Below are 56,169 nucleotides of genomic sequence, written 5' to 3'. Positions count from 1 at the left end.
AACCCGTCCGCGGGCGTGTACGTCGCCTGGTCGCCCGCGATGGAGACCGTGCCGTGGGCGGCGTCGCCCGCGGTGTAGGTCAGCGCGTCACCGTCGGCGTCAGCACCCTTCAGGGTCACGGTCACGGCCGTGCCCGCGTCGGTGGTGGCGGCGACCGGGTCGGCGGTCGGCGGGGTGTTCACCTTGTTCACGGTCACGCTCACCTTCGAGGTGGCGTCGGCCTTGCCGTCGGAGACGGTGTAGCTGAACTCGTCGGAGCCGGTGAACCCGTCGGCCGGGGTGTACGTCGCCTTGTCGCCCGCGATGGAGACCGTGCCATGCGCGGCGTCGCCCGCCGTGTAGGTCAGCGCGTCACCGTCGGCATCAGCACCCTTGAGGGTCACGGTCACGGCCCTGCCGGCGTCCGTGCTCGCGGTGACCGGGTCCGCGGTCGGCGGGGTGTTCGCCGGTACCGGCGGCGTCACCGTGAAGGTGGTGAGGCGCAGCGACTGACCCGCGTCCGGGGTGCAGGGGGCGTTGAAGGAGCCGTCCGGGTTCGCGCCCGGCAGGATGATCGGCGTACCGCTGGAGTTCCGGGCGATGATCACCAGGTCCAGGTTGCCGACGTCGATGGTGCCCGCACCCGCGGTCGGGAAGGTGATCGACGGCGTCTGGCCGGTCGCGACGACATCGAAGCCGCCGGAGGTCGGCACCGCCGTCTTCGCGACGCTGACCGGGACACCGAGGTTCGGCAGGCTGACGTCCGGCGCCTGCAGGGCGGCGTGGGCGGTCGCGGAGCCCTCGATCGTCTTCGCGCCGATCAGCGACAGGCCCGAGGTGGTGTTGGCGTTGAGACTCGCGATCGCCTTGATGTCGAACGGCGCCGAGGCGGTGCCGGCCGGGATCGTCGCGGGCACGGCGACGTCCATGTTGACGGCCACCGACTGCTGGTTGATCAGCGGGAAGGTGCACGTGTAGTTCAGGTTCAGCGTGGCCGCGTCCGCGGAGCCCATGCCCGCCGTCGCCATGAGGCCGGCGCCGAGGCCACCCGCCACGAGGACCGAAAGCCCCCGTCGAGACGCCTGTGCGATTCTCATACTGCTCTCCTTGTGTGGTTCAGCCGGTCCCGAGACAGGGGGTGTCGGGTCGACAGGCGAAGCCATCGGGTCGAGCCGACGAGGCATACCGTCGATCCGGCCGCCGATCCGCAGCAACGGATCCCGGCACCGCCACCCGGTCGTTACCCTTCCGAGACCGGGGGTTGCCAGCAGCGTGAGTGCGGCGGCGTACGACGCGCTCGGGGTTGTCACCGCCGTCGCGTAGCGTGGGCGCATCCCCTCCCGAAAGGCACGCCCATGCCCACTCGTACCGCACGCACCGCCTGGAACGGCGGACTCCAGGACGGCTCCGGTCAGGTCGAGCTGACCTCGTCGGGGGCCGGCACCTTCGACGTCGACTTCCCCAAGCGCGCCTCGGACGACGCACAGGGCGCGACCAGCCCGGAGGAGCTCATCGCGGCGGCCCACTCGGCCTGCTACGCGATGTCGCTGTCCAACGAGATCGCGAAGGCGGGCGGCACGCCCCAGGCGCTCGACGTCTCCGCCGACGTCACCCTGGGCCAGGTCGACGGGGCGCCGACGATCACCACCATCACCATCACCGTCCGCGGCGAGGTCGACGGCCTGGACGCGGACGGGTTCGCGGCCGCCGCGGCCGCCGCCAAGGCCGGCTGCCCGGTCAGCCGCGCGCTCGCCGGCGTCGCCGAGATCAAGCTCGACGCCGCGCTCGAGACGGCCTAGTCGGCCCTCTCCCGCTCGGCGACCAGGCGCTCGGGCGCCATCGCGAGCCAGCCGTCGGTGAGGACCTCGGTCAGCTCCTGCTCGGTGACGGCGGCGAGCTCGACCAGCACGGCGGCGTACCCCTCGAAGTGCTCGATGGTGAACACCGCCGGCGAGCTGGTGGCGAGCAGCGCCTCCTTCTCGTTCAGCCCTGCGGTGCGTACGCCGACCAGCGGCTCGGCGGGATACGCCTGATCGCCGAACCGCTTGATGTCGGCCTTGGTGTAGGGCCGCTCCCACGCGAAGACCTTGCCCGCGACCGCCCAGGTCGCCGTTCCACGCCGCTCCCCCTCCTCGACCTCCGGGAGGGTCAGGGCGATCCGGGACACGTCGTCGATATCCATGTGCCGACGGTAGGCCGCGGCGACTAGCGTTGTCCTCCATGAGCGCCACCCTGCAGGTCCACGAGCTCACCTGCGGGTACGGCGCCAAGGCCCTCTTCGACGGGCTCGACCTCGTCGTCGCGCCCGGCGACGTCATCGGCCTGGTCGGCCCCAACGGCGCCGGCAAGTCCACGCTGCTGCGCACGCTGGCCGGCGAGCTCGCGCCCGAGTCGGGGACCGTGGCGGTGAGCCCGCCGAGCGCGTCGATCGGCTACCTGCCCCAGGAGCCCGAGCGCCGGAGCGGAGAGACGGTGCGTGACTTCCTCGCACGGCGTACCGGTGTCGCGGCGGCCCAGGTGCGCTACGACGCCGCCACCGCGGCGTACGACGACGACCCGGACGAGTACGCCGAGGCCCTCGAGCACTGGCTGGCCCACGGCGCCGCCGACCTCGACGAGCGGGCCGAGGCGGTGCTCGCCGACCTCGGGCTGACCGTCGGCCAGGACGCGCTGATGACCAGCCTCTCCGGTGGTCAGGCCGCGCGCGCCAACCTGGCCTCGCTGCTGCTCAGCCGCTACGACGTCTTCCTGCTCGACGAGCCCACCAACGACCTCGACCTCGACGGTCTGGACCGCCTGGAGCGCTTCGTCTCCTCGCTGCGGGCGGGCGTGGTGCTGGTCAGCCACGACCGCGAGTTCCTCGCGCGCACCGTCGACCGGGTGCTCGAGCTCGACCTGCACCAGCATCGGGTCAACCTCTTCGGCGGCGGCTACGACGCCTACCTGCGCGAGCGCGAGGTCGCACGTCAGCACGCGCGCGAGGCCTACGAGGAGTACGCCGGCAAGATCGGCGACCTCACCGGCCGGATGCAGACCCAGCGGGCCTGGGCGAACCAGGGCGTGCGCAACGCGCGCCGCTCGATCAACAACGAGCCCGACAAGTCCGTACGCCGCTTCCGCGCCGAGTCGTCCGAGAAGCAGGCCGCGAAGGTCCGCCAGTCGGAGAAGGCGATCGAGCACCTCGAGCGCAATGCCGTCGAGGAGCCCCGCAAGGAGTGGGAGCTGCGGATGGAGATCGCGGCCGCGCCCCGATCGGGTGCGGTGACGGCGGCGCTGCGCGGTGCCGTCGTACGCCGCGGCGACTTCCGCCTCGGCCCGGTTGACCTCGAGGTCGGGTGGGCCGAGAAGGTCGCGATCACCGGGCCCAACGGGTCGGGCAAGTCCACCCTGCTCGCGGCGCTGCTCGGCCGGCTCGAGCTCGCCGAGGGCAGCGCCTACCTCGGTCCCGGTGTCGTCGTCGGCGAGGTCGACCAGGCCCGGCGGCTGTTCGAGGGCGACGTGGTGCTCGTGGACGCGTTCCAGGCGCACGTGCCCGACCAGGCGCCCGAGGAGATCCGCACCCTGCTCGCGAAGTACGGATTGAAGTCCGACCACGTGACCCGCCCTGCCGCCAGCCTGAGCCCCGGCGAGCGGACGCGGGCGGGCCTGGCCCTGCTGCAGGCGCGGGGCGTGAACCTGCTGGTGCTCGACGAGCCCACGAACCACCTGGACCTGCCGGCGATCGAGCAGCTGGAGACCGCGCTGGACGAGTACCCGGGCACCCTGCTGCTGGTCACCCACGACCGGCGGATGCTGTCGGCGGTGCACACCACCCGCACGCTCGAGGTGGTCGACGGCTCGGTCACCGAGCGATGAGGATGGGGGCGTGAGCGGACCGCGGATCGTCGCCGTCGAGGGTGACATCACCACCCTCGCCGTCGACGCGATCGTCAACGCGGCCAACTCGCGCGTGCGGGGAGGTGGCGGGGTCGACGGCGCCATCCATGCGGCCGGCGGGCCGAGGATCCTCGAGGACTGTCGCCGTCTCTTCAAGCAGGGGCTCGCGACCGGCGACGCGGGCGCCACCACGGCCGGCGACCTGCCCAGCCGCTGGGTGATCCACGCGGTCGGCCCGAACCGGCACCGCGGCCAGGACGACCCGGCCCTGCTCGTCTCGGCGTACCGGCGCAGCTTCGAGGTCGCCGAGGAGATCGGCGCCCGCACCGTCGCCTGCTCGCTGATCGGGGCCGGGGTCTACGGCTGGACCAGGGCCGAGTCCGTGGACGCCGCCCTCACCGCGCTGGGGTCCGCCGGCCACGGCTTGGACGAGGTCCAGCTGGTCTGCTTCGGGAGGGCGGCGTACGACGAGGTCGCCCGGATCCTCGACCACCGCTAAGCGCGCAAGCGGAACTCGTTGCCGTCGGGGTCAGCCAGGACGACCCCGGGGCCTCTGCTGTCGCTGACTCGCGTCGCACCGATCGCGACGAGTCTCTCGATCTCGGCTCCGGGATCGTCGTCGATCAGCAGCTCGAACCACTGACGGGGCGGCACCTCGAGCGGAGCCACGGGCGGACCGCCCCAAGCGACCTTGGTGCCGCCGAACGGCGACTGGACGCACAGCTCGTTCCCCTCGGGGTCTGCGAGCACGACGTGCATCTCGTCGGGAAGCTGGTCGACGTCGAGGTGCGTTGCCTCCAGACCCACCGCCTTCGCCACGACGGTCTCCAAGTCAGATGCGTCACTCGTGAGGTGGAGGTGCACCCGGTTGGGCGCACGCTTCTCGGCGCGGGTCGGGGAGAAACGCAGTGCGACCTGGGCACGATCGCCCGGGAGCAACACTCCGTCGTCGTCCGCGAGGACCTCCCGGCCGAGCAGGGTCGCCCAGAACCGCGCAACACAATCAGCGTCTCGGGCGGCAAACGTCACCGCCGACAGTCCCAGGGTCACGATCACAGGATGATCCACACCGCGACGTTCTGCTGGTCGACGTCTATGTCCGTCGGTGGAACCGGTAGTCGCCGGTGGCGAGCTTGGTCATGTCGTAGCGGGTGTCGTGGGCCCGATGATGGTGGTGGGAGCAGAGGAGTACGCCGTCGGCGAGGTCGGTGCGGCCGCCTTGGGACCAGGGCTTCAGGTGGTGTGCCTCGCACCAGGCTGCGGGGATCGTGCAGCCCTCGGCGCGACACCGCTTGTCCCTCAGGCGCATGGCTTTGCGTTGGGGTGGTTGGAACAGGCGTCGTGCTCGGCCGAGGTCGAGGGGTTCGGACGTGCCGCCGAGGACGACGGGGATGATCTTCGCCGTGCACGCCAACCGGCGGGCCTCGCTGGCGGAGATGACGGTGTCGCCGAGCATCGCGGATCCGAGCTCGTTGAGGAGTCCCTCGAAGGGGATGGTGACCATGATGGTGGTGGCGTCGCCTCCGTGGTCGGGGAGCCTCTTGGGGTCGAGTAGTTCGAGGAGGCGGCAGAACGCCTCGCCTCGGTTCCTGGCTCGGGTTTGGGTGAACCTCGGGGAGTCTTGGGCTTCGAGGTAGGTGAGGGCTCGTTCGGAGACGGCGTCGGGGAGGTCGCAGATCCAGCGGGTGATCCCGTTGCCGCGTTTCCGGATCCGGATGGCGACCTCGTCCCCCGCGGCCTGCTCCTCGCGCTCCAACGCCTTGCCGAGCTCTGCTTCGGCGATGTCGGGCGCGACGACCTCGAGGATCTTGGTGCCCAGGACCTGGAGGTCTTTGGGGTCGTAGATCGCGGCGAGCTCGATCAGGTGCGCCTCGGCCTGGAGACGGACCGATTGGTCGACGGCCTCGGAGAGCCTGTCGACCGAGCGGATGATGACCCGCGCTTGCGCCTCGTTCACCGCGCCTTCGCGCATCGCAGTTGCCGTGAGCGGGTGGGCCTCGAGCGCCTCGGCCAGCCGCAACGCAGCTCGGCCGGCGGAGGCGGTGATGCGGGTGGTGTGGGCGAGCCAGCAGCCGGCGTCGCGGGACCCGTGCTCGTCGGCAACGTCGGAGGAGGCGGCGAGGACGCGGAGCTTCAGCTCAGCGAGCTGGCCCTCCACGCGGGCGAGGTCGGTGAGGAGGTCGGCTTTGTCGCGGGTGCGGAGGTAGTCGGCCGGCATGTCCGCGACTGCCGCGAGGTCGTTCTGAAGAGACCGCGCGCAGGCGAGGAGCGGGTGCAGTGACACCGTTCCTGCGACCATGACATGCTCCCCGAGACGGACTGATCAACTGCCTTCCATGATACATCTGTTCGAACATTTTCACCACCCCGGAATTGGACAAATCCCCAGGTCAGGACAGGTTTTGTGGGCGGCCGCGTAGCGGCGGCGCGGGCGAAGCCCGTGCCGACTCCGCGCCGTCTCGCCGCCCGGTCGGGACCCCGGGTCAAGGACCGCGAAGCGGCCGCGCAGCGGCGCCGAAGGCGTCCTTGACGCGGGGTGCCGGGCGGCTAAGGTGCGGCCGCTAGAGACCAGCCCGAAGATGGCGAGCCGCGCACCAGCAGTCACCTCATGCAACACGTGGACCGGGCGGCTCGACCCCGACCTCGTCCCCGACACTCACCGTGCCGCCCTCGAGCACCCGGAACACCGTCCCGGCCCGCCGCCGGAGCGCCTCCTGCGCGCCGCGGCCGAGGGTGTCGTCGAGCAGCTTGCAGGGGGCGGCGACACGGACCGCCTCGAGCAGCACGTCCCCGATCCGCAGCCGGGCTCCGGGATCACGCGGCACCTCGGCTCCGGAGATCGTCAGGTTGCGCCGGGTCAGCCCGCTCGGCACGTCCGCGCCGAACACGGCGGCGGCCTCGTCCAGGCTCTCCCGGCTCTGCACGGTGACGTGCCGGTGGCGGGTGCCGTGGTAGCGGTCGCCGACGATGCCCTTGCCGGCCTCGACCTCCACGGAGGTCTTCTCCTGCATCGGCAGCCGGCTGGCCTTGGCGATGTGGATCGACTCGACGCGGGCGCTCACCCGCCCAGGCTACGAGGCAGCGAGGATGAGACCCGAGGTCGGCACACCCGTGCCGGCCGTGACGAGCACGTGCTCGGGCGAGGGCACCTGGTTGACCGACGTACCGCGGATCTGGCGAACGCCCTCGGCGATGCCGTTCATGCCGTGGATGTAGGCCTCGCCGAGCTGGCCGCCGTGGGTGTTGATGGGCAGCCGGCCGCCGATCTCGATGGCGCCGTCCTTGATGAAGTCCGGCGCCTCGCCGCGGCCGCAGAAGCCGAGCTCCTCCAGCTGCATGAGGACGTACGGCGTGAAGTGGTCGTAGAGCACGGCCATCGGGATGTCGTCGGGGGTCAGCCCGGACTGGCGCCAGAGGTCCCGGCCCACCACGCCCATCTCCGGGATGCCGATGTCGTCGCGGTAGTACGACGTCATCACGAACTGGTCGCGACCGCTCCCCTGCGCCGCCGCCGAGATGTACGCCGGCGCCTGCGCCAGGTCGCGCGCCCGCTCCGCGCTGACGACGACGATCGCGACCGCCCCATCGGACTCCTGGCAGCAGTCGAGCAGGTGCAGCGGGTCGGCGACCATCCGCGAGGCCTGGTGCTCCTCGAGCGTGATCGGCTTGCCGTAGAAGAAGGCGCTGGGGTTGGTGGCGGCGTGCCGGCGGTCGGCGACGGCGACGCGACCGAAGTCGGCCGAGGTGGCGCCGTACTCGTGCAGGTAGCGGCGCGCCTGCATCGCGACCGTCGCGGCCGGGGTCGAGAGCCCCAGCGGATAGGTCCAGGCGTTGTCGAGGCCGTTGGTGTTGACCTGCTGCGCTGCCCACTTCGAGACCTGGCCGAAGCGGTCGCCGGAGCGCTCGTTGAAGCCGCGGTAGGCGACGACGACGTCCGCGACGCCGGTGGCGACGGCCATCGCGGCCTGCTGCACCGTGGCGCAGGCGGCACCGCCGCCGAAGTTGATCCGGCTGAAGAAGCGCAGCTCCGGGATGCCGAGCTCGCGCGCGACCGCGATCTCCGAGGAGCTGTCCATGGTGAACGTGGTCAACCCGTCGACGTCGGCCGGTGTGAGGCCGCAGTCGGCGAGCGCGTGCCGCACCGCCTCGACGCTGAGCTGCAGCTCCGAGCGCCCCGACTCCTTGGAGAACTCGGTCGCACCGATGCCGACGATCGCGGCCTTGCCGCTGAGCGAGCGCGTCATGCCGCGACCCTGACGGTGCCGATGACGTGGTCGCCGAGGCTCACCGCGCCGACCACCTTGATCGTCGCCACCCCGTCCTCGATCTCGGTCACCTCGCCGGTGAAGGTGAATGTGTCGTAGGGGTACGCCGGCGCACCCAGCCGGATCGCGATGCCCTGGATCTGCACGTCGGGGCCCGCCCAGTCGGTGACGTAGCGCTCGCACAGCGCGGTCGAGGTCAGGATGTTGACGAAGATGTCCTTCGACCCGGCCGCCTGCGCGACGTCCCGGTCGTGGTGCACGTCCTGGAAGTCACGGGTCGCGATCGCGGTGGACACCACCAGGGTCGGGGTGATGGGGAGGCTCCACTCGGGGAGCTTGTCGCCGACGTTCACTTCGTCTCCTCGATCCGGCTCCAGAGCGGGAGCGTGAGCTCGTCGTCGATGCGGTTCCACCCGACCCGCACCCGGTCCCCGATCTCGACGGGACCGGTCATCTCGGCCACCATCCGCACGCCCTCGTCCAGGTCGACCAGCGCGATCACGAGCGGCAGCTCCTTGCCCGGCACCTGCGGGGCGTGGTGGACGACGTAGGAGAACACCGTGCCGGTGCCGGCCGCGACCACATGGCCCCGGTCGAACGCACCGCACGAAGGACAGGCCGGGCCGGGTGGGTGGCGCAGCTCGCCGCAGGCGTTGCAGGTCTGGATGCGGAGCTCGCCGATCGCCGTACCGTCGAAGAAGTAGGCGTTGTCCCGGTTGATCACCGGGCGCACGCTGCCGCTCATAGCGCCCCCCTGGGGATGAACTTGAGCACCCGGAACAGCATCGTCGCGACGCGCTCGTCGCCCACGTACCAGGTGTTGCGGGAGGTGACGAAGTAGCCGACGCCCATGCCCGTGGTCTTCGGGCCGACCACGGAGTCGAGCGCGGTGGTGACCCGCACCCGCTCCCCCACCCGCAGGTAGCGGTCGTAGGACTGCTCGCAGTTCGTGCCGAGGACCGCGGTGAAGCCCGCGTCGGTCAGCACCCGCATCATCGAGTGCAGCGGGTCGTCCTCCGACGGCTTCCCGCCCAGGCCGTACATCGTCCACACCTGCGCCATCGACGGCGGCGCCTCGCCCGCCCGGAACCGCGGGTTGTCCAGGCCCATCGCCTCGAGCCAGTTGTTGATGGTCGGCTGGTTGACCTCGTCGCGCGCGATGCGCTCGGCGGCCTCGCCCCAGGCCTTGATCCGCTCGGCCTCGGCCATCACGTGGTCGTGGACGTCGGGTGCGACCGCGGTCATCGCGGCACCCGCGGCAGCCCGAGCCCGAACATCGCGATCAGCTCGCGCTGGACCTCCTGCACGCCGCCGCCGAAGGTCAGCACCAGGTTCCGCTTGGCCTGCGCGTCGAGGTAGTCGACCAGCTCGCGCGTGGCCGGGTCGGAGGTGTCGGCGTACCGGTGGACGAGCGAGATCAGGTCGGCGAGCAGGTGCTGCACCTGGTCGGAGGCGAAGACCTTCGACGACGACGCGTCGGCGACCTTGATCTCGCCGGTGGCCGCGGCGCGCGCGACCTCCCAGTTGAGCAGCTCGTTGATCCGGAAGACCGCCGTGGCGCGGCCGAGGACGTCGCGCACGTCCGGGAGGTCCCGTACGCCGGCGGTCTCGGCCCAGCGCAGCACGCGGTCGCGCAGCCCCTCGATCCGCCCGGCCGGGCCGAGCATGACCCGCTCGTGGTTGAGCTGGGTCGTGATCAGCCGCCAGCCCTGGTTCTCCTCGCCCACGAGCATGTCGACGGGCACCCGGACGTCGTTGAAGTAGGTGGCGTTGACGTGGTGCGAGCCGTCGGCGGTGATGATCGGCGTCCAGCTGTAGCCGGGGTCCTTGGTGTCGACGATCAGGATCGAGATGCCCTTGTGCTTGGGCGCGTCCGGGTCGGTGCGGACCGCCAGCCAGAGATAGTCGGCCTGGTGGCCGCCGGTGGTCCACATCTTCTGGCCGTTGACGACGTAGTGATCACCATCGCGGCGGGCCGTCGTGCGCAGCGAGGCCAGGTCGGTGCCGGCGTCCGGCTCGCTGTAGCCGATCGCGAAGTGCACGTGGCCCTTGAGGATCCGCTCGAGGAACATCTCCTTCTGCTTCGGCGTGCCGTAGCGGATCAGGGTCGGCCCGACGGTCTGCAGCGTGACCGACGGCAGGTGCACGTCGGCGTACTGCGCCTCGTTGGCGAAGATCGTCTGCTCGACCTCGCCGAGCCCGTGGCCGCCGTACTCCTCCGGCCAGCCGACGCCCATCCAGCCGTCCTCGCCGAGGCGCCGGATCAGTCGCTCGTACGTCGGACCGTGCCGGTTCCAGGCGCCCTCGACCGGGTCGGGGTCCTGCAGGCCGTGGAACTCCTCGGCGACGCCGCCGAAGTAGCCGCGCAGCCGTGCCTTGAGGGCGCGCTGGTCCTCGGTGAGCTCGAGGTTCTTGGCGGCGGGGTCCTCGACCGGCACCTCGGCGGCGTTCGTGTCGAGGGCGTGCGCGAGGTCGGTGCCCCAGGTCGTGAAGCCGACCAGCGGGTAGGTGATGTCCACGCCCATCCCACCGTGCAGGTGGTGGCAGGTGCGCAGTGCGTACGGCGCCACCCGGCTCGCCCAGTAGGCCGCGACCGCGAGGTCGTCGGCCGCGGGAAGCCCCTCGGCCACCCGCCAGACCGCGTTGTCCGCGGCCAGGTCGAGGGTGCGCGAGGTGACGTAGACGTCGGCCATCTGCAGCGAGACCGCCTGGAACTCCGCGAGCGCGCGGCCGAACTGCTGCCGCTCCTTGACGTAGGACGCGGTCAGGTCGCGGGCCCCGGCGAGGACACCGGCGGCGGTCACGGCGAGACCGGCGGCGGCCAGCTCCTGCAGGCGAGCTCCCGAGCCCTCGCCGAGCGCCTCAGCGGGCGCCCCGTCGAGGACCACGGTGTGCTGCGGCTCGGCGCTGCTGGCCGACGACTCGACCAGCGTCACACCGGGGCCGGTGGCGTCGACGAGCACGGCGAGGTCACCGGCCCGCACGAGCAGCCGGCCGGCGATGGCCGCGCCGGTCACACCGACCTTGCGTCCGGTGACGGTCGCGCCGTCGAAGGTCGCGGTGGTGCCGTGCGCGTCGCGGAGCGCGGGGGCGATGAGCAGGGAGCCGTCGGCGATGGCGGGGAGCAGGTCCTTGCGCTGGGCGTCGGTGCCGAGGTCGGCCAGCGTCAGCGCCGCGCAGCACAGCGTCTCCCACGCCGGCACCCGTACGCCGCGCTCGGCGGCCGCCCGCAGCATGACCGCCACGGCGGGCAGGCCGAGCCCGGCCCCGCCGTACTCCTCGGGCAGGGGTGCGGCGGTCAGTCCCGCGGCCGCCCAGGCCGCCCACGAGGCGGCGTCGGCCTCACGGTCGAGCACCTCGGCCACGACGCTCCGGACCGCACTGATCGCCTCGTCATCCACGAGACAGAACTATAACGTGTTCTAGTTCTGTGCGCGACCGGGTCGTAAGCGTGACCTGTGGGTCGCCCTCACACTCACAGCTCGACGGCCGCCTTCAGCCGGGCCAGCTGCTCCGGGAAGTGCCGGATGAGCGCGTCGGCGTCGGGCATCGACTCCCGGCAGGCGATGACGCCCACGTGCACCTGGCCGGCGTTCGACATCACGGTGATGTTGAGGCCGGCGCCGTGGAACACCGGACCGAGCGGGTAGAGCGCCTCGATCCGGGCGCCGACGAAGTAGAGCGGCATCGGCGGCCCGGGCACGTTGGAGATGACCAGGTTGTGCACGACCGGGTGCCGCTCGGCGAGGCGCAGGTTGGCGTAGGCGCGCACGGCCAGCCCGAAGGTCCGCGGAGCCGCGAACTCGGCCCAGTCCTGCAGCGCGTCGGCCGGGATGGCGTTGTGGTGCTCCTTGGCGTGCCGGTTGCGCTCCGCCATCATCTCCAGCCGCTCCAGCGGGTCCTCGACGTCGGTGCCGAGCTTGGTGAACAGGGCCGAGACCTTGTTCGCACCCTGGGCACGCCTCGAGGACGCACGCACGCTGACCGGCACGGTCGCGAGCAGGGAGGCGGCCGGAAGCTCGCCGCGCTCCTGCAGGTAGGCGCGCAGGGCACCGCCGGACACCGCGAGCACCACGTCGTTGACCGTGGTGCCGGTGGCCTTCTTGACCTGCTTGATGTCGTCGAGGTCCATGTCGGTCACCGCGATCGAGCGGTGACCGGTGATGGTGCCGTTGAACGAGGTCCGCGGGGCCGAGAAGGGCGCCGCCATCGCGGTGCCCTGGCGCGCCCGGCCGATCGTCCGCGTCACCAGGGCCGCCGACGGCTTGAGCACCTTGACCAGGGTGACCGGGCGGGTCGCCGTGCCGATCACGGCACGGCCGAGCAGCTCGCGGCGTCCAGGATCGCGCAGCGACGACAGGCCCTCGGGGGCGAGCGGCGCCGCGTCGGGCTCGAGGGAGCACAGGTAGGAGATCAGGCTGGCGCCGGAGACGCCGTCGACGGTCGCGTGGTGCATCTTGGTGAAGACGACGACCTTCTCCTCGCCGGGCTCGCCGTCCTCGCCGAGCGGCCGGTAGCCCTCGATGACCCACATCTGCCACAGCGGCCGCGAGCGGTCCAGCGGCAGCGAGGCGAGGTGGGCGCAGAGGTCCATCAGCTCGGCGTACCCACCGGGCGTGGGGAGCGCGAGGCGGTGCACGTGCCGCTCGATGTCGAAGCTGCGGTCCTCCACCCAGACCGGGTGGTCCAGGCCCAGCGGGACGGTCCTGACCTTGCGCCGGAAGGCCGGTACGTCGCGCACCCGCGCGTCGAGCTCGGCGAGCATCTCGTCGTACTTGTACGCCGTCGGCATGGTGCCCGGGTCGAGCACCATCACCGCACACACGTGCATCAGCTGTGCGGGCGTCTCGAGGTAGAGGAAGCTGGCATCGAGCCCCGACAACCGTTCCATCACGCAATCCCCCGCCACTAGAACCTGTTCCAACTCTGGTCCCACCCTACGGCTACGCTCGCCGTCATGGGATTCACCCGTCGCCAGCTGGTCAACGCAGCCCTGGTCGCCAACGCGATCCGGCCCCTCCCCGGCTACCGCGGGGGCGCGGCCGGGTTCTTCCCCGGCTGGCTCACCAGTGAGCTCGCTCCGCACGTCCTGGCGGGCATCGCGGTCGACACCGCGGTCCAGGTCGGTCGCGGCCGTGCCAGCCGCACCGGCCTCGGGCTCGCGGCCGCCTCCGCGCTCGGCCTCGGCTACCTGATCCGGCAGAGCACCGGCGCCGGTGCGATCGTCACCACCGCGCTCGAGGACAGCCTGTCCAGCGGGTTCGACGTCGACGTACCGCCCACCGACCTGGTCGGCGCGACCTCGTGGCGTCGGCTGCTCAACCCGTTCCGGTTCGCCGCCGAGGGCCGCCGCGCCGGGGTCGAGGTGCACAAGAACATCCCCTACGCGCCGTACGGGCGACGCGGCCTGCTCGACGTCTACACCTCCGACGTGACGCCCTCCTCCGGAGCGCCGGTGCTGCTCCAGATCCACGGCGGCGGCTGGACGATCGGCAACAAGGACCAGCAGGGCATCCCGCTGATGCAGCACCTCACGGCCAAGGGCTGGGTGTGCGTCGCGCCGAACTACCGGCTCTCCCCGCGCAACGACTGGCCCGCGCACGTCGTCGACGTCAAGGCCGCGATCGCGTGGATCAAGGAGCACATCGCCGAGTACGGCGGCGACCCCGACTACATCGCGATCACAGGCGGCTCCGCGGGTGGCCACCTCACCGCGCTGGCCGCCCTGACCCCGAACGACCCCGCCTTCCAGCCCGGGTTCGAGTCGGCGGACACCACCGTCCAGGCCGCCGTGCCGCACTACGGCGTCTACGACTTCGCCGGCGCCACCGGTCTGCGCAGCGCGGTGATCATGCGCGACACGTTCCTGGCGCCGAAGGTCCTCAAGCAGAGGTACGCCGACGCGCCGGAGCTCTTCGCCGCCGCCTCCCCGCTGCTGCGGATCACCGAGGACGCGCCGGACTTCTTCGTCATCCACGGCAGCAACGACACCCTGGTCGACGTGCGCCAGGCGCGCGCGTTCGTGGACAAGCTCAAGCGCATCTCGAAGCGCTCGGTCACCTACGCCGAGCTGCCCGGCACCCAGCACGCCTTCGACGTGTTCCCCTCGATCCGCTCCCAGGCGGTCATCCGCGCGATCGACCGCTACCTGAGCTGGCACCACGCCGCCTGGGCCAAGGAGCGCAGCACCGCCTCGTGACCCTCCGGCACACCGGATATTGATTGGTGAATTCCACCATTCCGCGGGAAGATCTGCGGCATGGGATTCGTGACGTACGCCGATGTGCTGCGGATCCCCCTCGTCCGGCGGATCCTGCTGCTGGGGATGATCGTCCGGGTGCCGCTGTGGGCCGGCAGCATCGCCCTCACCCTGCACGTGGTCACCCACCTGCACGGCTCGTACGCCGACGCCGGCTTCGTCGCCGCCGTGCAGGCAGCCGCCCTCGGCATCAGCGGTCCCTGGCGCGGCCGGCTGCTGGACCGGCTCGGCGTCCGCCGCGCCATCACGCCCTCGCTGGTCGTGCTCGCGCTCACCTGGTCGATCGCGCCGTGGGTCGGCTACTGGCCGCTGCTGGGGCTGGCGAGCCTGGCCGGGCTGTTCACGGTCCCGAGCTTCTCGATCGTGCGCGCCGTGCTGATCGGCGCCGTACCGGAGCACCAGCGGACCACCGCGCTCTCGATCGACTCCATCGCCACCGAGTTGACCTTCATGGTCGGCCCGGTCCTCGGCGTGCTCGCCGCCACGACGCTGCCGACCCCGACCGCGCTGTTCGCCTGCGAGATGGCCTCGCTCGCCGGGTCGGCGCTGATCTGGTGGGCGAATCCGTCCCTGCAGGGCGCGCACGACGCCGTCGAGCCGGCCGGGGCCGAGCGCCGGCGGCTGCGGATGACCCTGCCGATCCTCACCGTCCTGGCCATGTCGATGGCGGCCGTCATCATCCTCACCGGCGAGGACCTCGGCACCGTCGCGACGCTGCGCGAGTGGGACATGCCCGGCTCCATCGGCTGGATGCTGGCGCTGTGGGGCCTCGGCTCGGCGGTCGGCGGTCTGCTCTACGGCGCCCTGCACACCCGCCCGTCCGCGACCGTGCTGCTCCTGCTGCTCGGGCTGTCGACGGTCGCCGTCCCGCTCGCGCAGGAGACGGTCGGCTTCACCGTGATCCTGTTCCTCAGCGGCGCCTTCTGCGCGCCGACGATGACCGCCATGACCACGCTGCTCTCGCACCTGGTCCCGCCCGCCAACCGCGGCGAGGCCATGGGCTGGCACGGGTCGGCGATGATGCTCGGCTCCGCCGCCGCCGGTCCGCTGATCGGCGTGGCCCTGGACGGCGGCGGCTGGCGCTGGGGCTTCCTCACCGCCGGCCTGATCGGGCTGGGGATCGGACTCGTGGGGCTGGTGGTGACCTCCCGCGCGACGCAGGTCGCCGAGCCGGTCCTCGAGACGGTCTAGCGGGGCAGTCCCAGGATCCGCTCTGCGGCCACGTTCCGCAGGATCTGGGTGGTGCCTCCGGCGATCGACAGGCAGCGGGTGTTGAGCTGCTCCCAGACGTCCGCGGCCAACCCGCCCGCCGTCTTGTCGACGGAGCCGAGGACGGCGAGCGCGTCGCCCTGGAGGCGTACGACGAGCTCGGACGCCTCCTGCCGTGACCGTACGCCGAGCAGCTTGGCCACGCTCGACTCCGCACCCGGTCCGTGGCCGCCCAGCGCGCGGAGCGTCGTACGGACCCCGAGCAGGCCGCAGACGGTGGCGAGCGCGACGGCCCGGCCGACCTCGACCCGCTCCACCGGACCCAGCTCGCGGGTCGCCGCCAGCTCGACCGCGCGCTCGACGCTCGTGGACAGCCGGGCGCTCGCCATGGCGACCCGCTCGTTGGCCAGCGTCGTGCGGGCGAGGCGCCAGCCGTCGCCCGGCTCAGCGACCAGGCACTCGTCGGGCACGAAGACCTCGTCGAGGAACACCTCGTTGAACAGCGCCTCGCCGGTGATCTCGCGCAGCGGCCGGACCTCGATGCCGGGCGACCGCATGTCCACCAGGAAGTAGCTGATCCCCTTGTGCTGCGGCACGTCCGGGTCGGTGCGGGCCAGGCAGATCGCCCAGTCGGCCCGCTCGGCGACGGACGTCCAGACCTTCTGGCCGGTGATCGACCAGCCGCCCTCGACCCGCACCGCCCGGGTGCGCAGCGAGGCCAGGTCGGAGCCGGAGCCCGGCTCGGAGAAGAGCTGGCACCAGACCAGGTCGCCGAGCAGCGAGGGCCGCACGAAGCGCTCGCGCTGCGCGTCGCTGCCGTGGGCCAGGATCGTCGGCACGGCCCAGCCGGCGATGACCAGGTCGGGCCGCGTCACGCCTGCCGCCGCCAGCTCCTGGTCGATGACGACCTGCTGCACCGCGTCGGCGCCGAGTCCGTACGGCGCCGGCCAGTGCGGGGTCAGGTAGCCCGACTCGGCCAGCGCCGCGCGGCGCTCCCCCGCCGGGCGGGACGCGATGTCCGCGACCGTGGCCCGGACCTGGTCCCGGATCGGGACGTCGCGCCCGTCGAGGTCGACGTCCACGGCCCGGCGTACGCCCGAGGCGGCGGTGGCAGTCAGCCGCTCGGCGGCCGCGCCGGACGAGCCGGCCAGCGCGCGCAGCGAGAGCGCGCGGCGCAGGTAGAGGTGGGCGTCGTGCTCGTAGGTGAACCCGATGCCGCCGAGCACCTGGATGCAGGCCTTGGCCACGTCCACAGCGCCGTCGAAGCAGGTGGCGAGGGCGACGTCGACGGCGAAGTCCCACTGCCGCTCGTCACCGGCGTCGCCCGCCGAGGCGGCGTCCCAGGCGGCGGCGGTGATCGCCTCGGCGGTCTCCAGCATCTCCGCGCAGAGGTGCTTGATCGCCTGGAACGACCCGATCGGCCGCCCGAACTGCTCGCGCACGTTGGCGTACTCCACGGCCGTGTCCAGGCACCAGCGGGCGACGCCGGACGCCTCCGCGGCCGCGAGGCTGACGGCCACCCGGCGGGTCCGCGCGTCGCCGCCTCCGTCCGCGGGCGGGGCGTGCCGGGCGCTCAGGTCCAGCCCGGCCGAGCCGCCTCCGTCCCAGACCACGCCGCCGGCGTACACCTGGACGCCGTGGCGCCCGGGCTCACCGGTGAGCACGCCACCGGCGGCAGCGCCGAGCAGGCCTCCGGGCACCAGCGCGTAGGCACACGCCTCCAGGGCGACCGCCTGGTCCAGCAGCGTCCCGCCGCCACCCCCGGCCGCCTCCGGTACGGCGATCGCGTGCACGCCCATGTCCTCGACCGCCGCCCACACCTCGGCGAAGGCGGCCGCCGGGTCGCCCTCGGCCGCGCGGATCGCCTCGATCGCCCCCAGGCTGCCGGCCCACTTGCGCAGGCTGGCCGCCAACTCGACCTGGTCGTCGGTGATCGCGATCGACATGTGCACCCTCCGGGCGGAAACTAGAACAGGTTCTAAGTCTACTAGAGTCGGGCGGGTGACGTCCGAGATGCCCGCCGACCTGCTCCCGCACGCCCTCGCGGCCAAGGGGTTCATGCCCGAGGACGAGGGTGCCGCGCTCCACCGGATCGCCCGCGAGCGGCTCCCCCACGGCCCCGTCCTCGAGGTCGGGACCTACTGCGGCAAGTCGGCGATCTACCTCGGAGCGGCGGCCCGCGAGATCGGCGGAACCGTCTTCACCGTCGACCACCACCGCGGCTCGGAGGAGAACCAGGCCGGCTGGGAGCACCACGACGCCTCGGTCGTCGACCCCGAGCTCGGGCTGATGGACACGCTGGGCCAGTTCCGCAAGAACATCGCCCGCGCCGGGCTCGAGGACCACGTCGTCGCGATCGTCGGCGCGTCCACGACGGTCAGCGCGCACTGGAACACGCCGCTGAGCCTGCTGTTCATCGACGGCGGGCACGGCGAGCAGCCCGCCATCGACGACTACGAGGGCTGGGCCCACCACGTCATGTCGGGCGGCTACCTCGCCATCCACGACGTCTTCCCCGACCCCGCGGACGGCGGGCGGCCGCCGTACGAGCGCATCTACCTGCCGGCGCTCGAGAGCGGCCGCTTCGAGGAGATCGAGGCGGTCGGGTCCCTGCGGGTCCTGCGCCGGGTGTAGCTAGCGGCGCGCGGACTCGTCCGCCCCGCACTCGCACTCCAGCGCGATCTCGTCGAAGTGCGCGGCCAGCGAGGTGCCGCGCATGATCCCGGAGCCCGGGGTCGAGTGCCCGTAGGTCTCCCCCAGCGCGTCGATCGCGAGCAGCACGGCGGCGGCGGTGTACGTCGTCTGCTCGTGCGGCCAGTACACGTTGCGCGGCTCGCCCTCGGGGGCCGGGTGGGTGGCGTCGTCGTACACCCAGCCGGTCCAGTAGCGGCCGTCGTCCTCGCGCAGGTGCTGCATCTCGGCGACCAGCTTCCGCGCGCGGGCCGGCTCGCCCAGGGCGTCCAGCGCCATCGCCAGCTCGCAGGTCTCGGCACCGGTCACCCACGGGTTGGTGTCGACGCAGCGGATGCCGAGGCCCGCCACCACGAAGTCGTCCCACCGCTCGGCGATCCGCTCGCGCGCGGCGTCGCCACGGACGGCGCCGCCGAGGACCGGGTAGTACCAGTCCATCGAGAACGTCGACTTGTCCGCGAACAGGTCGCGGTGGCGCCGTACGGCGTGACCGAGCCGACCGCCCGCGAGCTCCCACTCCGGCTGCGGGTCGTCCATCAGGTCCGCGAGCGCAACACCGGCGCGCAGCGAGTGGTAGATCGAGGAGCTGCCGGTGAGCAGGCAGAAGTCGTCGACGGGCGTCCAGCGGATGCCGCCCCACGGCTCCTGCAGCGAGGTGACGAAGTCCAGGCCGGACCGGATCGCGGGCCAGAACCGCTCCACGAAGCGGATGTCGCGGCGGATCAGCCAGTGATGCCACACCCCGACGGCGAGGTACGCCGACATGTTGCTCTCGCCGCGCGCGTCCTCGACCTCGCCGCCGACGATCTTCATCGGCCACGAGCCGTCCGGGCGCTGCATCGTGAGCACCCAGTCGTAGGCGCGCTCGGCGGCGCTGACCTGGCCGCCGACGAGCATCGCCATGGCGGACTCGACGTGGTTCCAGATGTCGGTGTGCTCGCCGACCGTCCACGGCACCGAGCCGCACGGCTCCTGCATCGCGGCGATCGCCCGCGCGGTGTCGGCCACCTGCTCGGCGGAGAGCAGCCCGTCGACGTACGGGAGGCGCGAGAGGGGGACCTCGGCGCTCACGCGGCCTCCGGCGCCTCGGGCTTGCGGAAGTACAGGACCATCGACTTGCCGATGAGCGGGTCGAGCACCTTCCCGGCGTACTGCAGGGTCTTGGGCTGCTTCATGATCTCCCAGACCAGCAGCTGGTGGTACGCCTTGGCGAGCGGGTGGGTGTCGTTGTCGACGCCGACCGCGCACTTGATCCACCAGTACGGCGCGTGCAGGCCGTGGGTATAGCTCTTGCCCTCGAAGATCATCGCGTCGCCCGGCGTGCCGTCGTTGAACCGGCCGCCCTTGGTGACCTTGTCGATCAGCTCGTGGTCGGTGTAGATGCGGATGTGGCCGCCCTCGGCGTTGTGGTAGTCGGCCGACAGCCGCCAGTTGATGACCTCCGGCAGCCAGCGCGGCACCGTGACGGCCATCGTGCCGCCGGGACGCAGCACCCGGATCAGCTCGCGGATCGCGGCGACGTCCTCGTGGATGTGCTCGAGCACCTCCGAGCAGACGATGCGGTCGAACTCGCCGTCGGCGAACGGCAGCGAGAGGGCGTCGCCCTGCTTGACGTCGGCCTCGGCGCCCTCGGGCACCTCGCCGGCCTCCTTCATCGCGACGAACAGGTCGCGGACGCCCTCGAGCTCCTCGGCGTCGAGGTCGAACGCGATCACGTCGGCGCCCCGGCGGTACATCTCGAAGCTGTGCCGGCCGGCACCCGCACCCATGTCGAGCACGCGCTCCCCCGGCTTGAGGCCGAGTCGGTCGAAGTCAACGGTCAGCATCAGCGCTGCTCCTTCTGGTAGTCCACGATCACGTCTTCGAGCACGTCGGCGGTCTTCGCCGCGACGGCCGACCAGCTGAACAGCTCCTTGACCCGCAGTCGGCCGGCCGCGCCCAGCCGGGCCCGGCGCTCGGGGTCGTCGAGCAGCGCCGCCACGGCCGCCACCAGGGCGCCCACGTCGCCGGGCTCGACGACCTCGGCGCACAGGCCGTCGGGGCCGACGACCTCCGGGATGGCACCGGCGCGCGAGACGACCAGCGGGGTCTCGCAGGCCATCAGCTCGGCGGTGGGCAGGGAGAAGCCCTCGTAGAGGGACGGCACGCAGGCGACCTCGGCCGAGCCCATCAGCGCCACCAGCTCGTCGTCGGTCAGGCCGTTGGCGAAGGTGACGTGCTCGGCGATGCCGAGCTTGTCGATGAGCTTCTCGGTGACCCCGCCCTCCTTGGGCTTGGTCACCAGGACCAGCTCGAGCTCGCGCTCGGTGCGCAGCTTGGCGAAGGCCTCGAGCAGGATGTGGATGCCCTTGAGCGGCGCGTCGGCGCTGGCCATCGCCAGGATCCGGCCCGCCACGCGCGGCTCGGTGGGCGGACGGAAGCGGTCGTCGACGCCCAGCAGGATGGTGTCGATCCGGTCGGCGTCGACCCCGAACTCACGCACCACGTCGCGCTTGGAGGACTCCGAGGGCACGATCACGCGGCGGATGCGCGGCGCGGTCAGCTTCTGCTGGCGCAGGAAGGAGTACCAGCGCCACACGCCGACCTTCGGCAGCTCCACCTTCACGCGGCTGTCCGCCTTGCGGCGTACCCACGGCGCGGTGCTGAGCTCGATCGCCCGGTCCATCGTGATCGGGTGATGGATGGCCGCCGCCAGGGGCAGGCCGTCCTCCTCGATCTGCAGCAGCGGCAGCGCGAGGGTCTGGTTGTCGAAGACCACGTCGAAGTCGTCGCGGCGCGCCTTCAGCAGCTTCACGACCCGCTTGCTGAAGGTGAGCGGCTCGGGGAACGCGCCGCTGCGCATGGTCAGCCACTCCTCGACGTCGATGAGGTCGCGGAACTCGCGCGGGCGCGGGTTGCGGAACTCGTCACCGGGTCGGTAGAGGTCCAGGCTGGGGACCTTCGTGAGCGTGACGCCCTCGTCGAGATCGGGGTACGGCTGGCCGGAGAACACCTCGACGGTGTGCCCGAGGGCGACCAGCTCGCGGCTCAGCCGCCTGATGTAGATACCCTGGCCGCCGACGTGCGGCTTGCTGCGGTAGGAAAGCATCGCGATCCGCATGACCGAATCTCCTCCTTGGTGACTGCGTGTGGCGCCGGCTCAACCCTCGAGTCACGGCGCCAGGCTCACCAGGAGCAGGGCCGGAACGAAACTGGAACGTGTTTCTATTATGCGCTACCTGTTAGTAGCCTAGTCGCTACGGCCCACCCGCCGAGCACCGAGGAGTTGCCGTGACCACCCACTCGCTGACGTCCGACGCCACTGGCGACAACGACGACCGGGGCGGGTCCGCCGCACAGCGCGACCGTCGCAAGCGGATCCTGGACGCCACCTACGAGCTCGCCGCCAACGGTGGGTTCGAGGCCGTGCAGATGCGCGCCGTCGCCGAGCAGGCCGACGTGGCCCTCGGCACGCTGTACCGCTACTTCCCCTCCAAGATCCACCTCCTGGTCTCGGGTCTGGACCGGCAGTTCGAGGAGGCGTCCAAGCGCCTGCACGAGCGCCAGATCCCCGGCGACACCCAGGCCGACCGGGTCCTGTGGGTGCTCAAGCGGCTGACCCGCGGCATGCAGGGCGACCCCAAGCTCACCGAGGCGCTCACCCGCGCCTTCATGTTCGCCGACTCCTCGGTCAAGAACGAGATCCACTCGGTCGGCATGTCGATGACCGCCATCGTCACCCACGCCATGCACGGCCAGGACGCCGACGACGCCGAGATCACCGACCAGGACATCGCCGTCGCCCGGGTGATCGGCGACATCTGGCTCTCCGCCCTCGTCGGCTGGGTCACCGGTCGCACGACGGCCGCCGAGACAGCCGCCCACATGGAGACCGCCGTCCGGCTCGTCCTCCGCGACTGACCCCGGCGCGAGTTCTGGCTTCGGGTCAGCCGAATCCCGGGTTTCGGCTGACCCGAAGTCAGAACTCGCGGTCGCGGTCGCCCCTCTCGAGCATGCGCCGGTTGGAGTACGACGGACGCACGGCCAGCCTCAGCTCCGTGATCCACCTGTCGAGGCGAGCGCCCGTGAAGTCACCGCTGCGGACCACGATCACCGTCCACCCGCGGGCGCGCAACCACGCCCTGCGCGCCTCATCGTCCTCGACCTGATCCTCCGTCCGCAGGTGGCCGTCTTCGCCGTCGTACTCGACCGCGACCTTGCACCGACGGTAGGCAAGATCCAATCGGTATCTCGGCACACCGTCGTCGATCACCCATACCTGCAGGTCGGGCGCCGGAAGGCCTGCATCGATGATCGTGATCCGGACCCAGGACTCCCGCATCGACTCCGCGCGCGGATCGCAGTGCTCGACCAAGTTGCGGGCTTGCACGACACCGCGGCGCCCCGTGAACCTGCACCGCAATGCTCCAGAGAGCTCGGCCCGGGAGAGCCCGTAGCAGCGGCAGAATGCGTCCAGTGCCGCCATGGCATCGCGACGTTCCAACACACACGCGAGGTCGAGCGCGGTGCGCAGCGGAGTGGTGACTGCGACGCCATGCACCTCGGTGACCTCTTCCGCGAGCAGGTGCCTCCTGTGGCCACCGATGCCCGAGCCGATCGGCGCGCCCCGTCCGGGGCCACGCACATCTCGACGACAGGAACCACGTCGTGGTCGGCGTACGGATAGAGATCCAGCCCGTAGAGCCATGCTGCCGTGCGGTCGCAGGCCACGTGTCCCTCACCGAGCAGCAGCGCGACGGCGCTTGCCCGGACTGCAACATCATCCCCCAGGTCCGCGGCGACATACACGCCGCGCACGACACGCCGCAGCGCCGCTTGGGCCACCAGCCGCCGCAGCGCGGCACGAGTGAGCCCGACACGAGCCAAATCGCTTGAGGTGAACGGCCGGGAGAGGTCAGGTTCGGGCATCCACCGATGGTCGCCGCGCGCCTACGACCACGACGCCAACCACTCGGGCACCTGTGGACGACGCGGCCGGCGCCCGGCCTGTGGATGAAATTCTGGCCCGCCATGGTGCGCGAGTTGCCACTTGTGGTCGACCGAAACCCTGGATTCGGTCGACCACAAGCCTGAACTCGCGAGTCAGGCGCCGAAGGCGTGGGTCGAGGTGACCCCGCCGTCGACGGCGATCTCGGCCCCGTTGATGTACGACGACTCGTCGCTGGCGAGGAAGACGTAGACAGGGGCGATGTCGGAGGGGGTGCCGACCCGGCGCAGGGGCACCTTGCTGGCGCCGTACTCCATCGCGGCGTCGCCGCCGTGGACCCGCGTCATCGGGGTGTCGATCATGCCGGGGTGCACGGAGTTGACCCGGATGCCCTTGGGCCCGAGCTCCATCGCCGCGCACTTGGTCATGCCGCGGATGGCCCACTTGGTGGCGGCGTACGCCGTGCACGACGGCATCCCCGCGAGGCCCTCGACCGAGGACGCGTTGATGATCGAGCCGCCGCCGTTCTTGCGCATGGTGCGCGTGACGGCCTGCATGCCCAGGAAGCAGCCGAGCTGGTTGATCCGCCACAGCAGCTCGACCTCTTCGGCGGGCATCCGCTCGATGTCGCCGAAGCGCAGGATGCCGGCATTGTTGGCGAGCACGCTCACCGGCCCGAAGCGGGTGTTGGTGTCCTCGACCAGCGCGTCCCAGGACGCCGCGTCACTCACGTCATGAGCCATGAAATGAGCAGCCGGACCCAGCTCGTCGGCGAGCGCCTGCCCCTGCTCCTTGGCGACGTCGGCGATGACGACCTTGGCCCCCTCGGCCACGAAGGCGCGGGAGATCTCGGCCCCCTGGCCCATCGCGCCACCGGTGACGATGGCGACCTTGTTCTCCAGACGCATGAGGATCCCTGTCAGACGGTGAGCTGCATGATCGAGTCGGCGGCGAAGCCCACCGACGGGTCGCGGTCGGCGAAGAAGCCGCCGAGCTGCTTGTCGAGGTCGTCGGCCGACCAGAGGTCGCCGGAGGCGTCGAAGCGCTGCTCGACGACCGGCGCTGCCACGAGGGCCACCATGCCGCCGTACACGACGAAGACCTGGCCGGTGATCCGCTCGGCGGCCGGCGAGGCGAGGTAGGCGACGAGCGGGGCGACGTGGTCGGCGGAGTACGGGTCGACCGCCCTGCCCGACCGGTCGTCGCCGAAGACCGCCGCTGTCATCGCGGTGCGCGCGCGGGGGCAGATCGCATTGGCACGTACGCCGATCCGCGACAGCCCACGCGCGGTGGACAGCGTCAGCGCGGCGATCCCGGCCTTCGCCGCGGCGTAGTTGGCCTGCCCGGGCGACCCGCCCAGGAACGCCTCGGACGCCGTGTTCACGATGCTGCCGTCGACCCTGCCGGACTCGGCGGCCTTCGCCTGCTCGCGCCAGTACGCCGCCGCATTGCGCGACAGCAGGAAGTGGCCGCGCAGGTGCACCGCGATGACGGCGTCCCACTCCTCGTCGGACATGTTGAACAGCATCTTGTCGCGGGTCATGCCGGCGTTGTTGACCACGATGTCGAGCCGGCCGAAGCCCTCGACGGCGGCGGCCATCATCGCGTCGGCCGTCGCGCGCTCGGACACGTCGCCGCCCACGGCGACCGCGTCGCCGCCGGCCGCACGGATCTCCTCGACCGTGCCGTCCGCACCACCCGGCAGGTCGGCCACGACGACGCGGGCACCAGCGGCAGCCAGCGCGAGCGCCTCGGCCCGGCCGAGGCCCGCCCCGGCGCCGGTGACGATCGCGACCCGGCCGTCCAGGTCGGTACCTGCCACGCTCACTCCTCGACCAGCGAGATCGCGTTGCGCGGGCAGGCGGCGGCGGCCTGCCGCACGCGCTGCTCGTTCTCGCTGTTCACCTCGTCGGTGGTGAGCTGGAGGAAGTCGTCGTCGTCCAGCTCGAAGACGTCGGGCGCCAGGGCCTCGCACATCGCGTTGGACTCGCACAGGTCGAAGTCGACCTTGATCTTGAGGGTCATCGAACTCGCTTCCTCAGGTCATCTTGCGGTGGTCCCAGGAGGCCACCTGCTCGGGATGGATGATCACGGCGACCCGCTTGGTCGCCTGCTTCTCGACGGTCTCTCGGCCGAAGTCGCCCAGCGCCTCGAACGACTCGGCGTTGAGCATCCGGGTCGCGACCCGGGAGCCGATCTCGAAGATCCGGTCGTGGTCGGTGATGATCTCGGCGCGGCCCTGGATCGACACCCCGCGCAGCTCGAAGTAGTCGGTGCCGTCCTCGACCAGCGCGGTGACCCGCGGGTCCCGCTCGAGGTTGCGGATCTTCTGGCTGCGGCCGTAGGTCCAGAACGCGATCCTCCCGTCCTCCACGACGTAGAACAGCGTGGTCAGGTGAGGGAAGCCGTCGTGGCCGTTGGCGGCCACCTGGACCTTGAGGTTCTCCTCGAGCAGGCCCTGGACCTCCTCGTCGGTCAGCTTGACCGCGTCGCGACCGGATGCCATCTCAGCTCCCTTCCGAGGAGTGGCCGGGGAAGACGTGCGCGCTGGGGTCGATGACCACGGCGGCGTTGTTGACCGCGGTCGCGGCCTCGCCGAAGCCGACCGCGATCAGCCGCACCTTGCCGGGGTACTCGGTGATGTCGCCGGCGGCGAAGACCCGCTCCAGGTTGGTGCGCATCGAGGGGTCCACGACGAGGTGGCGCTTCTCGGTGACGATCCCCCACTGCTGCAGCGGCCCCAGGTCCGCGATGAACCCGAGCGCCGCCACGACGGCCTGCGCGGGGCGCGTCTGCGCCTCCCCGTCGACGGTGACCTCGACCTGCTCGACGGTCTCCCCGCCGATGATCTTGGTGACCTCGGCCTTGGTCAGGATCTCCACGCTGCTGGCCCGGACCTGGTCGACGGTGCGCTGGTGGGCGCGGAAGGCGTCGCGGCGGTGGACCAGCGTGATGGAGCGCGCGATCGGCTCCAGGTTCACGGCCCAGTCGAAGGCGCTGTCGCCGCCGCCGACGATCACCACGTCCTTGTCGGCGTACGGCTCGAAGCTGGGGACGAAGAACTCCATCCCCCGGCCCAGCCAGTCGTCGCCGACGGGCAGCGGTCGCGGGCTGAACTTACCGATGCCGGCGGTGATCAGCATCGCCTTCGCGCGCACCTCGGTGCCGTCGTCGAGGGTCAGGGTGAGCCCGTCGTCGTCGGTGACCAGCGTGGTCGCCGTACGGCCGAGGAGGTACGGCGCTCCCGCGGTGTCGGCCTGCGCGACGAGGCCGGCCACGAGGTCGCGACCCTTGACCGTCGGGAAGCCGGCGACGTCCAGGATCTGCTTCTCGGGGTACATCGCGGTGATCTGCCCGCCCAGCTCCGGCAGCGAGTCGACGACCGCGACCCGCATGCCGCGGAAGCCGGCGTAGTACGTCGCGAAGAGCCCGGTCGGTCCGGCCCCCACGATCACCAGGTCGCAGTCCACAGCAGAACTGTAACGTGTTCTAGTTTCTTCTGTCTGCACCTGGCACCGATCTTCCTACTGAGTGTCCATCCCGTCGACCAGCCAACCGGTATTGGTGTGCACCATCGTCATCAACACGCGGAAGGACGTCAGAACGAGTCGGCGATCCTTGCCCACGCCGCGCGTCGCCCACTGGTTGACGAACAGCAGCGCCTGCAGCCGGGTCGTGTTCGCCTTGACGACGCCCTCGCCGATCACCTTCGCGGAGAGCTCGACCTGCTTCTTGACGTAGTCGTCCTTCAGGTCCGCGGTCGTCCGCTGGTACTCGGGAGCGAAGCGCGAGGTCGTCAGGTCGACAGCCTTCGCCACGTCCTCGTCGAAGGTCTTGTAGTGCAGGCTCATCAACGTCACGACGTCCTTGGCCGCCTGGTCGACGCCCTGGTCGATGTCGCTCTGGTTCATCTGCACCGGCGTGTCGGCAGGTACGTCGATCGTGCCCTGGGCCTGCTGCGCCGAGCCGTGGTGGTCGTCGCCCTTCACGCCGAACCAGATCCCCTGCGCGACGACGACGAGTGCGAGCACCGCGAGCGCGATCATCAGGACCCGGGTGAGCGGGCGCCCGGCGAACAGGCCGAGCCGGTCGGTCAGGGGACGCGGCGGGGCGGCCGGCTTACTGGGCTTCGCCTGCTTCGCCGGCGCTGTGGGCGCGCCGGGCGCCCTCGGAGCGCTGGCATTGCTGGGCGCGGTCGCCTCGGCGGGCCGCACGCTCCTCTGCGGGGCCGGAGCCTCCACGGTCGCACTGTCGGCGGGGTCGCTCTCGACCCGGCCCGCGATCTTGCGCGGACGCGAGGTGGACGTCCGCGAGCTCGCGGGACGCTTGGGCTTCTGAGTGCTCATGAGGCCTGCACGAACGTGATGTTGTTGGCCAGCCAGCGGCCGCCGACCAGCTGCAGGTCGACCCGGATCCGGTCGTAGCGCGCGACGGTGCGGGACTTGCCGTCCGCCGAGTCGCCGGTGTTCGTGCCCTTGCTGGCGAGCAGCACGGTGGCGGAGTCGGCGTCCCCGGAGGAGTAGCCGGCCCAGATCACGGTCGCGGTCTCGACCGAGTGCAGCCGGGTCGCCAGCTTGCGCAGCGACGGCACGGACTTGTCGAACTGCTTGCGGAACGGGCCGGTGGCCAGCGACTTCACCGCGGCGAAGGTCGAGTCCATGGTCCGGTAGTCGACGTTCATGAAGGTGTTGACGAAGACCGTGCTCGCCTTCAGCACGGCCGCGATCCGCTGCTGTTCGGCTGCGGGTGCGGCAGGTACCGCGCTCACGATCCCGCTGCCGACGGAGTCACCGACGCCGGGGCTGGCGTCGTGGTTGCTCCACATCTTCGCGCCGAGCACGATGACGGCCGTGCCGGTGAGCAGGACGAGCAGCCACAGGGCCAGGTTCAGCCTGATCCGCGCTGCCGCCGCCATGCCCTCGTCGGGGCCTTCGGGTGCGAGCTTCAACTCCGCGCCACCGGACCCAGCAGCAGCCACTTCCACGCGTCTCCTCCCAATACCGAGAGGTCCGGCTGCGTCTCGTAGTGGACGGCCCGGCCTCTCGCATCGACAACTCCTGGCAGCACTCCCGACTGCAGGCTCGACCCACTGTAGTCACGCGACGGCGACGCGTTCGCGCCGTGCCGGGCGGTGTACTTCAGAGCTTCGTTCGAGCCGCGCCGCTCGTAGGGCAGCGGCGACTTGCACTTGGCCGGGTAGATCGGGCCGTCGGTGAGGTCCTGGGTCGAGCGCCACTCGCTCGGCGGCTTGTAGCCGTCGGTGCACGGCGGGACGCTGTAGTCGAACTGGACGTTGACGTGGCCCCAGCCGTCGCGCGTGGAGCCCGTCGGGCCCGCGGCGATCAGCGGCGGGTAGGTCACCAGCAGCTGCTCGACCCCGGCCAGGTTCTTGTCGAAGACCTGCCCGACCGTGACCAGGTCGCCGAGCAGCACGGGCAGGTGCGGCTCGAGGTCCTCCATTAGCGCCTGGACCTCGCGCGCGGCCGCGGGGGTGTCGGTGATGACCCCGCGCAGGTCGCCGTCGCTCTTGGCCAGCGCGGTCGTCAGCGTGTTCAGGTCGTGGGCGAAGCTGCGGATGTTCTCCTGCTCGCCGCTCTGGGTGCGCAGCACCTTCAGGCCGCTGTCGAGCAGGGTGATGGTGTCCTTGGTGTGCTTCGAGGCCTCGTGGATGAACGTCGAGCCGCTGTCGAGGAGCCGCTGCAGGTCCGGGCCGGTGCCGCGGAACATCGTCCCCAGCTCCTTGACCGTGCTCTGCAGGTCCTTCTTGTCCACCGAGTCGACGAAGTCGCTGAGCGTGACCAGCAGATCGCCCTCGTCCTCGGGCAGCGAGGCCGCGGACCCGTGGAAGACGCTGCCGTCGGCGGCGTACGGGCCGCTGTCGTTGGGCGGCTCGAAGTCGAGGTACTGCTCCCCCACGGCCGACAGGTTGTGCACGAACATCGGCGAGTCGGTCGGCAGCTTGGTGTCCTGCTGGAGCTGCAGCGTGACGTCGATGCCCGTGGGAGTGGGTACGACGTCCGACACGCGACCGATCTTCACGCCGCGGTAGGTCACCTCGCTGCCGACGTACAGGCCTCCGGAGTTCGGCAGGGTGGCGGTGACCGTCAACTCCCGGCCGGTGACCTTGTCGACGACGCCGAGGTAGGAGGCGGTGATGTAGAACAGGCCGACCGCGCTGAGGACCACGAAGGCCGCCAGCCGGATGCGTACGCCGCGGCTCATACGTCGCCTCCGAGCAGTCGCTGGTTGCTGCCGGGCACGTCACCCGTGCTGACCATGCCCCGGGAGAGCCCCGTGGCTCCGGTGTAGTTGCTGCCGAGGATGCCCGGCGCGCCGAGCAGGTCGCCCAGGTCGAGGTTGCCCGCGGTGTTCAGCGTGGTGCAGACCGGGTTCGTCGTGTTGCCGTGGCACAGGCTCCGCAGGCTGTCGGTCATCGACGGGCTGGACAGGACCGCGGAGCAGTTCGTGCTCAGGATCCGCCCGCTCTTCGCGCACTGCCGGATCGCAGCCTTGCCGGTCGCGGCCGAGCCGAGCTGGATGTTGGGCAGCTTGAGGGCGGTGTAGAGGTTGTCGAAGTCGATCGAGACCCGCGCGATGGTGTTGGCGTAGTCGCCCTTCACGATCGCGTTCGCGGCCTTCGGGAACGGGAAGCTGGCCAGGAGGTTGATGCCGGGGGCGAGCTTGTTGCCGGCGTCGGCGATCTTGTTGAGCACCGGACCCAGCTGGCGCAGGATCTTGATGATGTTGCCCTTGCTGGCGTTGATGACGTGGGTGCCGACCGCGCCGAGCCGCTTGAGCGAGGACAGCATCCGGATCATCTCGGTGTGCTGGCTGTCGAGCACCTTGATCGCGGGGCCGGTCGCGTCCAGGGCGTCGGCGATCGTGGTCTTCTCGCTGTTGAGCGTGCGGGCGAGGCCGTTGAGCGAGCTGAGCGCCCGGATGATCTGGGTCTTCTGCCCGTCGATGGTGCGCACGACCGCCGAGAGGTTCGACAGCACGCCGCGCAACCGGCCGGTGCGACCCGACATGATGTTGTTGGCCTCGCGGGTGATGGTGCCGAGCTGGTTCACCCCACCGCCGCTGAGCAGGAAGGACAGGGCGCCGAGCACCTCCTCGACCTCCGGGTTGCGGCCGGTGGAGGACATCGGGATGTTGTCGCCGTCGGCGAGCCGGCCCTCGGGCGCGACGCCGGTGGGCGGTAGCAGGGCGACGTACTTCTCGCCGAGCAGGGAGACCTGCCGGATGTCGGCGACGGCGTTGTCGGGGAGGTCGACCCCGTTCTTGACCCGCATGGTCACCCGGGCGTGCCAGCCGACCCGCTCGACGTCGGTGACCTCGCCGACGACGACGTCGTCGACCATCACCGTCGACCGCGGCACCACGTTGAGCACGTCCTGGAAGTCCGCGGTCACGACGAAGGAGTCGGACTTGGACACCGGGTGGCCGGGCAACGGCAGGTCGTAGGCGCCGTCGAACTTGCAGCCGCCCAGCAGCAGCACGCCGACCAGCAGCCCGACCAGGGTGACGACGACCCGACGCATCACGACCCACCCCCGAACAGCGCACTCATCGACGGCTCGGTCACCTTGGCGTTGTAGACCGGAGTCACCTGCGGGTTGATCGCTCCCTTGCGACCCGAGGTCGGCGTGAACTGGCTGTAGTTGGGCGGCAGGTACGGCACCTTGGTGAGGATCGGCTCCATCAGCTGGCTGATCAGGTCGCAGGCGGTCTTCTTCAGCGACGCCGGCATGCCCTGCTTCTGCATGATGATCGCGCAGATGAACCCGTCGGCGTCCCAGGCGTAGCCGGCGATGGTGATCCGGGAGTTCTGGGAGCCGCTGGCATGGTCGAAGCCGGCCTGCAGGTTGCCCATCGCGACCGGCGCGATCCGCAGCACCGTGTCCAGGTTCGTCCGCTCGGAGGCGATCGTGTGCATGACCACCTTCAGGTTCGCGATCTGGTGGACCAGCGCGTCGCGGTTGTCGTGCACGAAGCCCTTGACGCTGCCCACGGCCTGCGCGACGGCGGCGATGGTCTTCTGCAGGCTGCCGCTCTCCCCCGCCAGCGTCCGCGAGATCCCCGCGAGGTCCTTCATGAAGGCACGCACGAGCTTGTCGTTGTTGCCCAGGGTCTGGGTGAACCGGGCGAGCTGGGACACGGTCTGGAACAGCGGCCCCGCGTTGTCCCCGAAGACCTGGGCGGCCTTGGAGAGCTCCTGGATCATCCGGCGGCCCGAGGCGCCCTCGCCGCCGAGCGAGCTGTGCGCCGCCTTGAGCAGGTGGTTGAGGGTGCCGTCCTTGTTGACGCCGTTCGGGCCGAGCGCCTCGGTCAGCGTCTTGAGGCTGCCGTAGATGCGGTCGAGCTCGACCGGCACCAGGGTCTTCGCCAGCGGGATGTCGGCCCCGTCGGCCATCACCGCGCCCTTGACGTAGACCGGCGTGAGCTGGACGAACCGGTCGGCCACCAGGGTCGGGGTGACGATGGCCGCCTTCGCGTCGGCGGGCACCCGGTACTTCGCGTCGTACTCCATCTCGACGCGGACCGAGTCGCCCTGCGGGATCACCGCGGTGACCTTGCCGACGTTGACCCCGAGGATCCGCACGTCGGTGCCCGGGTAGACGCTCACGGCACGCGAGAAGTGCGCGGTCAGCGTGTTCATCCGGGCCGGGGACAGCGCGACGTTGAGCACGCCCGCCAGTGCGATGAGCAGCACCGCGAGCACCACGACGCGGCGGTCGATGCGCTTCCAGAGACTCGTCACCATGTCAGTTCCCACTCACGTCGGGGAAGCCCGGGACGAACTCGCCGGTGGTCACCGCGGCGAGGTTCGAGGCGTAGGCGTCGAACCACGGCCCGGTGCCGATGATGTTGGACAGGATGGAGACGTAGGGCCCGAGGTCGTGCAGGACCGCCTTGAGCTGCTTCTTGCGTCGTACCAGCGTGCCGAGCAGGCCCTGGACCTGCTGCAGGGCGGGCTTGATCTGGCTCGCGTTGTCCTTCGCGACCCCCCGCAGCTCCTTGGCCATCAGCCGCGCGTTGATGAGCAGCTGGTGGATCGCCGCCTTGCGCCGCTGGAGCTCCTTGAACACCAGGTCGCTGTTCTTCATCAGCTCCACGATGTCCTGGCTGCGCGCCGCCAGGACCTTGCTCACCTGCTGGGAGCTGTTGACCAGCGTCGTCAGTTTGTCGTCGCGCGTCGCGATCGACCGCGACAGCCGGGCGATGCCCTCGAAGGAGGCATGCACCTCGGGGGCGGCGTCGTCCAGCGTCGAGGAGACGACGTCGAGGGCCTTGGACAGGTTGTCGGTGTTGATCGCCTCGGTGGTCTTGGTGAGGTCGCCGAACACCCCCACGATGTCGTACGCCGAGGAGGTGTTCTCCAACGGGATCGTCCCCCCGCTGCGGAGGTCCGCGCCCTCGGACGGCTGCACGTTGAGGAACTTCTCACCGAGCAGGTTGTAGACCTCGATGGAGGCGTGCGGGTCGCTGCCCAGGTCGATGCCGCCGTCGAGCTCGAAGGTCACCACGACGTGCGACCCGTCCAGGGTGACGTCCTTGATCCGGCCCGAGCGGATGCCGCCGACCTCGACGATGTTGCCCTTGTGGATGCCGCTGGCGTCGGCGAACTGGGCGTAGTAGGTCGTCCCGCGGAAGCCCGGGAACTTGTTCAGGTTGAACGTCGCCGCCACGACGATCGCCATCACGACCAGCGTGATGACGCCGAGGCGGAGGACGCGGGCGTCGCTGGGGGGCCTCATTGGTTGCACCTCGGCGCCGTGGAGTGGAAGTCGACGTTGGTGATGTACTTCTCGATCTCGGAGACGATCGGCAGGTTGGCGATGAGCGGGAGCTTGATCTGGGCCGAGACGCCGCAGATGTAGTACTGGTACCAGGACCCGTAGGTGCCGGTCCGGGTCTGGTCGGTCATGACCTCGGGCATCCGGTTGAGCAGGTCGACCAGGTCGGCCTTCTGGCCCGGCTTGTTGAGCAGCGTCGCGAGCCGGCGCAGCGCGGCGATGTCCGACTTCAGCAGCGGCCGGCCCTGGTGCAGCAGCCCGGCGACGGCGACGGTCAGCTTCGAGATGTTGCCGAGCGAGCCGCCGATCGTCTTGCGGCTGTGCGCCAGGTGCGTCATCCAGTCCTTGAGCTCCACCACGAGGGTGGTCAGCTGCTGGTGGTGCTGGTTGACGGTGTTGAGCGTCTCGCTGAGGTTGGTCACGACCTGGCCGATGAGCGCGTCGCGGTTGGCGAGGGTGTTCGTCAGCGACGCGGTGTGCTCCAGCAGGCTGCGGACCGTGCCGCCCTCGCCCTGCAGCACCTGGACCAGGTTCATGCTCAGGTCGTTGACCTGGTGCGGGGTCAGCGCCTGGAACAGCGGCTTGAACCCGTCGAAGAGCACGGTCAGGTCGAGCGCGGGCTTGGTCTGGCCGACCGGGATCGTGGCGCCGGGGCTGAGGGTCGGTGCGCCCGTGGCGTCCTTGCCCTCGCCGAGTGCCAGGTAGCGGTCCCCGACCAGGTCGAGGTAGTGGATCTCGGCGGTCGAGGCGGTGGTCAGCGGCACGCCGTCGTACACGCTGAAGGTCACCTTGGCCATGCTGCGGTCGTAGTGCTCGACGCCCTTGACGGCCCCGACGCTCACGCCCGCGACGCGGACGTCGTCGCCCTTCTTCAGCATGCTCGCGCTGGTGAAGATCGCCTCGTACTGGTGGGAGGAGCCGATGCCGAGGTGACCCATGATCACGGTGAGCGTCCCGGTGACGAACAGCGAGACGACGGTGAAGATGCCGAGCTTGATGCCCGCGGAGACGGTGGCGGCGTTGCGACGGTTCACGAGTCGGTCGCCTTCCTGCCGACGCGGACCACGGGACCGTAGAGCAGCGACCCGAGCGAGCCGTACGACGAGGCGGCGTGACCCGACTTCTGGGAGAGCATCGCGCTGAGGATCTGGTTCTCGCCTTCGGTTCCGGCCGGGCTGCTCAGGTTCGCGCTGGGGATCCACGGGCTGAACGGGGTGATGTCGGTGGGCGGGTTCTGCGCCTGCTGGATGCCCTGGTGCAGGTGGTGCGGGGTCGCCGGCACGTCGAAGTGCGGCAGGCCCACGCACCACGGGCCGTGCCCGAGCTCGCCGAACCTGATCGCGTCGGACTTGCGGAAGACGTGGTACTGCGGGTTGAAGAACTCGATGTACTGCTTGACCCAGCCGCCCTCGAAGGTCCGCGACAGGATCGGCGCGTAGTTCGCCGCACCCTCGATCAGGCACGGGAACTCCGGCGAGTAGCGGGCCAGGAGGCGGGTCATCGGCTCGGTGACCTGACCCATCCGGATCAGGTTCTGCGCGTTGGCCTGCAGGACCCGCGTGGTCGTGTCGGACAGGCCGGTCAGGTCGGAGAAGAACACGTCGAGGTCACGGCGCTTCTGCACGATCGTGCGGCTCGTGACGGTCAGGTTCGCGAGCGTCTTGAGCAGGTCGGGGGCGGCGGCGTCGTAGTCGTCGGAGACCTTCGCCAGCTGGATCAGGTCGGCCTTGAGCGTGGGCAGGTGGCCGTCGATGGCGCTCAGGTAGGTGCCGAGCTCGTCCATCGTGCGGCCGATCTGCTCGCCCCGGCCCTGCAGCGCGTGCGCGATGGCGCTCAGTGTCGCGTTCAGGTCGGCGGGGCGGACCGCGCGCAGCAGCGGGAAGAGGTCGGCGAGCACCTTGCTCAGCTCGACGTTCGTCGTGACCCGGGACGCCGGGATGATGTCGCCGTTGCGCAGCGGGGTGGGCGATGCGTCGGCCGGGCGCTCGAGCTCGATGAACTTCTGGCCGAACAGGGTCGTCGGCAGGATCCGGACCGAGACGTTGCTGGGGATCTCCTTCGCGGCGGCGGGGTCCAGCGCGATCTTGATGACCGCGTGGTCGCCCTCCTGGCCGATGTCGCGCACCTGGCCCACCAGCGCCCCGTTGATCCGGACGTCGCCGAACTTCGCCAGCTGCAGACCGGCCCGGTCCGCGTCGATCGTCACCCAGGTGACGTGGTCGAACTTCTTGTTGTAGATCGCGATCGAGAGCCAGACGAGCATCGCGATGCTGAGCAGGAACGCGATGCCGGCGACCAGGAGCCGGTTGTGCTCCTTGCGGCTGTCGTGGTGGATGTTGACCAACATCAGCCGGTGATCCTGACCGTGGTCGTGGATCCCCAGATCGCGAAGCTGAGGAAGAAGTCGGCCACCACGATGGTGACGATGCTGGTGCGGATGGCCTGGCCGACGGCGCGCCCTACGCCCGCCGGACCGCCGGAGGCGGTGTAGCCGTAGTAGCAGTGGATCAGGATCACCGCGACGGCGAGGAAGAGCAGCTTGAGGAACGACCAGAGCATGTCGATCGGTGGCAGGAACTCCAGGAAGTAGTGGTCGTAGGTGCCGGGCGACTGACCGTAGATGAGGGTCACGATCAGCCGCGGCGAGAGGTACGACGCGCACAGGGCCACGATGTAGAGCGGGATCACCGCCACGAACGCCGCGATCATCCGCGAGGTCACCAGGAACTGCAGCGACGGGATGCCCATGACCTCGAGCGCGTCGATCTCCTCCGAGATCCGCATGGCCCCCAGCCGCGCGGTGTAGCCACAGCCGACCGTCGCCGCGAGCGCGATCGACGAGACCAGGGGCGCGACCTCTCGGGTGTTGAAGTACGCCGAGATGAAGGCGCTGAACTTCGCGACGCCGATCTGGCTCAGCGAGGCGTACCCCTGCATGCCGACCTCGGTGCCGGCGAAGAAGGCCATGAAGGCGATGACGCCGGCCGAGCCCGCGATCAGGGTCAGACCGCCGGCGCCGAAGGCGACCTCGGCGAGGGTGTTGAAGACCTCGCGCGGGTACTTGCGGAGCGTGGTCGGGACCGCGAGCAGCGCCTTGATGTAGAAGAGCAGCTGGTCGCCGTACTCCTCCAGGTTGCGGCGCCGGGCCTTGAGGACGTCGCCGGCGAACGAGGTGATCGTGGCCATCAGATGCCCGCCGGGGGTGCGACCTGGAAGTAGATCGCGGTGATGACGGCGTTGAGGAAGAACAGCGCCATGAACGCGATGATGACCGACTCGTTGACCGCCCGCCCGACGCCGGAGGGGCCGCCGCCGGCGTTGAGTCCCTTGTACGCGCCGATCACCGCAGCGAGCAGGCCGAAGATCGCGGCCTTGATCATGGCGATGTAGAGGTCCGGCAGCGACGCGAGCGCGGTGAAGGAGGAGAGGAACGCGCCCGCGGACCCGCCCTGGACGATCACGGTGAAGAAGTAGCCGCCCCCGATGCCGGTGCCGATGACGATGCCGTTGATCATCACCGCCACGAACATCGTCGCGACGACGCGGGGGGCCACCAGGCGTTCGAGCGGATCGATGCCGAGCACCTCCATGGCGTCGATCTCCTCGCGGATCTTGCGCGCCCCCATGTCCGAGCAGATCGCCGAGCCCGCCGCACCGGCGATGATCATCGCGGCCGCCATCGGGGCCGCCTCGCGGACGGTGGCGAGCACCGCCGTGGCGCCGGCGAAGGACTGCGCGCCGAGCTGCCCGGTCAGGTTGCCGACCTGCAGCGAGATGACCGCGCCGAACGGGATCGAGACCAGGATCGTGGGCATCAGCGTCACGCTCGTGACGAACCAGGCCTGCTCCAGGAACTCCCGGAACTGGAAGGGCCGGGTGAAGATCCGTTTGGTCACCTCGACGACCATGATGGCGATCTCGCCGGGTCCTCGAACCACGGCTGCGGCGCTGAGCGCCATCCGATCACCTCATCCGTCCAAGTCGAAGCCCGGGCAATAGTAGAACGTGTTCTCGTTCTTGCATAGCGACACCCTGTGGCCGCCGCCACAAACACTTAACTCGACGGAGATGGTCACGTCACGCGAATCACCCAACCTGCGCCGCCAAGAGGAGCGCACGGTTCGGCTAAGTCGACTTACGCCGTTGCCGCGCCCTACTGGGTCGCAGACATCATCTGGCGCAGCTCCTTCTTCAGGTCGCCGATCTCGTCGCGCAGCCGCGCCGCCAGCTCGAACTGGAGCTCGGCGGCCGCGGCCTTCATCTGGTCGGTGAGGTCCTGGATCAGGGCGGCCAGCTCCCCGCTCGGCAGGCCGGCAAGCTCGCGTGCGTGACCGCCGATGTCGGTGCTGCGCAGTGCAGGGGTCGGGCTCTTGCCGCGACCGGCCGGCAGCGACTGCAGCAGCTCCTGGGTCGACTCCTCCTCGCGCGCCAGCATCTCGGTGATGTCGGCGATCTTCTTGCGCAGCGGCTGGGGGTCGATGCCGTGGGCCTCGTTGTAGGCGACCTGCTTGGCGCGGCGCCGGTTGGTCTCGTCGATGGCCGACTCCATCGACGGGGTGATCCGGTCGGCGTACATGTGCACCTGGCCGGAGACGTTGCGCGCCGCGCGCCCGATCGTCTGGATCAGCGACTTGTCCGAGCGCAGGAAGCCCTCCTTGTCGGCGTCCAGGATCGCGACCAGGGACACCTCGGGCAGGTCGAGGCCCTCGCGGAGCAGGTTGATGCCGACGAGCACGTCGTAGGCGCCCAGCCGCAGGTCGCGCAGCAGCTCGATCCGCTTCAGCGTGTCGACCTCGCTGTGCAGGTAGCGGGTGCGGATCCCGGCGTCGAGCAGGTAGTCGGTGAGGTCCTCGGACATCTTCTTGGTCAGCGTCGTGACCAGGACCCGCTCGTTCTTCTCGGTGCGCTCCTTGATCTCGTGGATCAGGTCGTCGATCTGGCCCTTGGTCGGCTTGATGACGACCTCGGGGTCGATCAGGCCGGTCGGGCGGATGATCTGCTCGACCACGTCGCCCTGGACCTTGTCCAGCTCGTAGTCGCCCGGGGTCGCCGAGAGGTAGATCGTCTGTCCGATCCGGTCCAGGAACTCCTCCCAGCGCAGCGGCCGGTTGTCCATGGCGCTGGGGAGCCGGAAGCCGTGCTCGACCAGGTTGCGCTTGCGGGACATGTCGCCCTCGTACATCCCGCCGATCTGGGGGACGGCGACGTGCGACTCGTCGACGACGAGCAGGAAGTCCTCGGGGAAGTAGTCGAGCAGGCAGTTGGGGGCGCTGCCGGGCAGACGGCCGTCGATGTGCATCGAGTAGTTCTCGATCCCCGCGCAGCTGCCGACCTGGCGCATCATCTCGACGTCGTACGTCGTCCGCATCCGCAGCCGTTGGGCCTCGAGCATCTTGCCCTGGCGCTCGAAGGTGGCCAGCTGCTCGGCGAGCTCGGTCTCGATGCCCCGGATCGCGCGCTCCATCCGCTCCGGGCCGGCGACGTAGTGGGTCGCCGGGAAGACGTGGAGCTCCTGGTCCTCGGTGATCACCTCGCCGGTGATCGGGTGCAGCGTCATCAGCCGCTCGATCTCGTCGCCGAAGAACTCGATCCGGACCGCCAGCTCCTCATAGACCGGGAAGATCTCCAGGGTGTCGCCGCGGACCCGGAAGGTGCCGCGGGTGAAGGCGAGGTCGTTGCGGGTGTACTGGATGTCGACCAGCCGGCGCAGCACCGCGTCCCGGTCGTGCTCCTCGCCGACGCGCAGCTTGAGCATGCGGTCGACGTACTCCTGGGGGGTGCCGAGGCCGTAGATGCAGGAGACCGTCGACACGACGATCACGTCGCGACGGGTCAGCAGGCTGTTGGTGGCGCTGTGCCGCAGCCGCTCGACCTCCTCGTTGATCGAGGAGTCCTTCTCGATGTAGGTGTCGGTCTGGGGGACGTAGGCCTCGGGCTGGTAGTAGTCGTAGTAGGAGACGAAGTACTCGACGGCGTTCTTGGGGAAGAGCTGGCGCAGCTCGTTGGCGAACTGGGCGGCGAGGGTCTTGTTGGGCTGGAGCACCAGCAGCGGCCGCTGCACCTGCTCGGCCACCCAGGCCACCGTCGCCGTCTTGCCGGTGCCGGTCGCGCCCAGCAGCACGACGTCCTGGACGCCGTCGTTGATCCGCCGGGTGATCTCCTTGATCGCCGCCGGCTGGTCGCCGGAGGGCTGGTAGTCGGACTCCACGTGGAACGGGGCGACGCGACGCTCGAGATCGGTGACCGGACGCATGCCTCCAGCCTACGGACCGGTACCGACAGCCTGATCCAGGTCGAGCTCTCCCCCGGCCGAGGCCACCGTCGCCGCGATGACGGCGCAGGCCGCGTCGGTGAGGAAGCGGGACAGGTTGCGGGCCGAGCTGCGCTTGGCGGGGTCGGCGAGGAGCCAGCGGTTGACGGTGCTGTCGACCAGGCCGACCAGCCCGTAGGCGAGGTTCTCGGTGAGGCCGCGCGACGGCCGGCTCCCGAGGGCCAGGGGCAGCATCGCGTCGGCGACCGCGCGGACGTCGTGCGCGAAGGCGGTCTTGCCGCCGACCACGACCTTGGAGCCCTGGTCGTGACGATCGGCGGATCCGGTGCCGAGGAACCGATGCAGGTTGCCATGCGCACCGACCCACCGGACGTAGGTGTCGACGGAGCGCCGCACGATGTCGCGGACCGAGCCGTCGAAGACCAGCGTCGGTGCCAGCGCCTCGTTCATCTGGTCGACGATGCGCGCCCGGATCTGGTCGTCGAGGTCGTCGCGGTCCTTGAAGAGCTTGTAGACCACCGAGCGCGGGATGTCGGCCGCGGCCGCGATCGTCGGCACGCTGACCCCGACGCCCTCGCTGTCGATCAGCGCGACGGCGGTATCGAGGATCCGCTCGCGCCGGGCGCGGCGGTGATCGGCCCAGCGGGCGTCACGGCCGTCGACCGGCTCGGACGAGGTGGCGGGCTGACTCACCCGAGAAATCCTAGAGCAGGTGCTTGACCGGACATGCTGTCCAACATAGTTTTAACGCCGACAGCCTGTCCAGGGTAAGCGTCGGACGACGCCGGCCCGTGATCGAAAGGCCTCATCGGTGGGCAAGAACAAGGTGTACGTCGTCGGCGTCGGCATGACGAAGTTCGAGAAGCCTGGCTCCAAGGAGTGGGACTACCCCGACATGGCCCGCGAGGCCGGCACGAAGGCGCTCGAGGACGCCGGCATCGGCTACGACCTCGTCGAGCAGGTCAACGTCGGCTACGTCTACGGCGACTCGACCTGCGGCCAGCGCGCGGTCTACGAGCTCGGCATGACCGGCGTGCCGATCACCAACGTCAACAACAACTGCTCGACCGGCTCGACGGCCCTCTGGCTGTCCGCCCAGGGCATCCGCGGCGGTCTCTACGACTGCACGCTCGCGCTCGGCTTCGAGAAGATGCAGCCCGGCTCGCTGATGTCGGTCTTCGACGACCGCACCAACCCGATGATGGACCACCTGATGGCCCTCGCCGAGCTGCAGGAGTTCGCGATGCCGCCGGCGCCGTACATGTTCGGTGCGGCGGGGCGCGAGCACATGGAGAAGTACGGCACCACGCCGGAGCAGTTCGCCAAGATCGGCTACAAGAACCACAAGCACTCGGTGAACAACCCCTACGCACAGTTCCAGAAGGAGTACACCCTCCAGGAGATCCTGGACGCGCCCACGATCTACGCACCGCTGACCAAGCTGCAGTGCTCCCCCACCTCCGACGGCTCCGGCGCGGCGATCCTGGCCAGCGAGGCCTTCGTCGACAAGCACGGCCTCGGCGACCAGGCGGTCGAGATCATCGGCCAGTCGATGGTCACCGACATGCGCAGCACCTTCGAGGACAAGTCGGCCCAGTCGCTGGTCGGCAAGGAGATGAGCCGCCGCGCCGCCCGCGAGGTCTACGAGCAGGCCGGCGTCGGGGCCGACGACGTCTCGGTCATCGAGCTGCACGACTGCTTCTCCGCCAACGAGCTGCTCACCTACGAGGCGCTCGGCCTGTGCGCCGACGGCGAGGCCGGCAAGCTCGTCGACAACGACGACACCACCTACGGCGGCCGGTGGGTCGTCAACCCCTCCGGCGGCCTCATCTCCAAGGGCCACCCGCTCGGCGCCACGGGCCTCGCCCAGTGCTCCGAGCTCACCTGGCAGCTGCGCGGCACCGCCGACAAGCGCCAGGTCGAGCGCGCCGCCCAGCCCGGCGGCGTCGCCCTCCAGCACAACATCGGCCTCGGCGGCGCGGTCGTCGTCACGGCGTACCGCAAGGCGAACTGACCCTCTCGGGTCGCGACGAGCTCGACCACCAACAACAACTCAGGAGAACAACACTCATGGCAAGCGTTTCCGTCACCCAGGCCCTTCCCGTCGACGCGCAGACCGCGTGGGACAACCTCCTCGACCTCGCCGGTTGGGAGAAGTGGCTGACCATCCACCAGGGATGGAAGTCCGACCTCCCGACCGACGTCACCGTCGGCACCCGCATCACCGAGGTCGTCTCCGTCATGGGCATGGCCAACAAGATCGAGTGGGAGGTCACCTCGGTCGACGCGCCCACCTCCGTCGCGATCGAGGGCACCGGCATGGCCGGCGTGAAGGTCAAGTTCGGCATGGTCATCGCGCCGGCCGACGCCGGCTCCACCATCACCATGGACGCCGACTTCAACGGCACCATGATCGTGGGCCCGATCGGCAAGGCGGTCGCCAAGAACGCCCAGGCCGACCTCGAGGCGTCGCTCGCGAAGTTCGCCGACCTCGTCAACGCCTGATCGGGGACGAGCAGATGACGCAGGCAGTGACCTTCGAGGACAGCGGCCTTGGCCAGTGGGGTGAGGAAGACGTCGTCTTCGAGGTCACTGCCGAGCGCATCGCCGAGTACGCCGCGGCCACCAACGACCCGATCCCGGCGCACCTCGCCGGCGAGGTCGCGTCGCCGGTCTTCGCCGTGGTGCCCACCTTCTTCTCGATGGCCCCCGCGGCCCTCGAGGTGGCGCCGATCGAGCTCCTCATGAAGCTCGTCCACGGTGAGCAGGACTTCCACTTCCACCGTCCGATCCGGCCGGGCGACGTGCTGACCTGCCGCTCGAAGGCGACCGGCTACGCCAACCTCTCCACCGGCTCCACCGTGGTGGTCTACGCGGAGACGCGCGACGCCGACGGCGAGCTGGTCAACGAGCAGTGGATCACCGCGTTCTTCCGCGGCGTCGACGCCGGCAAGACCATCGGCGAGCTGGCGCCGGGCCACGCGCTCGACCCGGCCGCCACCACCGGGGCGCCGGACGCCGTGGTGACCCAGCACGTCGACGAGGACCAGACGTTCCGCTACTCCCCCGCGTCGGGTGACCCGATGCCGATCCACCTCGACGAGGAGATCGCCAAGATGTCCGGCCTGCCCGGGATCATCAACCACGGTCTCTGCACGATGGCGTTCACCTCGTGGGCGGCGCTGCAGGAGTTCGCCGACGGCGACGTCGCCCGGCTCAAGCGCTTCGCGGTGCGCTTCGCCAAGCCGGTCCTGCCCGGCCAGGACATGACCACCAGCTTCTGGAAGCTCGACGACGCCACCATCGACACCGGTACGACGGCGTACGGCTTCCGCACCGAGGTCGACTCCGCCCTCGTGCTCACCGACGGCCTGGCCGTCTTCACCGACTGAATCTCGATACACCGCCGCTCGTCCCTCACGGCGGCACTCGATCACCGACCCCGATAGGACACACACGACTCATGGGAACCCTCGACGGACGCGTCGCCATCGTCACCGGAGCGGGCCGCGGCATCGGCCGCGAGCACGCGCTGCTGCTGGCCAGGGAGGGCGCCAAGGTCCTCGTCAACGACATCGGCGGCGCCAACGACGGCACCGGGACCGACACCACGCCGGCGCAGAGCGTCGTCGACGAGATCGTCGCCGCCGGCGGCGCGGGCGCGGCCAACTACGACAACGTCGCGACCTGGGACGGCGCGGAGCGGATGGTCAAGCAGGCCATCGACGAGCTCGGCGGCCTGGACATCCTGGTCAACAACGCCGGCATCCTGCGCGACGCGTTCATCCCGAACCTGACCGAGGACCAGTGGGACGCCGTCGTGGGGGTCGTCCTCAAGGGCACGGCCGGCCCGATGCACCATGCGGCGGCGTACTGGAAGGAGCAGACGAAGGCGGGCGTCGAGGTCAACGCCTCGGTCATCAACACCGCCTCCGCATCGGGCACCTTCATGCCGAACGCCGGCCAGGCCAACTACGGCGCCGCCAAGGCCGCCGTCGCCGCGCTGACGCTGGTCGCCGCCGACGAGCTCGACCGCTACGGCGTCCGCAGCAACGTCATCGCGCCGATCGCCCGTACCCGCCTCACCCTGGCCACCCCGGGCATGGGCGCGATCTTCGCCGAGGAGGTCGAGGAGGGCGAGTTCGACGCCTGGCACCCCTCGAACATCTCCCCCCTCGTCGCCCGCCTCGCGGCGCCCGACTGCAAGCTGAACGGCAAGTTCTTCGCCGTGCAGGGCGGCGTGATCCAAGAGATGCAGGGCTGGCACGAGGTGGCCGCCATCGAGTCCGAGGGCCCCTGGGACCTCGACGATCTCGCCAACCGGCTCGGCTGAGGAGTCCCGATGATCGCGTGGTCCGACATGGACGAGGCCGTGCGCGAGAGCGTGCGGGACTGGATCGACAAGAACGTCCGCCCCAACATCGACGCCATCGAGACCGGGGAGCTCCTGCCGTTCGACCTGGTGCGCAGCTTCTTCGCCGCGTTCGGCCTGGACGCCATGGCGTCCGAGGCGGTGGAGAAGATGCTCGGCGCCGAGCGCAGGCGCGCGGAGCGCACCCCCGAGGAGGTCGCCGCGGCCAAGGCCGCGAAGGCGGAGCGGAAGTCCGGCCCGGCGAACCCGTTGCAGGGCTTCGAATCCATCCCGTCGATGGGTGCCGTCATCCTCAGCGAGCTCGCGGGAGTCTCGCTCGGCACGATCGCCTCGATGGGGGTCTCGATCGGCCTCGGCGCCGGCACGATCGCCGCCAAGGGAACGCTCGAGCAGAAGGAGCGCTGGCTCCCGAAGATCATCTCCGCCGAGCACATCGCCTCCTGGGCGATCACCGAGCCCGACTCGGGCTCGGACGCCTTCGGCGGCATGAAGACCACCGTCCGCCGCGACGGGGACGAGTTCGTCCTCAAGGGCAACAAGACCTTCATCACCAACGGCCCGATCGCCGACGTGCTGGTCGTCTACGCCAAGCTCGACGAGGGCGACGGTACGCCGATCCGCGACCGCCAGGTGCTCACCTTCGTCCTGGAGAAGGGCGACCCGGGCCTGGTCCAGGGCAAGGCGTTCAAGAAGATGGGCATGATGTCCTCGCCGACCGGGGAGCTCTTCTTCGACGACGTGCGGCTCGGCATGGACCGGCTCCTCGGCGGTGCGGCGGCGCTGGACCGGACCAGCAAGGCCGCGGACGGGCGCGACAGCGCCCGGTCCAGCTTCGTGATGGAGCGGGTCGGCTGCGCGGTCCTCTCCCTCGGCATCATCAACGAGTGCCACCGGCTGTCGGTCGACTACGCCAAGAAGCGCGAGCTGTGGGGCAAGCCGATCTCGGAGTTCCAGCTGATCCAGCTCAAGCTCGCCAAGATGGAGGTCGCCCGGCTCAACGTGCAGAACATGGTGTTCTCCGCGCTCGAGCACATCCAGGCCGGCAAGGTCCCGACGCTCGCCGAGGCGTCGGCGATGAAGCTCTACTCCACCGAGGCCGCCACCGACGTCGCCATGGACGCCGTCCAGCTCTTCGGCGGCAACGGCTACATGGCCGAGTACCGCGTGGAGCAGCTCGCCCGCGACGCCAAGTCGCTGATGATCTACGCCGGCTCCAACGAGATCCAGGTGACCCACGTCGCGAAGGGACTTCTCAGCGCATGACCCGCCAGCCCTACGAGCTCGGCCTCGGCATCACCGAGGAGCACATCGACCTCGCCAACGCCGTCGCCGACCTCGCGGAGAGCGTCCTCTCGACCGACGCCATCCGCTCCATCGTCGACGCCAGGACGCCGGAGAGGTTCCCGCCGTTCTGGAAGGCACTGGTGGACTACGAGCTCCTGGGCCTGCACGTCTCCGAGGACCTCGGCGGCTCGGGCGGCGGCCTGACCACTCTGGCGGTCGCCCTGGAGGCGCTGGGCCGCCACGCCGTCCCGGGCGCCTTCACGCCGACCGTGCACGCCTCGGCGCTGATCCAGGCCGCGGGCGGCGCGGCGACGGCGTACCTCCCCGGCCTCGTCGACGGTACGGCGACCGGCGCGGTCGCCCCCGAGACGAGCACCCTCCCCGCGGCGACCGCCACCGACGACGGCCTCGCCCTCAGCGGGTCGTGGGACGGGCTCGCCGCGGGCGACGTCGCCGACCTGTTCGTCCTGCCGGTCGCCCTCGACGGTCGGATCCGATGGGTCATCGCGCTCGCGGACGAGCTCACGGTCACCGCCCAGGACAGCGCCGACGTGCTCCGCGGAGCAGCCCGCGTGACGGCGACCGACCTGACGATCCCCGGCGACCGCGTCCTGGACGGCCTCACCCCCGAGCAGGCGCGGGCGATCACCGCGGTCGTCCTCGGCGCCGAGGCCACGGGCGTCATCGCCTGGTGTGTCGCCGCCGCGTCGGAGTACGCGAAGATCCGCGTGCAGTTCGGCCGCCCGATCGGGCAGTTCCAGGGCATCAAGCACAAGTGCGCATGGATGGGCATCGCCCTCGAGCAGGCGCGGGCCGCCGTCTGGGACGCCGCGACGGCCCTCGACAAGGGCGACGACACCGCCGGCTTCGCGGGCGACGTCGCCGCCGTCGTCGTACCCGACCTCGCCGTGAAGGTCGCCCAGGACTGCATCCAGGCCCACGGCGGCATCGGCTTCACCTGGGAGCACGACGCCCACCTCTACTACCGCCGCGCCCTCACGCTCCGCGCCGCCCTCGGCACCCGGGAGACCCGCGCGCTGCGCGTCGCCGAGACAGCCCTGGCCGGCCACCTGCGCGCCCTCGACATCGAGCTCCCGCCCGAGGCCGAGGAGATCCGTGCGGAGGTCCGTGCCGCGCTCGAGGCGATCAAGGCGATCGAGGACGAGGACGAGCGACTGGCCGCCCTCGGCGACGGCGGCTGGGTGCTGCCGTACTTCCCGAAGCCCTACGGTCGCGCCGCGGGCCCGCTGGAGCAGGTCGTCATCGCCCAGGAGCTCAAGGCGACCGGCGTCGATGTCCCGAGCCTGCTCATGGGCATCTGGGCGCTCGCGTCGATCGTCGGCTACGGCTCCGAGGAGCTCAAGGAGGAGTTCGGGCTGCCCACGCTGCGTGGCGACGTGATGTGGTGCCAGCTGTTCTCCGAGCCGGGCTCCGGCTCCGACCTCGCCTCCCTGCAGACCAGGGCCACCAGGGTCGAGGGCGGCTGGCGGATCAACGGGCAGAAGATCTGGACCTCGATGGCGCAGTTCTCCGACTGGGGCATCCTGATCGCGCGCACCGACCCGACCGCTCCCAAGCACGAGGGCATCACCTACTTCCTGCTCGACATGAGCAAGGAGGGCGTCGACGTACGCCCCCTGAAGGAGATGACCGGGTCGGCCCTGTTCAACGAGGTCTTCTTCGACGACGTCTTCATCGAGGACAAGTACGTCGTCGGCGAGGTGAACGACGGATGGAGGGTCACCCGCACCGCGCTGGCCAGCGAGCGGGTCGCGCTCTCGGGGAAGATGGCGGCGTACGCCAACGACGGCGACCTGCTGCGCTTCGCGAAGGGCCACGACCTCTCGACGGTCGCCCGCTTCCAGCTCGGTGAGCTGCTCGCGGAGTCCCAGGCGATCGACGTGATGAGCAACCGGATCGTGCTCAAGCAGCTGCTCGGCGCCGACAGCGGCACCACCGCGAGCGTCAACAAGCTGCTCGCGATGAGCATCAGCCAGAAGATCGCCGAGTTCATCACCGCCGAGCTCGGCGTCGCCGGCGCCTTCTCGGTGCCCGGCGAGCGGACCGACCACGCCCTCGAGCAGCTGCTCGGCGGTCGTGCGACCACGATCTACGGCGGCACCACCGAGGTGCAGCTCAACCTGATCGGCGAGCGGATGCTCGGTCTGCCGCGTGATGCCGAGCCGAGGGGCTGATCCGATGCCCGGACCTCTCGAGGGACTGAAGGTCGTCCAGGTCGCCAGCATGGCGCCCGCGCCGTTCGCGTGCATGGTGCTCGCCGACCTCGGTGCGGACGTGCTGCGTGTGGAGCGCTCGGGTGGCGGGGACGCGCTGTCGGTGCCGTCGGGCTACCTCGACCGCGGCCAGCGCTCGATGGCCCTGGACCTGAAGACCCAAGAGGGCGCCGAGGTCCTCCTCGCGCTGCTCGACGACGCCGACGTGCTGGTCGAGGGCTTCCGCCCAGGAGTGATGGAGCGGCTCGGCCTCGGCCCCGAGGAGTGCCTGCGCCGCAACCCGGAGCTGGTCTACGGGCGGCTCACCGGCTTCGGCCAGGAGGGTCCGCTCGCGAGCGCGGCCGGCCACGACATCGACTACATCGCGCTCGCCGGGGCGCTGGAGCCGATGGGCCGGGCCGGGGAGCGCCCCTACGCGCCGCTCAACCTGGTCGCCGACTTCGCCGGGGGCGGGTTCCTGCTGGTCATCGGGATCCTGGCGGCGCTGCACGAGCGCCGCTGGTCGGGCCAGGGCCAGGTCGTCGACGCCGCGATGGTCGACGGTGCCGCACTGCTCACGACCTTCGTGCACGGGATGGAGGCCGCCGGCCTCTGGTCGCACGAGCGGGGCACCAACTTCCTCGACGGTGGCGCCGCGTTCTACGACACCTACGCGTGCGCGGACGGCCGGTATGTCGCGGTGGGAGCCGTCGAGCCGCAGTTCTACAGCCAGCTGCTGGCCGGCCTGGGCCTGAAGGAGTCCGACCTCCCCCACCCGTTCGACACCGACCGTGCCGACGAGCTGCGGTCCGCGATCGCGGAGGCCTTCCTCACCCGCAGCCGCGCCGAGTGGGAGGAGATCTTCGACGGGGTCGACGCCTGTGTCGCGCCCGTGCTCTCCCCGTGGGAGGCACACGAGCACCCGCACAACGCCGCCCGCGGCACCTTCACCACGGTCGCGGGCCGCCTGCAGCCGTCGCCCGCTCCGCGGTTCAGCCGTACGCCGGCCCCGGCCCCGGCCCCGCCGTCCCCCTTCGCTGCCGACACCGATGCCGTGCTCGCAGGCCTCGGCTTCGATGCCGAGGCCGTCGCCGACCTGCGACGCCGCGGGGTGGCCGGGTGAGCGTTCCGGACCACTACGACGTCCTCGTCATCGGGTCGGGGTTCGGAGGGTCGGTGAGCGCGCTCCGGCTGACGGAGAAGGGCTACCGCGTCGGCGTCCTGGAGGCGGGCGCGCGGTTCGCCGACGCCGACTTCGCCGCGACCTCGTGGGACGTCAAGCGCTACCTGTTCGCGCCGTGGGCCGGCTGCTACGGCATCCTGCGCATCGAGGCGCTGCGTGACTGCCTGATCGTGGCCGGCGCCGGGGTCGGGGGCGGCTCGCTCGGCTACGCGAACACGCTCTACGAGCCACTCGACCCGTTCTACCGGGACCCCGCCTGGGCCGGCATCACCGACTGGAAGTCGGAGCTGGCGCCGTACTACGACCAGGCGAAGCGGATGCTCGGCGTCACGACGTACCCCGGGTTCACCCCGGCGGACGCGGTCATGCGGGGCGTCGCCGAGCAGCTGGGGGTGTCCGACACCTTCCACCCGACGCCGGTGGGCGTGCTCTTCGGCGACCCGGAGCAGCCGGGCGGCACGGCCGTCGCGGACCCGTTCTTCGGAGGCGAGGGGCCGCAGCGCACGACGTGCACGCAGTGCGGCGAGTGCATGACGGGCTGCCGCCACGACGCGAAGAACACCCTGGTCAAGAACTACCTGCACCTCGCGGAGCGCAACGGCGCGGTCGTGCATCCGCTCACCACGGTCACGCGGGTTCGCCCGCGCGCCGGGGGCGGCTACGAGATCGAGGCGCGGTGGACCAAGGCCAAGCTCTCCCGGCGTACGGCGGTCAAGCGGTTCACCGCGGACCAGGTGGTGTTCGCCGGGGCCGCTCTCGGCACCCAGAAGCTGCTCCACGCGCTCAAGGCCGACGGCGACCTCCCGCACGTCTCCGACCGGCTCGGCCACCTCACCCGCACCAACTCCGAGGCGATCCTCGGCGCGATGGCCGCCGGGGACGAGATCGACTACTCGCACGGCGTCGCCATCACGTCCTCCTTCCACCCGGACGCGGTGACCCACATCGAGCCGGTGAGGTACGGCCACGGCAGCAACTTCATCTCGCTGCTGCAGACCGCGCTGGTGCCCGGGGGACCCGGCGTCCGGCGTCGGTGGGCCAAGGAGTACGCCAAGCTGCTGCCCCGGGCGCGCCGGCTCTACGACGTGAGGCACTGGTCCGAGCGCTCGATCATCGCCCTCGTCATGCAGGCCAGCGACAACTCGATCACCACCTTCGTCAAGCGGACCCCGTGGGGCTGGCGTCTCTCTTCCCGGCAGGGCCACGGCTCCCCCAACCCGACCTGGATCCCGCAGGGCCACGACGTCGTGCACCGGATGGCCGACCTCATGGGCCCGGGCGCGCTCGCGGGCGGGAGCATCGGTGAGCCGTTCGGGATGCCGGCAACCGCCCACTTCATCGGCGGCTGCACGATCGGCGACTCCCCCGAGACCGGCGTCATCGACCCCTACCAGCGCCTCTACGGGTACGACGGCCTGCACGTCATGGACGGCTCGGCGATCTCGGCGAACCTCGGCGTGAACCCGTCGCTGACCATCACCGCCCAGGCCGAGCGCGCGCTGGCGTACTGGCCCAACAAGGGCGAGCCCGATCCGCGGCCACCGCTCGGATCGGCGTATGCCGCCATCCCGGCCGTCCACCCGCGCAGGCCCGCCGTACCTCCGACCGCGCCGGCAGCGCTCCGCCTGCCGATCGTCGACATCGTCCACGAGAGGGACTGACATGCTCGCGCACGAGATCCACGGCTCCGGTGAGCCGCTGGTCCTGGTCCACGGCCTCACCCACCGCCGCCAGGCGTGGTACCCGCTGCTGGACCACCTGACCGGCCACCGCACCGTCGTCCTGTTCGACCTGCCCGGCCACGGCGAGTCGCCCGATCTCGTCGTCCGCGACGGGGACGTGCAGGCGACGCTGCGGACCGAGCTCACCGCTGCGATGGACGCCCTCGGCCTGGACCGGCCGCACATCGCCGGCAACTCCCTCGGCGGCCGGATCGCGCTCGAGGCCGCCGCCGACGGCCTGGTGTGCAGCGCGACGACGCTCTCCCCCGCCGCGTTCTGGTACGGCGCCGCCGACTTCGCCTACATCCGCGCACTGTTCACCTGGCTGACCGCGAGCGCGCAGCTGCTCGCCCCCGTGGCACCCACGCTCGCGCGGTCCGACACCGCACGCCGGGTGATGGGTGCGGTCGTCTCCGCCCATCCCGAGCGCATCCCGGCCGGGGAGTTCGTGGACGACCTGAACGGCATGCGCCGGGCGATCCCCGCGATGAAGCAGATCTTCCCCGCGGCCGAGGTGTTCGACCGCGTCATCCCCGCCGGCATCCCGGTCACCATCGCCTGGGGCGCCCGTGACCTGATCCTGCTGCCCTACCAGGCCCGCCTGGCGCAGCGGCGGATGCCGAACGCGACCCACGTCCGGCTGCGCGGCTGCGGCCACGTGCCGATGGCGGATGATCCTGCCCACGTCGCGCGTGTTCTGCTGGACGGGAGTGCTCCCGCGGTTCAGGCTGAGGCCTCGTGACCCGAAAGCTCCTGCACCGCGCGTCCCTCGAGGCCCGGTCGCTGGCCGTGATGGCCCGCGCCGGCGTACTCCCCCTGCGCGCGCCGCACACCCTCCCGTCGGTCGTCCTCGCCATGCAGAAGTTCGGGCCGTTCGGCGGCGCCGTACGCGCGGCGGCCGCCCACCACGGACCGCACCCCGCGATCGCCGACGAGCGGGGCGAGATCACCTACGCCGAGCTCGAGGAGCAGGTCTGCCGCCTCAGCAACGCGCTGCGGGCGTCGTACCGCCCGGGTCAGACCGTCGGCATGCTCTGCCGCAACCACCGCGGCCCGCTGATCGCGGCGTTCGCCGCCTCCCGCGCGGGACTCAACACGGTCTGGCTCAACACGGCGTTCTCCGCCAAGCAGGCCGCCGAGGTGATCGGGCGCGAGGGCATCGACCTGCTCGTGTGCGACGTCGACCTCGGAGCGGCCGCCGACGGTCTCGACCTGCCCGTGCTGTGGACCGATATCACCGCCGCCGAGGACGACCTCACCCGGCTGGCCGCCTCCGGGGACCCGCAGACGCCGCCGGCGCCCGTCAAGCCGGGACGCATCGTGCTGCTCACCAGCGGCACCACCGGTACGCCGAAGGGTGCGCCGCGCACCGAGCCGAAGGGCTACACGCTGGCCGGCGCGCTGCTGGACCGGATGCCGCTGCGCGCCCGCGGGGCGACCGTCATCGGCCCGCCGCTGTTCCACGGCACCGGGCTGATCATGACGATGCTGACCTTCGGGCTGGGCTCCAAGGTCGTGCTGCGCCGCTCGTTCGATCCCGAGACCTTCCTGGCCGACATCGAGCGGCACCGCGCCACCGCGGTCTGCGTCGTGCCGGTGCTGCTGCAGCGGGTGATCGCGCTGCCTCCCGAGGTCACCGCGCGCTACGACACCTCCTCGCTGCGCGCGGCCTTCTGCAGCGGCTCGGCCCTGCCCGCCGCGGTCTCGCAGGAGTTCCAGGACCGCTTCGGCGACGTCATCTTCAACCTCTACGGCTCCACCGAGGTCTCGCTGGCGACCATGGCCGACCCCGACGTGGTGCGCTCCCACCCCACCTCGGTCGGTACGCCGATGCTCGGCTCGCGCGTCGCGCTGCTCGACGACCGCGACCGCCCGGTCGCACCCGGCGAGCGCGGCCGCGTCTTCGTCGGCACGGTGACGCCGTTCGAGGGCTACACCGGCGGCGGCCACAAGCAGATCGTCGACGGCATGCTCGCCACCGGCGACGTGGGCCACTTCGACGGTGGGCTGCTCTACATCGACGGGCGCGACGACGACATGATCGTCTCCGGCGGCGAGAACGTCTTCCCGGCCGAGGTCGAGGAGCTGCTGATCGGGCATCCCGCCGTGCAGGAGGCAGCCGTGGTCGGCGTACCGGACGAGGAGTTCGGGGCGCGCCTGCGGGCCTTCGTCGCACTGCGCGAGGGCGGGTCGCTGACCGCCGACGAGGTGCGCGACCTGGTGCGCGAGCACCTCGCGCGCTACAAGGTGCCGCGTGACGTCATCTTCCTGCCCGAGCTCCCCCGGAACCCCACCGGCAAGGTGCTCAAGCGCGAGCTGGTCGGCTGGGAGCCGTCGTGAGCCTCGCCCCGCTGATCGACGCCGCCCGCACCGCGTGGGCGATCTCGCCCCTCGGCCCGGGCCTCGAGCCCGAGGACGCCACCCCCACCTCGCTGCTGTACGACGCTCCGCACGCGCGCGTCGAGCGGATCGCCCCCGCGGACGACCAGCGCGGCAACCCGGTGCTGCTGGTGACCCCGCTGGCCGTGCCGGTCTCCTGCTGGGACCTGCGACCCGGGCAGAGCCTCTCCGCGCACCTCGCCGGGCACGGCCGCGGTGACGGGCATGCCGGCCGGCCGACGTACACCATCGACTACGGGCGGATGACCTTCGCGGACCGGGCGATGGGCTTCGAGCACTGGATCGACGACCTGCTTCCGGCGGCTGTGGAGCGCATCGCCGCCGAGCACGACCGGCCGGTCCACCTGGTCGGCTGGTCCCACGGCGGGACGCTGTCGCTGTTGCTGGGCGCGCACCGTCCGGACCTGCCGATCGCCTCGATCACCGCGCTGGGCACGCCCACCGACTACCACCTCAACCCGGCCTACGCGCCGCTCGTGGCGCTGCACCGCAGCATCGGCCTGGGGCCGGTCTTCGCCGGGACGCGCCTGGTCGGCGGCACGACCGGCCCGCTGACCCGGCTGGGCTACCGGTGGATGGCGCCGGTGCGCGAGCTCACCAAGCCGCTCGCGCTCGCCCGCAACCTGCACCGACCCGAGGTGCTGGCGCGGATCACCGCCGTCGACGCCTTCATCGCCGGCATGCCCGCCTACCCGGCCCGGTTCTTCAACCAGGCGATCGCCCGGCTGGTGTGCGGGCGCGAGCTGGCCGAGGGCACCGTGCACCTGACCGACGACCTCGCCGTCGACATGCACCGGCTGGACCGCCCGACCCTGCTGGTCGCCAGCCACGGTGACGTCCTCGCGAACCCCGCCTCGGTCGAGGCCGGCACTCGCGCCTATCCCAGCGCCAAGGTCGAGTTCCTCGAGGTCGAGGGGCTCAGCCACCTCGGGCTGATCGGCTCGCCACGGGCCCGCGACCTGACCTGGCCGGCGGTCGACCGCCACCTGGCCGCCAACGACACGGTCCCCACAGGCGACCAGGACGGCGGTCAGGCCGCGGCCCGGTCGTAGTCGGCCTCGACCGCCACGGGCACGTCGTCCGGCTCGGCCGCGGTCTCGGGGAACACCCAGCGCCGGTAGGACCAGTAGCGGAACAGCGTGCCCAGGACCAGGCCGACGCCGTTGGCGGAGATGTTCTGGTCCAGCGTCGAGCGCAGCCCGAGCAGGTAGTAGCTGGTCGCCAGGCAGGCCAAGGCGATCAGCATCCCGACGGCGTTGAGCACGAAGAACAGGGCGTACTCCCCCGCCACCCCGATCCGCTCGCGGCTCGATCCGCGATGCGCGAAGGTCCAGGCCCGGTTGGCGACGTACGCGAACGTCGTGGCCACGGCCACGGCGACCACCTTGGAGGTCAGCGGGCCGAGGTGGACGACCAGGCGGGCCAGGTTGAACGCGCCCAGGTCGACCAGGAAGGCGGAGCCGCCGACGACGGCGAACCGTCCGGTCTCGCTGCGCAGCAGTCCGATCAGGCCGGTCAGGGTGCTCATGCCGCCACCCCCTGAGCGCAGCCGCCGAGCCGGCGCGTGGTCAGCATCAGCCGCCCCAGCACCTCCCAGGCGTCGCCGTAGTACGTCGGGAACTCGCGCGCCACCCCACCTGCCGCATCCAACGCGTGCGCGGCGGCAACGGGTCGCCCGGTCGCACGCAGCGCGGCAGCCCGGGAGACCCAGGCCAGCGAGGTCGCATAGTCGACCAGCGGCAGCCCCGCCAGGTCCGTGATCCCGTACGCCGACGGGTAGCGGGTCAGCAGCGGCTGCTGGCCCGCGGCGATCGCACGGTCGGCCGCCGTGCAGGACTCGGCGAGCCGCACCACGGCCCGCGCGGCGTCGAAGCCGAACACGACCGGCTCGCCGCTCGGCCCCAGGGCCGGGCGGGCCGTCCCGTCGGCGGCGACCGTGGCCCAGTCCGGCACCAGTCGCCGTGGCGTCGCCAGCCGGCGCAGCACCGCCCGGCCGCCGGCCGCCAGCTGCCGCCAACGCGGGTCGCGGCTGGCGCCGTACAGGACGCGGGCGGAGACGGGCGAGAAGTAGCTCGGGTCGACCAGGTACGGCGGCCGGTGATCCGCCCAGGAGCCGGGCAGCAGGAGCCGGCCGACCGGCGTGGACACCGTCTCCTCGCGCAGGATCGCGGTGCCCAGCGCCGTCCCGGACCGGACCAGCCCGGAGCGGCCGAACGCGCGGCCCGCGAGCACGAGGGCCCGTGCGGTGTCCAGGTCGGCGTCGGCCGCCGACTGCTGGTCGGTGACCGAGCCGTCCGCCCAGTGCCAGGCGAGCAGCCCGTCGGGACGGCGCAGGTTGGTCCGGGTCCACTGCCACACGCGGTCGAAGGTGCCCTGCGCCCGCACACCGACCGCGATCAGCATCGCGTAGGCCTGGCCCTCGCTCACGGTGTCGCCGCCCTGGTCCAGGCGCACGACCCGGCCGGTGGCGTCGACGTACCGCTGCAGGAAGGCGTGGGCGCGGTCCTGGAGGACGGTGGGCGCCGAGCGCGGCGTGCCGGCGATGGTCGGGTCGCTCGCGTGCGCCCGCAGCGCGGCCCGGTCGAGGCCGACCCCGAGCACGGCGCCCACGAGCAGCGCTCCGCCGGTGATGAGGATCCTGCGGGTCATCGCTCCGCCCCTCCGGTCGTGGCCACCACCCGTCGTACCTGCACCTCGTTCTGGCCGTGCCCGTACGACGCCACCACGGTGCTGTGCCGCACCGCGTTGGCCAGGACGGGGTACTGCCCGCCGGCCGTCGCCATGCCCTCGGTCTGCAGCGAGCGCCGCATCGACTCGGTCACCAGCACGTAGCGGTAGTCGCGCCACCCGTGCGGGGTCAGGCGCATGACGTCGGGGTCGGTGTCGGCCTTGTAGTACCAGACGACGTGGGAGCGCGGCAGGCCCGAGCGCACCAGGTCCACCCACACCGCGTCGTCGACGAGGAGCCGGTCGCGCGGACCGGCGTGCTGCTGCAGCCAGGTCTCGGCGGCGACCATGGGGTGGTCGGTGTCGCGGGTCATCAGCGCGCCGACGCCCCGCGCCCACGAGGGGACGGCGAAGCCCAGCGTGACCACGGCGCCGACCGCGGCCACCCCCACCGCGACGGTCCGCAGACCACGGCGACGGCGATGCCGTACGGCGAGGTCGACCGCCGCCGCGACCGACAGCGCCGCGAAGGGCAGCATCGCGATCACGTACGGCACCGGCAGGTAGCCCGGGCGCAGCAGCAGGACGACCTGCAGGAGGAAGGCCGCCGCGATCGGCCGGTGGCGCGGGGAGAGCAGCAGCGCCAGCGCCGCGACGGTCGCCGCGGCCGGCAGGAACACGTCGTAGTGCAGCCAGATGGCGACGGTCGCCCACGCCTGGCTGGTGCGGTCGAGGACGAAGCCGCTCGGCGTACGGCTGAACAGCTGGAAGCGGACGCCGTCGACCAGGCTCACGTGGTTCGCGCCCGGCAGCAGCTCGCCGCGCAGCAGCGCGAAGGCCAGGTAGCCGCTGCACAGCAGCACGAACAGGCTGCCGGCGACGGTGAAGGTGTAGCGGCGGGTCGAGGGGGCCGCGTGCCGCCAGGCCCACCACAGCAGCACCGGCGCCAGCAGCACCACGGTCTCCTTGGTCAGGACCGCGATCGCGAAGCAGCCGGCGGCCCCGACGAGGCCCAGCAGCTCGTGGCGGCGCGGCGCGGCGAGCAGGAAGGCAGC

The 56,169-nt window shown here is 70.9% G+C and carries 54 protein-coding genes and 1 pseudogene (2 of these 55 cut by a window edge); 18 read left to right on the top strand and 37 right to left on the bottom strand.

Features of this window, described 5'->3' with window-relative positions; translation table 11 throughout:
• Nucleotides 1-1,076: the 5' portion of an Ig-like domain-containing protein gene (locus ACYU8V_RS03195; RefSeq protein ID WP_460845097.1), read on the bottom strand. It extends 493 nt beyond the left edge of the window; only the first 1,076 of its 1,569 coding nucleotides appear in the window; the start codon lies at nt 1,074-1,076; its stop codon lies beyond the left edge, outside the window.
• Between the two features lie 258 nt (nt 1,077-1,334).
• Here ACYU8V_RS03195 and ACYU8V_RS03190 point away from each other — a divergent pair, with 258 nt between their 5' ends.
• Nucleotides 1,335-1,778 carry an OsmC family peroxiredoxin gene (locus tag ACYU8V_RS03190; protein ID WP_460845096.1) on the top strand — a complete coding sequence of 148 codons (444 nt, stop codon included), beginning with the start codon at nt 1,335-1,337 and terminating at the stop codon, nt 1,776-1,778.
• Here the strand turns inward: ACYU8V_RS03190 and ACYU8V_RS03185 are convergent.
• Nucleotides 1,775-2,161, bottom strand: coding sequence for an MmcQ/YjbR family DNA-binding protein (locus ACYU8V_RS03185; RefSeq protein WP_460845094.1), 387 nt, complete (start codon nt 2,159-2,161; stop codon nt 1,775-1,777). The genes ACYU8V_RS03190 and ACYU8V_RS03185 overlap by 4 nt on opposite strands.
• A 38-nt stretch (nt 2,162-2,199) precedes the next feature.
• On the opposite strand from ACYU8V_RS03185, the gene ACYU8V_RS03180 reads away from it, so the two are divergent.
• Nucleotides 2,200-3,834 carry an ABC-F family ATP-binding cassette domain-containing protein gene (locus tag ACYU8V_RS03180; RefSeq protein WP_460845092.1) on the top strand — a complete coding sequence of 545 codons (1,635 nt, stop codon included), beginning with the start codon at nt 2,200-2,202 and terminating at the stop codon, nt 3,832-3,834.
• Nucleotides 3,835-3,844: 10 nt separating this feature from the next.
• Nucleotides 3,845-4,354: a macro domain-containing protein gene (locus ACYU8V_RS03175; RefSeq protein WP_460845091.1), complete on the top strand. Its 510-nt coding sequence runs from the start codon at nt 3,845-3,847 to the stop codon at nt 4,352-4,354.
• Here ACYU8V_RS03175 and ACYU8V_RS03170 read toward each other — a convergent pair.
• The 9 genes from ACYU8V_RS03170 to ACYU8V_RS03130 all read right to left on the bottom strand — a co-directional run bounded on the left by ACYU8V_RS03170 (nt 4,351) and on the right by ACYU8V_RS03130 (nt 13,011).
• Nucleotides 4,351-4,911: a VOC family protein gene (locus tag ACYU8V_RS03170; RefSeq protein WP_460845089.1), complete on the bottom strand. Its 561-nt coding sequence runs from the start codon at nt 4,909-4,911 to the stop codon at nt 4,351-4,353. The two genes, ACYU8V_RS03175 and ACYU8V_RS03170, sit on opposite strands and share 4 nt — an antisense overlap.
• A 37-nt stretch (nt 4,912-4,948) precedes the next feature.
• Nucleotides 4,949-6,154, bottom strand: a complete 1,206-nt coding sequence (locus tag ACYU8V_RS03165; protein ID WP_460845087.1) for an HNH endonuclease signature motif containing protein — start codon at nt 6,152-6,154, stop codon at nt 4,949-4,951.
• A gap of 307 nt (nt 6,155-6,461) precedes the next feature.
• Nucleotides 6,462-6,917 carry an MOSC domain-containing protein gene (locus ACYU8V_RS03160; RefSeq protein WP_460845085.1) on the bottom strand — a complete coding sequence of 152 codons (456 nt, stop codon included), beginning with the start codon at nt 6,915-6,917 and terminating at the stop codon, nt 6,462-6,464.
• 9 nt (nt 6,918-6,926) lie between these two features.
• Complete coding sequence (locus ACYU8V_RS03155) at nt 6,927-8,099, bottom strand: lipid-transfer protein (protein ID WP_460845082.1); 1,173 nt, start codon at nt 8,097-8,099, stop codon at nt 6,927-6,929.
• Nucleotides 8,096-8,473 carry a MaoC family dehydratase gene (locus ACYU8V_RS03150; RefSeq protein ID WP_460845081.1) on the bottom strand — a complete coding sequence of 126 codons (378 nt, stop codon included), beginning with the start codon at nt 8,471-8,473 and terminating at the stop codon, nt 8,096-8,098. The genes ACYU8V_RS03155 and ACYU8V_RS03150 overlap by 4 nt, the downstream gene beginning before the upstream one ends.
• The gene (locus ACYU8V_RS03145; RefSeq protein WP_460845079.1) at nt 8,470-8,865 is read right to left on the bottom strand and encodes a Zn-ribbon domain-containing OB-fold protein; all 396 of its coding nucleotides are present in this window, start codon (nt 8,863-8,865) and stop codon (nt 8,470-8,472) included. The genes ACYU8V_RS03150 and ACYU8V_RS03145 overlap by 4 nt, the downstream gene beginning before the upstream one ends.
• Complete coding sequence (locus ACYU8V_RS03140) at nt 8,862-9,365, bottom strand: FAS1-like dehydratase domain-containing protein (protein ID WP_460845078.1); 504 nt, start codon at nt 9,363-9,365, stop codon at nt 8,862-8,864. Before ACYU8V_RS03140 ends, ACYU8V_RS03145 begins: the two co-directional genes overlap by 4 nt.
• The gene (locus ACYU8V_RS03135) at nt 9,362-11,521 is read right to left on the bottom strand and encodes an acyl-CoA dehydrogenase (protein WP_460845077.1); all 2,160 of its coding nucleotides are present in this window, start codon (nt 11,519-11,521) and stop codon (nt 9,362-9,364) included. Before ACYU8V_RS03135 ends, ACYU8V_RS03140 begins: the two co-directional genes overlap by 4 nt.
• Before the next feature lie 74 nt (nt 11,522-11,595).
• Nucleotides 11,596-13,011: a WS/DGAT/MGAT family O-acyltransferase gene (locus tag ACYU8V_RS03130; RefSeq protein WP_460845075.1), complete on the bottom strand. Its 1,416-nt coding sequence runs from the start codon at nt 13,009-13,011 to the stop codon at nt 11,596-11,598.
• Between the two features lie 66 nt (nt 13,012-13,077).
• On the opposite strand from ACYU8V_RS03130, the gene ACYU8V_RS03125 reads away from it, so the two are divergent.
• Complete coding sequence (locus tag ACYU8V_RS03125; RefSeq protein ID WP_460845074.1) at nt 13,078-14,319, top strand: alpha/beta hydrolase fold domain-containing protein; 1,242 nt, start codon at nt 13,078-13,080, stop codon at nt 14,317-14,319.
• A gap of 60 nt (nt 14,320-14,379) precedes the next feature.
• On the top strand, nt 14,380-15,570 hold the full coding sequence (locus ACYU8V_RS03120) for an MFS transporter (RefSeq protein ID WP_460845073.1): 1,191 nt from the start codon (nt 14,380-14,382) through the stop codon (nt 15,568-15,570).
• Here the strand turns inward: ACYU8V_RS03120 and ACYU8V_RS03115 are convergent.
• Entirely contained in the window at nt 15,567-17,534 is a 1,968-nt protein-coding gene (locus ACYU8V_RS03115) for an acyl-CoA dehydrogenase family protein (RefSeq protein WP_460845071.1), read from the bottom strand. The genes ACYU8V_RS03120 and ACYU8V_RS03115 overlap by 4 nt on opposite strands.
• A 55-nt stretch (nt 17,535-17,589) precedes the next feature.
• On the opposite strand from ACYU8V_RS03115, the gene ACYU8V_RS03110 reads away from it, so the two are divergent.
• Nucleotides 17,590-18,222 carry a class I SAM-dependent methyltransferase gene (locus ACYU8V_RS03110; protein WP_460845069.1) on the top strand — a complete coding sequence of 211 codons (633 nt, stop codon included), beginning with the start codon at nt 17,590-17,592 and terminating at the stop codon, nt 18,220-18,222.
• On the opposite strand, the gene ACYU8V_RS03105 is transcribed toward ACYU8V_RS03110, so the two are convergent.
• The 3 genes from ACYU8V_RS03105 to ACYU8V_RS03095 are packed head-to-tail and all read right to left on the bottom strand — an operon-like array spanning nt 18,223 to nt 21,379.
• Nucleotides 18,223-19,350, bottom strand: coding sequence for a prenyltransferase/squalene oxidase repeat-containing protein (locus ACYU8V_RS03105; protein ID WP_460845067.1), 1,128 nt, complete (start codon nt 19,348-19,350; stop codon nt 18,223-18,225).
• Nucleotides 19,347-20,105 carry a class I SAM-dependent methyltransferase gene (locus ACYU8V_RS03100; RefSeq protein WP_460845066.1) on the bottom strand — a complete coding sequence of 253 codons (759 nt, stop codon included), beginning with the start codon at nt 20,103-20,105 and terminating at the stop codon, nt 19,347-19,349. Before ACYU8V_RS03100 ends, ACYU8V_RS03105 begins: the two co-directional genes overlap by 4 nt.
• Nucleotides 20,105-21,379, bottom strand: a complete 1,275-nt coding sequence (locus tag ACYU8V_RS03095) for a glycosyltransferase family 4 protein (protein WP_460845064.1) — start codon at nt 21,377-21,379, stop codon at nt 20,105-20,107. Before ACYU8V_RS03095 ends, ACYU8V_RS03100 begins: the two co-directional genes overlap by 1 nt.
• A gap of 170 nt (nt 21,380-21,549) precedes the next feature.
• Between ACYU8V_RS03095 and ACYU8V_RS03090 the strand changes: the two genes are divergently transcribed.
• The gene (locus ACYU8V_RS03090; protein WP_460845063.1) at nt 21,550-22,179 is read left to right on the top strand and encodes a TetR family transcriptional regulator; all 630 of its coding nucleotides are present in this window, start codon (nt 21,550-21,552) and stop codon (nt 22,177-22,179) included.
• 58 nt (nt 22,180-22,237) lie between these two features.
• Here ACYU8V_RS03090 and ACYU8V_RS03085 read toward each other — a convergent pair whose 3' ends face one another.
• From ACYU8V_RS03085 to ACYU8V_RS02995, 19 genes and pseudogenes are all read right to left on the bottom strand, one after another.
• On the bottom strand, nt 22,238-22,903 hold the full coding sequence (locus tag ACYU8V_RS03085) for a DUF559 domain-containing protein (protein WP_460845683.1): 666 nt from the start codon (nt 22,901-22,903) through the stop codon (nt 22,238-22,240).
• Between the two features lie 203 nt (nt 22,904-23,106).
• Nucleotides 23,107-23,187, bottom strand: a pseudogene (locus ACYU8V_RS03080) (hypothetical protein); the annotation flags it as partial.
• Nucleotides 23,188-23,361: 174 nt separating this feature from the next.
• The gene (locus ACYU8V_RS03075; protein ID WP_460845061.1) at nt 23,362-24,114 is read right to left on the bottom strand and encodes a glucose 1-dehydrogenase; all 753 of its coding nucleotides are present in this window, start codon (nt 24,112-24,114) and stop codon (nt 23,362-23,364) included.
• A gap of 11 nt (nt 24,115-24,125) precedes the next feature.
• Nucleotides 24,126-25,028 carry a 3-oxoacyl-ACP reductase gene (locus tag ACYU8V_RS03070; protein ID WP_460845059.1) on the bottom strand — a complete coding sequence of 301 codons (903 nt, stop codon included), beginning with the start codon at nt 25,026-25,028 and terminating at the stop codon, nt 24,126-24,128.
• Between the two features lie 2 nt (nt 25,029-25,030).
• On the bottom strand, nt 25,031-25,231 hold the full coding sequence (locus tag ACYU8V_RS03065; protein WP_460845058.1) for a ferredoxin: 201 nt from the start codon (nt 25,229-25,231) through the stop codon (nt 25,031-25,033).
• A gap of 13 nt (nt 25,232-25,244) precedes the next feature.
• Nucleotides 25,245-25,712 carry a pyridoxamine 5'-phosphate oxidase family protein gene (locus tag ACYU8V_RS03060; protein ID WP_460845056.1) on the bottom strand — a complete coding sequence of 156 codons (468 nt, stop codon included), beginning with the start codon at nt 25,710-25,712 and terminating at the stop codon, nt 25,245-25,247.
• A 1-nt stretch (nt 25,713) separates the two neighbouring features.
• Entirely contained in the window at nt 25,714-26,676 is a 963-nt protein-coding gene (locus tag ACYU8V_RS03055; RefSeq protein ID WP_460845054.1) for an NAD(P)/FAD-dependent oxidoreductase, read from the bottom strand.
• 54 nt (nt 26,677-26,730) lie between these two features.
• Nucleotides 26,731-27,552 carry a hypothetical protein gene (locus ACYU8V_RS03050; RefSeq protein WP_460845052.1) on the bottom strand — a complete coding sequence of 274 codons (822 nt, stop codon included), beginning with the start codon at nt 27,550-27,552 and terminating at the stop codon, nt 26,731-26,733.
• Nucleotides 27,549-28,184 carry a hypothetical protein gene (locus tag ACYU8V_RS03045; RefSeq protein WP_460845051.1) on the bottom strand — a complete coding sequence of 212 codons (636 nt, stop codon included), beginning with the start codon at nt 28,182-28,184 and terminating at the stop codon, nt 27,549-27,551. Before ACYU8V_RS03045 ends, ACYU8V_RS03050 begins: the two co-directional genes overlap by 4 nt.
• A complete protein-coding gene (locus tag ACYU8V_RS03040) occupies nt 28,151-29,428 on the bottom strand; it encodes an MCE family protein (RefSeq protein ID WP_460845049.1) in 1,278 nt (425 codons plus the stop codon). The genes ACYU8V_RS03045 and ACYU8V_RS03040 overlap by 34 nt, the downstream gene beginning before the upstream one ends.
• The gene (locus ACYU8V_RS03035; RefSeq protein WP_460845047.1) at nt 29,425-30,747 is read right to left on the bottom strand and encodes an MCE family protein; all 1,323 of its coding nucleotides are present in this window, start codon (nt 30,745-30,747) and stop codon (nt 29,425-29,427) included. Before ACYU8V_RS03035 ends, ACYU8V_RS03040 begins: the two co-directional genes overlap by 4 nt.
• A complete protein-coding gene (locus ACYU8V_RS03030) occupies nt 30,747-31,970 on the bottom strand; it encodes an MCE family protein (RefSeq protein WP_460845045.1) in 1,224 nt (407 codons plus the stop codon). Before ACYU8V_RS03030 ends, ACYU8V_RS03035 begins: the two co-directional genes overlap by 1 nt.
• A 1-nt stretch (nt 31,971) precedes the next feature.
• A complete protein-coding gene (locus ACYU8V_RS03025) occupies nt 31,972-32,964 on the bottom strand; it encodes an MCE family protein (RefSeq protein ID WP_460845043.1) in 993 nt (330 codons plus the stop codon).
• Nucleotides 32,961-34,037 carry an MCE family protein gene (locus ACYU8V_RS03020; protein WP_460845041.1) on the bottom strand — a complete coding sequence of 359 codons (1,077 nt, stop codon included), beginning with the start codon at nt 34,035-34,037 and terminating at the stop codon, nt 32,961-32,963. The genes ACYU8V_RS03025 and ACYU8V_RS03020 overlap by 4 nt, the downstream gene beginning before the upstream one ends.
• Complete coding sequence (locus tag ACYU8V_RS03015; RefSeq protein WP_460845040.1) at nt 34,034-35,350, bottom strand: MCE family protein; 1,317 nt, start codon at nt 35,348-35,350, stop codon at nt 34,034-34,036. The genes ACYU8V_RS03020 and ACYU8V_RS03015 overlap by 4 nt, the downstream gene beginning before the upstream one ends.
• A complete protein-coding gene (locus ACYU8V_RS03010; RefSeq protein ID WP_460845038.1) occupies nt 35,350-36,189 on the bottom strand; it encodes an MlaE family ABC transporter permease in 840 nt (279 codons plus the stop codon). The genes ACYU8V_RS03015 and ACYU8V_RS03010 overlap by 1 nt, the downstream gene beginning before the upstream one ends.
• Nucleotides 36,189-36,962: an MlaE family ABC transporter permease gene (locus ACYU8V_RS03005; RefSeq protein ID WP_460845037.1), complete on the bottom strand. Its 774-nt coding sequence runs from the start codon at nt 36,960-36,962 to the stop codon at nt 36,189-36,191. The genes ACYU8V_RS03010 and ACYU8V_RS03005 overlap by 1 nt, the downstream gene beginning before the upstream one ends.
• Before the next feature lie 194 nt (nt 36,963-37,156).
• The gene (uvrB, locus tag ACYU8V_RS03000; protein WP_460845036.1) at nt 37,157-39,256 is read right to left on the bottom strand and encodes an excinuclease ABC subunit UvrB; all 2,100 of its coding nucleotides are present in this window, start codon (nt 39,254-39,256) and stop codon (nt 37,157-37,159) included.
• 9 nt (nt 39,257-39,265) lie between these two features.
• Nucleotides 39,266-39,967, bottom strand: coding sequence for a TetR/AcrR family transcriptional regulator (locus tag ACYU8V_RS02995; protein WP_460845035.1), 702 nt, complete (start codon nt 39,965-39,967; stop codon nt 39,266-39,268).
• 118 nt (nt 39,968-40,085) lie between these two features.
• On the opposite strand from ACYU8V_RS02995, the gene ACYU8V_RS02990 reads away from it, so the two are divergent.
• From ACYU8V_RS02990 to ACYU8V_RS02940, 11 genes are all read left to right on the top strand, one after another.
• Nucleotides 40,086-41,288 (top strand): lipid-transfer protein, encoded by a 1,203-nt coding sequence (locus ACYU8V_RS02990; RefSeq protein ID WP_460845033.1) that lies wholly within the window; start codon nt 40,086-40,088, stop codon nt 41,286-41,288.
• Between the two features lie 56 nt (nt 41,289-41,344).
• A complete protein-coding gene (locus ACYU8V_RS02985; RefSeq protein WP_460845032.1) occupies nt 41,345-41,779 on the top strand; it encodes a type II toxin-antitoxin system Rv0910 family toxin in 435 nt (144 codons plus the stop codon).
• A 14-nt stretch (nt 41,780-41,793) separates the two neighbouring features.
• A complete protein-coding gene (locus tag ACYU8V_RS02980; RefSeq protein ID WP_460845030.1) occupies nt 41,794-42,666 on the top strand; it encodes a MaoC/PaaZ C-terminal domain-containing protein in 873 nt (290 codons plus the stop codon).
• Nucleotides 42,667-42,737: 71 nt separating this feature from the next.
• Nucleotides 42,738-43,607 carry an SDR family oxidoreductase gene (locus ACYU8V_RS02975; protein ID WP_460845029.1) on the top strand — a complete coding sequence of 290 codons (870 nt, stop codon included), beginning with the start codon at nt 42,738-42,740 and terminating at the stop codon, nt 43,605-43,607.
• Between the two features lie 9 nt (nt 43,608-43,616).
• Nucleotides 43,617-44,909 (top strand): acyl-CoA dehydrogenase family protein, encoded by a 1,293-nt coding sequence (locus tag ACYU8V_RS02970; RefSeq protein WP_460845028.1) that lies wholly within the window; start codon nt 43,617-43,619, stop codon nt 44,907-44,909.
• Nucleotides 44,906-47,125: an acyl-CoA dehydrogenase gene (locus ACYU8V_RS02965; RefSeq protein WP_460845026.1), complete on the top strand. Its 2,220-nt coding sequence runs from the start codon at nt 44,906-44,908 to the stop codon at nt 47,123-47,125. The genes ACYU8V_RS02970 and ACYU8V_RS02965 overlap by 4 nt, the downstream gene beginning before the upstream one ends.
• Before the next feature lie 4 nt (nt 47,126-47,129).
• Complete coding sequence (locus ACYU8V_RS02960; protein ID WP_460845024.1) at nt 47,130-48,266, top strand: CaiB/BaiF CoA transferase family protein; 1,137 nt, start codon at nt 47,130-47,132, stop codon at nt 48,264-48,266.
• On the top strand, nt 48,263-49,987 hold the full coding sequence (locus ACYU8V_RS02955) for a GMC oxidoreductase (RefSeq protein ID WP_460845023.1): 1,725 nt from the start codon (nt 48,263-48,265) through the stop codon (nt 49,985-49,987). The genes ACYU8V_RS02960 and ACYU8V_RS02955 overlap by 4 nt, the downstream gene beginning before the upstream one ends.
• Before the next feature lies 1 nt (nt 49,988).
• Nucleotides 49,989-50,789: an alpha/beta fold hydrolase gene (locus tag ACYU8V_RS02950; protein WP_460845022.1), complete on the top strand. Its 801-nt coding sequence runs from the start codon at nt 49,989-49,991 to the stop codon at nt 50,787-50,789.
• Entirely contained in the window at nt 50,786-52,387 is a 1,602-nt protein-coding gene (locus ACYU8V_RS02945; RefSeq protein ID WP_460845020.1) for an AMP-binding protein, read from the top strand. The genes ACYU8V_RS02950 and ACYU8V_RS02945 overlap by 4 nt, the downstream gene beginning before the upstream one ends.
• A complete protein-coding gene (locus tag ACYU8V_RS02940) occupies nt 52,384-53,499 on the top strand; it encodes a hypothetical protein (RefSeq protein WP_460845019.1) in 1,116 nt (371 codons plus the stop codon). The genes ACYU8V_RS02945 and ACYU8V_RS02940 overlap by 4 nt, the downstream gene beginning before the upstream one ends.
• On the opposite strand, the gene ACYU8V_RS02935 is transcribed toward ACYU8V_RS02940, so the two are convergent.
• The 3 genes in view from ACYU8V_RS02935 to ACYU8V_RS02925 are tightly spaced (each overlapping or abutting the next) and all read right to left on the bottom strand, a layout consistent with a single transcriptional unit that may run on beyond the window.
• Nucleotides 53,478-53,975 (bottom strand): GtrA family protein, encoded by a 498-nt coding sequence (locus tag ACYU8V_RS02935; protein WP_460845018.1) that lies wholly within the window; start codon nt 53,973-53,975, stop codon nt 53,478-53,480. The two genes, ACYU8V_RS02940 and ACYU8V_RS02935, sit on opposite strands and share 22 nt — an antisense overlap.
• Nucleotides 53,972-55,096, bottom strand: coding sequence for a glycosyl hydrolase family 8 (locus tag ACYU8V_RS02930; protein ID WP_460845015.1), 1,125 nt, complete (start codon nt 55,094-55,096; stop codon nt 53,972-53,974). The genes ACYU8V_RS02935 and ACYU8V_RS02930 overlap by 4 nt, the downstream gene beginning before the upstream one ends.
• On the bottom strand, nt 55,093-56,169 hold the 3' portion of the coding sequence (locus ACYU8V_RS02925) for a glycosyltransferase family 39 protein (RefSeq protein WP_460845013.1). Its footprint extends 561 nt past the window's final position; the window shows 1,077 of its 1,638 coding nt (coding positions 562-1,638); its start codon lies beyond the right edge, outside the window; the stop codon is at nt 55,093-55,095. The genes ACYU8V_RS02930 and ACYU8V_RS02925 overlap by 4 nt, the downstream gene beginning before the upstream one ends.

Source organism: Nocardioides ultimimeridianus, from assembly GCF_054777895.1.
The sequence above is the reverse complement of the archived record's forward strand: the minus strand, read 5'-3'. Positions and strand labels throughout refer to the sequence as shown.

Bases quoted from the DNA above. Each gene is read 5' to 3' on its own strand.
- ACYU8V_RS03005 (WP_460845037.1), bottom strand. From the start codon at position 36,962: ATGGCGCTCAGCGCCGCAGCCGTGGTTCGAGGACCCGGCGAGATCGCC.
- ACYU8V_RS03130 (WP_460845075.1), bottom strand. From the start codon at position 13,011: ATGGAACGGTTGTCGGGGCTCGATGCCAGCTTCCTCTACCTCGAGACG.
- ACYU8V_RS03140 (WP_460845078.1), bottom strand. From the start codon at position 9,365: ATGACCGCGGTCGCACCCGACGTCCACGACCACGTGATGGCCGAGGCC.
- ACYU8V_RS03115 (WP_460845071.1), bottom strand. From the start codon at position 17,534: ATGTCGATCGCGATCACCGACGACCAGGTCGAGTTGGCGGCCAGCCTG.
- ACYU8V_RS03095 (WP_460845064.1), bottom strand. From the start codon at position 21,379: ATGCGGATCGCGATGCTTTCCTACCGCAGCAAGCCGCACGTCGGCGGC.
- ACYU8V_RS03040 (WP_460845049.1), bottom strand. From the start codon at position 29,428: ATGAGCCGCGGCGTACGCATCCGGCTGGCGGCCTTCGTGGTCCTCAGC.
- ACYU8V_RS02980 (WP_460845030.1), top strand. From the start codon at position 41,794: ATGACGCAGGCAGTGACCTTCGAGGACAGCGGCCTTGGCCAGTGGGGT.
- ACYU8V_RS03165 (WP_460845087.1), bottom strand. From the start codon at position 6,154: ATGGTCGCAGGAACGGTGTCACTGCACCCGCTCCTCGCCTGCGCGCGG.
- ACYU8V_RS03060 (WP_460845056.1), bottom strand. From the start codon at position 25,712: ATGGCATCCGGTCGCGACGCGGTCAAGCTGACCGACGAGGAGGTCCAG.
- ACYU8V_RS02970 (WP_460845028.1), top strand. From the start codon at position 43,617: ATGATCGCGTGGTCCGACATGGACGAGGCCGTGCGCGAGAGCGTGCGG.
- uvrB (WP_460845036.1), bottom strand. From the start codon at position 39,256: ATGCGTCCGGTCACCGATCTCGAGCGTCGCGTCGCCCCGTTCCACGTG.
- ACYU8V_RS02950 (WP_460845022.1), top strand. From the start codon at position 49,989: ATGCTCGCGCACGAGATCCACGGCTCCGGTGAGCCGCTGGTCCTGGTC.
- ACYU8V_RS03120 (WP_460845073.1), top strand. From the start codon at position 14,380: ATGGGATTCGTGACGTACGCCGATGTGCTGCGGATCCCCCTCGTCCGG.
- ACYU8V_RS03180 (WP_460845092.1), top strand. From the start codon at position 2,200: ATGAGCGCCACCCTGCAGGTCCACGAGCTCACCTGCGGGTACGGCGCC.
- ACYU8V_RS03190 (WP_460845096.1), top strand. From the start codon at position 1,335: ATGCCCACTCGTACCGCACGCACCGCCTGGAACGGCGGACTCCAGGAC.
- ACYU8V_RS03035 (WP_460845047.1), bottom strand. From the start codon at position 30,747: ATGCGTCGGGTCGTCGTCACCCTGGTCGGGCTGCTGGTCGGCGTGCTG.
- ACYU8V_RS03050 (WP_460845052.1), bottom strand. From the start codon at position 27,552: ATGAGCACTCAGAAGCCCAAGCGTCCCGCGAGCTCGCGGACGTCCACC.
- ACYU8V_RS02975 (WP_460845029.1), top strand. From the start codon at position 42,738: ATGGGAACCCTCGACGGACGCGTCGCCATCGTCACCGGAGCGGGCCGC.
- ACYU8V_RS02930 (WP_460845015.1), bottom strand. From the start codon at position 55,096: ATGACCCGCAGGATCCTCATCACCGGCGGAGCGCTGCTCGTGGGCGCC.
- ACYU8V_RS02965 (WP_460845026.1), top strand. From the start codon at position 44,906: ATGACCCGCCAGCCCTACGAGCTCGGCCTCGGCATCACCGAGGAGCAC.
- ACYU8V_RS02960 (WP_460845024.1), top strand. From the start codon at position 47,130: ATGCCCGGACCTCTCGAGGGACTGAAGGTCGTCCAGGTCGCCAGCATG.
- ACYU8V_RS03030 (WP_460845045.1), bottom strand. From the start codon at position 31,970: ATGGTGACGAGTCTCTGGAAGCGCATCGACCGCCGCGTCGTGGTGCTC.
- ACYU8V_RS03155 (WP_460845082.1), bottom strand. From the start codon at position 8,099: ATGACGCGCTCGCTCAGCGGCAAGGCCGCGATCGTCGGCATCGGTGCG.
- ACYU8V_RS03125 (WP_460845074.1), top strand. From the start codon at position 13,078: ATGGGATTCACCCGTCGCCAGCTGGTCAACGCAGCCCTGGTCGCCAAC.
- ACYU8V_RS03100 (WP_460845066.1), bottom strand. From the start codon at position 20,105: ATGCTGACCGTTGACTTCGACCGACTCGGCCTCAAGCCGGGGGAGCGC.
- ACYU8V_RS03010 (WP_460845038.1), bottom strand. From the start codon at position 36,189: ATGGCCACGATCACCTCGTTCGCCGGCGACGTCCTCAAGGCCCGGCGC.
- ACYU8V_RS03075 (WP_460845061.1), bottom strand. From the start codon at position 24,114: ATGCGTCTGGAGAACAAGGTCGCCATCGTCACCGGTGGCGCGATGGGC.
- ACYU8V_RS03145 (WP_460845079.1), bottom strand. From the start codon at position 8,865: ATGAGCGGCAGCGTGCGCCCGGTGATCAACCGGGACAACGCCTACTTC.
- ACYU8V_RS03015 (WP_460845040.1), bottom strand. From the start codon at position 35,350: ATGTTGGTCAACATCCACCACGACAGCCGCAAGGAGCACAACCGGCTC.
- ACYU8V_RS02985 (WP_460845032.1), top strand. From the start codon at position 41,345: ATGGCAAGCGTTTCCGTCACCCAGGCCCTTCCCGTCGACGCGCAGACC.
- ACYU8V_RS03185 (WP_460845094.1), bottom strand. From the start codon at position 2,161: ATGGATATCGACGACGTGTCCCGGATCGCCCTGACCCTCCCGGAGGTC.
- ACYU8V_RS02935 (WP_460845018.1), bottom strand. From the start codon at position 53,975: ATGAGCACCCTGACCGGCCTGATCGGACTGCTGCGCAGCGAGACCGGA.
- ACYU8V_RS03025 (WP_460845043.1), bottom strand. From the start codon at position 32,964: ATGAGGCCCCCCAGCGACGCCCGCGTCCTCCGCCTCGGCGTCATCACG.
- ACYU8V_RS03065 (WP_460845058.1), bottom strand. From the start codon at position 25,231: ATGACCCTCAAGATCAAGGTCGACTTCGACCTGTGCGAGTCCAACGCG.